Below are 56,912 nucleotides of genomic sequence, written 5' to 3'. Positions count from 1 at the left end.
CCAGTCGCATCGCTGAGCGTCGCGGCTACTACATCGCCGACTACTGGCCCGATGGCGAGATCCCGTTCGAGGATCCGCCCGGTGGGTTCGCCTGGCAGCGGTGGTCGTGGCCCGACGTCGACGAGTCCGGCGCCGAAATCACTCCGCCCGATCACATCGAGTCCGGCGGAGTTCGCAGACGTCGAGAAGGTGCGCGGGATGGTGGGCGGGGGAGTCCGGAATGAGCGTTGATCTCGCCCACCAGCTCGAGTCCATCCTCCACGGCGAGCCTGAGGTCAGTGGACTGCTCGGCATTCTCGTGGCCGGTCCACTGGACGAGCCGACAGCGGACCGGATCCGCCGAGTCGTAGCGGACGCGTCGCCCGCGGTCCGCATGGCTACGCATCGACGCCTCGTCCTGATGTCGCGCCCGGCAGGCAATTCTGCGTCCGATTCGCCGTGTGGCGTGGATCACATCGGGTTAAGGTCCATTTCACGTGTGGTCGATTGTCACGAGCAATGGGGTGCCCAGACATGACGACAATGACACAACAGAGCGCCGCCGGTGCCGAGACTTCTGGGGCCACGGGTAGGTCCGAGTCCGACCAGATCGCCCCGCCGCCAAAATACCGACGGCGCCCGCTTCTCGTCATCGCCTCGGTAGCCGCCGTGGCCCTGGGCGCCCTGGCGTCCGTGTGGGCCTATCAAGGAGCGTCGGACGCTCAGGACGTGCTCGCCGTGCGCACGACGGTGGAGCGCGGGCAGGTCATCGAGCCCGACGACCTCATGACCGTGCCCATGACGGTCGACCCTGCCCTGCAACCGCTCCCGGCCTCGCAGCTCGACGCGGTCGTCGGCAAGCGAGCCGCGCTCGACCTCGCCGCCGGGGGAGTCGTTACCGCCGACCAGGTCACCGAGACGGTGCTACCCGCCGCGGGGATGTCCGTCGTCGGCCTCAACCTCACCGCCTCCGGCCTGCCCGCAGACCAGGTACGCGTCGGAGACCGAGTCCGCGTCGTCCTCACCTCTGACACGGTGACGGGCACCGGCTCGACGCCGGCAGGACCAGTGGCGATCGACGCGGAAGTGGCCGGTACCGGCATCGACGACGCCTCCGGCAACACGATCCTCAACGTCCAGGTCGCCCACGACGACGCCCCGCTGGTCGCCGACAAGGCCGCAGCGGGCCAGGTCGCCGTGGTCCTCGACGAGCCGGGCGACCAGGAGTGAGACATGGCCCTGATCGCGCTCACCTCAGCCAACGGCTCCCCAGGGGTCACCACGACGGCACTCGGCCTCGCCCTGTCCTGGCCGCGGCCGGTGGTTCTCGTCGATGCCGACCCGACCGGGTCGCGAGCCATACCCGCCGGGTACCTGCGCGGTGGTGAGCTGCCAACCACGCGCACCGTCGTCGACCTCGCCGTCTCCCTGCGCGCGGGCACACTCGTCGAGGACCTACCGAAGTCGGTCTTTACCCTGCCCGACTCGCGTGTGCAGGTGCTGGTCGGCCCCCTCAACCACCTTCAGTCGCAGGTGCTCGGACCCTTGTGGGAGCCGCTGGCCGCCGCATTGAAGGCGCTGGAAGGCAACGGCCAGGACGTCATCATCGACGTCGGCCGCCTCGGCCTGGACGGCAGCCCCAACCCGCTGCTCACCGCCGCGGACCTCGCGCTGCTGGTGACGCGGTCGAGTCTGCCCGCACTCGTCGGGGCGTCCTCCTGGGCACCGACTGTCCGCGAATGGTTCGAGCGGTCCGGTGCGGGCGCCAGCCTGGCAGCACTCGTAGTCGGGCCGGGACGCCCCTACGGCGAACGCGACGCCGCCAAAGTGCTCAAGGTACCCGTGGCCGCGTCGCTGGCGTGGGACCCCGAGTCGGCGTTCGTCTACTCCGACGGCGCCACACCAGCCCGCAAGTTCCAGACCGGAGCGCTGGCCAAGTCGCTGCGCGCCGCAGTCCAAGGGCTCGGCTCCACGCTCACGGCCGTACGCACCGATCTCGGCCTGGCCGTCGAAGGGAGCTGGTCGTGAACGAGTTCCTCGAAGGCGCGACATCCGACGGTGCCGACGACCCGACGAACCTGCCGATCTTCGGCGTCCAGCCGAGCGACACCACCGATCCGCCAGTCGCGGCCCCGCCCACGCAGCCGGCAGCGCACTCGCTCGCCGGACGGCTCGGAGTGCCGAGTACGCGGCCGCCCGACGGCGCCCGTGCCGATACACGGCATGTGGCGGACCCGACGGCGGAGGCTCAAGCGCCGTCGGGCAGCCTCGACTGGCAGCTCGTCGCCGAACTGCGAACTCAGGCCTCGGACCTGCTGATGGCGTCCCTCGGCGACGAGCGCGGCCAGGATGTCGAAGCCGAGCGTGAGCGCGGCCGAGCGATCATCCACGAACTTCTCGCCACCACCGCCGCCGACCGGATCCACGACGGCGAGCCCGCATGGAGCCTGGACGTTCAGGCTCGGCTGGCCGAGGCCGTCTACCACGCGCTGTTCGGCCTCGGGCGGCTGCAGCCCTACGTGGACGACGACTCGGTGGAGAACATCATCATCACGGGGGCCGACACGGTGTTCCTGGAGAAGACGGACGGCGACCTCGTGCGCGTCGAACCGGTCGCGGAATCGGACGCCGAGCTGCTGGAGTTCCTCCAGTTCGTCGCCGCTCGCCAGGAGTCGACCGCCCGGTCGTTCTCCGCGGCGTCCCCGACGATGCACATGCGCCTGGACGGTGGGCCACGCCTGGCGGCGGCCGCGTGGATCACCGCGTTCCCCGTCGTCGTCATCCGCCGCCACCGCCTCGTGCGTGTGACGCTCGACGACCTCGTCGCCCGCGACATGCTCACCCCCGTCCAGGCGTCGCTGCTGTCGGCGGCGGTCAAAGCCGGGCTGTCGATCGTCGTCGCCGGCCCGCAGGGCGCGGGCAAGACGACCATGGTCCGCGGCCTGTGCGCCGAGATCCCCCAGCACGAGAAGCTCGGCACCTTCGAGACCGAGTACGAGCTGCACCTGCACGAGCTCAAGGACGTCCACCCCATCGTCGTCCCGTTCGAGGCGCGCCCCGGCTCGGGCGAGGTTGGGCCAGACGGCAAGCGAGCGGGGGAGTACACCCTCGACGAGGCGCTCTACGACTCGTTCCGCATGGCCCTGTCCCGCCAGATCGTCGGCGAGGTCCGCGGCTCGGAGGTCTGGGCGATGCTCAAGGCGATGGAGTCCGGCGCCGGATCGATCTCCACCACGCACGCCGCCGACGGCGAAGCGGCGATCCGCAAGCTCGTCACCTGCGGGATGGAGGCAGGCCAGGCGAAGGATGTCGTCACCGCCAAGCTCGCCGAGGCGATCGACCTCGTCGTCCAGGTCCACCTGGACACCACCGAGGTCGGCCCGAACCAGTGGCACCGCACCCGCTGGGTGTCCGAGATCCTCCACGTGACTCCGGGCGAGGAAGCCAAGGGCTACGCCACCACGCGCGTCTACGTACCCAACCCCCACGGCGGGCCGGCCGTGCCCGGAACCTTGCCCGACGAGCTGCGCCGCTTGGAACGCCACGGGTTCGACCTGGCCGGGTACATCGCCTCCGCACCCGGCGCGACGCAAGCGGGGGCCGCCTGATGCCGCTGCTCATCCCCGCCCTCGGCGGCGCGCTTGTCGTCGCCGGACTCATCGGCGTCATCGTGGGCCTGACACCCCGCCCTCCCACAGACCCCGCCTCGCGGCCCTCACGCCCCTCGCCGCTGGCGGCCCGATGGCGGCGGCTCACCAAGCACACCAAGGTGCTGCTCGGCATCGGCCTCGCCGCGGGCATCGTCGCGTGGCTCATCACCGGGTGGGCCATCGCGATCGTCCTCGGACCCCTCGCTCTCGCAGGGCTCCCTGCACTCCTGTCCGCCCCGGGCACGAACGAGCAGATCGCCAAGCTGGAAGCGCTCGAAGAGTGGACGCGGGGGCTCGCGAGCGTGCTCACCGTCGGTGTCGGGCTCGAGGAAGCCATCCGAGCCACCCTGCGATCGGCCCCCGAGGCGATCCGGCCCGAGGTGACGGCGTTGGTCGCCCGGCTGCGTGCCCGCATGGGCACCGAGGCCGCGCTGCGGGCCTTCGCCGACGACCTGGACGACACCACCGGCGACATGGTCGCCGCGTTCCTCATCCTCGGCGCCCGCAAGCGTGGCCAAGGCCTGGCTGACGTGCTCACCTCGCTCGCAGAGTCCGTCTCGTCGGACGTCCGTGCGCGGCGCGCCATCGAGGCAGACCGCGCCAAGCCCCGCACCACCGCCCGCTGGGTCACGATCATCACCATCGCGGTGCTCGCCTACCTGCTGATCTTCACCGGCGAGTACGTCGCCCCGTACGGCACGGCTCTGGGCCAGCTGCTGCTCACCCTGCTGCTCAGCATCTACGTCTCGCTGCTGTGGTGGATGCGCCAGATGGCCAAGGGCGAGAGGTTGCCCCGATTCCTGGGCCTGTCCGGCCTCGCCGGGACCGAGTCCCGGACGATCGCAGGGGCAGGTGCGCGATGACGACGGGACTGCAGATCGCACTGGCCGGCGGCGCCCTGGTGGGACTCGGCGTCGCGCTGCTCCTGTGGCGCCTGGCGCCCGCACGGCCCGACGCCGCCGACGTCGTACGGCGCTACTCCCCGCAGGGCGTCCGTGATCGCGAGGCCACCGCCAGTGCCGCCATGAGCACCACGAGCGCGACCGAACGCCTCGGCGTCTGGGCCCTGCGCACAGTCCCCGCCCCGTGGTGGGGTCGAACCCCGACGCGTGAGCTTGCCCTCCTGCAGATCCCGCTGCACCGCCACTACGGCAGCAAGATCCTCTACGCGCTCGTGGGCCTGGTGATCCCGCCCGTCGGGGTCTACGTGCTGTCCGTCGTCGGGATCACCATGCCGATCGCCGTGCCCGCGGCCGGATCGCTCCTGGCCGCCGCGGTGTTGTTCTGGCTGCCCGACTTCAACGCCCGCGACGATGCCCGCAAGGCACGGGCGGAGTTCAACCGGGCGCTGGGCGCCTATATCGACCTCGTCGCGCTCGAACGCCTCGGCGGATCGGGCAGCCGCGAGGCCATGGAGCTGGCCGCAAAGGTCGGCGACAACTGGGTCTTCCGCAGGATCAGCGAAGAGCTCGCCCGCTCGCGCTGGTCCGGCGTCGCCCCGTGGGATGCCCTCCATGCGCTTGCCGACGAGCTCCGCCTGCCCGACCTGGCCGACCTCGGCGACGTCATGCGCCTGACCAACGAGGGCTCCCAGGTCTACGACCAGCTCCGGGCCCGGTCCGAGTCGGTGCGAGCCGCGATGCTCGCGGCCGAACTGGCCAAGGCCAACGCCGCCGGTGAACGCATGACACTGCCGATGTCGCTGCTGTCCGTGGTGTTCCTCGTGATCCTCGTCGTTCCCGCGCTCCTGCAACTGACGGGAGGCGCGTAACACCGGGCCGCCACACCTGAGCCCGGCCAACAATGCACCGGATCCCACCCCAGGGGAAGAATCATGAGCAAGTTCATCGCCACCATCTACCTGTTCGGCCTCGACGTCGTCGACGGCGTCAAACGCCGGCTCGGCCCCGACGAACGCGAGCGAGGCTCGGTGAGCATCGAGCAGGTCGTCATCACCGCCGCCCTCCTCATCGCCGCCGTCGCGCTGGTCGCAATCATCGGCAACGCGATCAGCGACCGGGCTGCCGAGATCAGCTGACCGTGACCAGGCGGCACCCGCGCCACGGGTCCCTTCACGCTCGACGCCACCACCGCGGCGGCGAGCGTGGCTCCGTCGCGCTCGAAGCCGCCATCGTCATGCCCGTCGTCCTGACCCTGTTCTTCCTCGGGCTCCAGGCAGCGCTGCTCTACATGGGGCGCACCGCGGCAGTGGCTGCCGCCCAAGAGGGGGCGCAGGTCGCCGCGGGGGAGACCGGCACCATCGCCGACGGGATCACCGCAGCCCAAGGGCTCGCTGACGCCTCGGTCATGGTCCTGGAATCGACGTCGGTCACCGGCTCGATGACGGCGAAGGAGGCACACATGACCGTCTCGGTCCGGGCCGCCTCGCTCGTCCCGGGGTGGCAGCCGAACGTCACGGCCTCGGCCGCGATGCCCGTGGAAGAGGTGACCGGATGAGGACGGCGCCGCGCCATGCACGACGGCGGCACGCCCGGTCGGTTCGTGACCGGGAGCGAGGTTCCACAAGCCTCGAGCTCGCCGTGCTCGCACCCGCCCTGCTGGTGCTGCTCGCTCTCATCGTGGTGGCGGGCAGGGTCGCCGTCGCGCACCAGGCCGTCGACGGCGCGGCGGCGCAGGCCGCCCGCGCCGCGTCGCTGGAGCGCACCCCGGGGGCCGCCGCCGACCGCGCGCACGCCGTCGCCGCCGCGACCCTCGACAACTCCGGACTGCATTGCACCGGCACTTCCGTCGCCGTGGACACCGGCGGGTTTGCGGCGCCAGTTGGTACTCCGGCCAGCGTGACGGCGACCGTGACCTGCACCGTCGACCTGTCCGGCCTGCCGGTCCCCGGCGTCGGGCCGCAGACCATCACCAAGACCGCGTCCAGCGCCCTCGACACCTACCGGGAGAGGTGAAGTGATGCGCCCCTTCCGCCCGCTCAGCGGTACCGCCTGGTTCCTCCGTGAGGACGTCGAGCGTGGGTCCATGTCCGCGTGGGCGGCTGTCACGACGTTCGCGATGCTGCTCTTCGTCGGTATCGGCGTCGACTTCGGAGGCCAACTGCACGCGATCCAGAACACCCGCGCCGTCGCCGCCGAGGCCGCCCGCATCGGCGGGCAGCAGCTCAACGCCCCGGTCGCGATCCGCGGGCAGGGCACCGAAGCCTCCCCGGCCGCAGCACGGGCCGCCGCCGCGGCCTACATCGAGGGTGCCGGACTGACCGGGTCCACTGCGATCGTCGAGGGCCGGATCGTCGTCGACACGAGTGCCACCTACCAGACGAAGATCCTGTCCCTGGTCGGCATCGATAGCCTGCCCGCGAGCGGGCACGCCACTGCCCGGATCGCACGCGCCGTCGAAGGGGTCGAACAGTGAACGCGCGACGTCGTCTGCTCGGCCTGGCCGCACTGGTCGCGATCCTCGCGATCACCGTCGGCCTGCCTGTCGTGCTGGTCGCCGTCGGGGCGAACCCGCTCGCCGACGGCGCCTCGTGGGGAGACCTGACCCGGCCCGACGACGGATCCCTCGCCCTCGCCGCGATCAAGGTGATCGCCTGGATCGCCTGGGCCGCGCTCACCATCACCCTGCTCGTTGAGATCATCGCCCGGGTGCGCGGCATCCGCCCGCCGCGCCTGCCCGGACTCGCGCTGCCGCAGGGCTGGGCGCAGGGCCTCGTCGGGGCAGCCTTTGCGCTGTTCGCCGCGGCCGGCCCGACAGCGGTCGTTTCGCCCCCGGCAAGCGCCGTCCCCCTTGACGCGGTCGAGCCTGTCGTTGTCGGTGCCGATCGTTCGGTTGCGGATGGCGCGGCCCGCCCGCAGCAGCAGACGAAGGAACGCGATGCGCCCGCAACTGTCGCGTACACGGTGCAGCCCAACGATTCCCTGTGGTCCATCGCGGAGAAGTGCCTCGGCGACGGGCACCGGTACACCGAACTCGTCGAACTCAACGCCGACCTGCTCGGAGGCAAGCCCGACTTCCTCCAACCCGGCTGGGTCCTCACCCTCCCGGCATCGCCCGCGCCTTCCACCGTGCCCGCCGACGGTCGGCGCACGGTGACGGTCCAGCCTGGCGACACGATGACGTCGATCGCCTCCGACGAGCTCGGTGACCCCGACCGGTATCGCGAGATCTTCGACGCCTCGACGGACATCACCCAACCCGATGGGGCCCGCTTGTCGGACCCCGACCGGATCCAGCCCGGCTGGACGCTCGTCATCCCCGCCGTGCGCGGCGAAGGCGAGCCAGGGCCGTCCCCGACGCCCGAGCCGGCTGAGCCACCTGCCGCCGAGATGCCGACCGCAGAACCGGAGGACTCGGAAGCGGTGGACGCGACACCGCGACCCGAGCGCAGACCCGGGGCGTTGTCGGCTCTGCCCGGCGAGGCTCCGACCGCTCCGGCCGCCGTGCAGGTCGCTCCCGACGCCGGAGCAGCAGAGACGGCGGTAAGCGGCCACGGCGACGAACCGGACTCGGTCGACGCATGGAAGGTGGCGACCGGCTCGGGCATCGGGACGATCCTGGCGGCCGGATCGATCGCCCTCGTCGCGCGCCGGCGGAGCGCTCAGCAACGCCGCCGCAAGCCGGGCCAAAAGATCCCGATGCCCGAGGGCAGCGCCGCGACCCTGGAACAAGAACTGCGGACGGCCGCTGACGAACTCGCCGTCCAGAGGGTCGATGATGCCCTGCGAGGACTCGCGCACCAGTGCTCCGAGGCGGGTGAGCCCTTGCCGGGTGTGCGGGCCGCGAGGCTCACGGTCGACCGATTCGAGCTCTACCTCGAGGAACCCGAGCATCTCACAGCGCCCTGGCAAGACCTCGGCGACGGCTCTATCTGGGCTCTCGACGCAGGCACGGCACTCGCCCCGGACTCGGCGTCCAGCTCGGTCCCGGCCCCGTACCCGGCGCTCGTCACCGTCGGTCACGACGACACCGCAAGCCACATCTTCCTGAACCTCGAATGCATCGGGTCGCTCGCTATTACCGGTACCGAAGAGGACACTCGCGCCATCGTCGCGGCCCTGACGCTCGAACTGGCCACGTCGGAGTGGGCGGACGACCTCCAGGTCACCGTCGTGGGCTGGCTCGCCGACATCGAAGGCGTCCTGCGCAGCGGCCGGATCCGCTGGGTCCCGACCATTGACCGACTGCTCGACCAGCTCGCCGAACGCGCCGAGTCCGACCGCCAGGCGATCGCCGAGGCAGGCGTACGCGACCTGGGCGCCGTTCGCTCCGCAGGCCTCGTACCGGACGCCTGGACGCCGGAGATCGTCGTCGTCGCTGACTTCATGACCGAGGCGCAGAAGTCCAAGCTCGCCGCGGTCACCGCTCAGACACCGAAGGTCGCCGTCGCGGCCATCACCAGCGGCGTGAGCGTCGGACAGTGGGCGATCCGAACGTCGCCCGGGGGGTCACGCGCGATCCTCGACCCCATCGCCATGCCGCTCACACCACAACGCTTAGCCCTCGACCAGTACGACGACCTCCTGGGACTCGTCGCACTCGCCGACCCGGCGGGCCTGGTCGGCGACCGTGATCCAGAACCATCCGTCGCGCAGGTCGAAACCCTGGAACCTGTTCCGGAGCCCGAGCGCGATGCGAACGACGGCGCACCCGCCCGGCGGGAGGCACCGGACACGCCAACCGCGCCACGGCTCTTCGTCCTCGGGCCCGTCGACATCGTCGGCGCCACGGGGACCGTCGAGGACTCCAGGAAGGCGCGACTGCTCGAACTGGCCGCGTACCTCGCGCTGCACCCGAACGCGACCGCCCCCGCGATCGACGACGCCATCTGGCCCGACCGCAGAACCGAGGACAACCTCAACACCCGCAACACCGCGACGTCGAAGCTGCGCCGGTGGGTCGGGCAAGACGAGTCCGGCCAGGACTTCCTGCCGCGCCACGCCGCCGGCGGCGGATACGGGTTCACCGACGACGTCACGAGCGATGTCGGGGACTGGGACGCCTTGATGGGCGGAGACCCGCTGAACGCCTCGACCGAGAACCTGGAAGCCGCTCTCGAACTCGTGCGCGGCACCCCCTTCGAGGGCACTCACCGCAGGCGCTATGCGTGGTCGGAGCCGATCCGTCAACGCCTCGTGTCGGAGATCGTCGATGCCTCGTACGCCCTCACCAAGCGCCGGCTCATGGAGGGGCACTGGCGTGCCGCCGAGGCCGCCGTCACTGTCGGCCTCCTGGTCGACCCTGCCCAGGAAGCCCTGTGGCGGCTGCGCATCTTGGCCGCCCATGAATCGCGCAACCCAGCCGCCGAGGCCGAGGCCATCGACCGCCTGCTGGCCATCACCGAAGAGCTCGAGGTCGAGCTCGAACCCGAGACCGAACAGCTCCTTGCCGAGCTGAAGAACCCCGGCGAGCCGACCAAGACCCACCTTCGTGCATTGTGACGGGAGACCACGTGCGTCCACAGCCAGTCCGAACCGCGCGCCATCCACAGATCCGTGGCGGCGATCCCGGCGCACGGCCGACCGATCCTACGGTGGCCGCGAGGGGCGCGGAACGGAATGAGGTCGCGATGATTCCGAAGCGACCGACTCTGGCGGCGTGCGCCGTCGGGCTCACGGTGCTGCTCGCGGCCTGCACCGACGGCGGCAACGGCCAGCCCACGCCCACGGCGACCACACCGCCGTCGGCGACCGCATCTCCGACGCCCTCAGCCAGGCCGACGCCGACCCTGAGCGAGGAAGAAGCCGCCCAGCAGGCCAACGTCGATGACGCACAGGGACGCCTCGCGGAGTACCTCGAGGTGAGCGATCGGGTCCTCGCCGAACCGGGCAACGGTGACCCCCTCCGCAGAGTGCGCCCGTACATCGGCTCGGAGGAGATGGTGACGTGGTGGCAGTCCGTGCCGCAGCAGTTCGCTGACCAAGGGCTCCACCAGACCGGGACATCCACTCTGGTCTCCGTGGACGTCACCGACTACGAGGGTGATCCCCTGAGCGAGGGCACACAGGTCGTGACGATGGAGGCGTGCGTCGACTTCACGGACGTCGAGGTCGTCGATGCCGACGGCAACCCTGCCGAGTCGAGCTATTCGGCGACGACGCCGGTTGTCCAGGACGTCGTCATGCAGCGGCAGCCAGATGATCGCTGGACCGTCCAGGAAGCCTCGACCAGGCAGCCGTTCGCGGAGTGCTGATCGATGCGTTGCGCAGTCGGGGTTGTCTTCGCCGCAGTGGCTGCGGCGATGACTTTGCTGCTTGCCGTCGCGATCCCAGCGTCGGCCGCCGACCCCGTGACGTGTCCGCCGGGCCAGACACCGATCGGCGGCACCTGCTACATCACGATCACCGACCCGGGTGAGAGCGGCGGTGGCGACGGTAGCGGGGGAGACGACTCGGGTGGCGCCGAGAACGTCAGCCATGAACCGGCCACGTGCCACTACGGGCCGCACGAGGTGCCGTGCGCCGTCGAGGGCTACACGTGGAACGCCGCACGGATGTGCTACGCCAGGCTCGCGGACCCTCAGCCGCCGGCCGACGACCCGGTTTGGGAGGGCCGCACCGAGGGCGTGATCGTCTCGTGCACGCCGCCGTACTGCATCGTCGATGGCGTCGGCATGGACGACTGCTGGAACGACTACTACTGGGCCGAGGCGGCGCCCGCAGCGAGCGGACCGTCCCCACGGGACCTCGCCGACCGCGCCGTCGAGGCGATGAACCTGCGCGCGATTACGATCGGCATCGTTCCGGAACCTGTGACCGGAAGCGTGGGCGTGGTCGGCATGCCCACCTGGATGTGGGCGGCGGAGCCCTCGGAGTCGTCGACCGGGCCGATCACGAGAGCGGCGTCGGCGGGCGGGACGACTGTGTCTGCGACCGGGCGGCTCGACCGGATCGTGTGGTCGATGGGCGACGGAACCACGGTCGCTTGCGGCGTCGGGACGCAATACGCCGACTCGTACGGCAAGGCGTCGTCGCCCGACTGCGGACACCACTACGCCAAGCAGGGTCGCTACACCGTCACCGCGACGTCCTACTGGACCGTCGAGTGGTCCGGCGGCGGTCAGAACGGGTCGATCCCACTGGAGTTCTCGGACTCGACGCAGATCACGATGGGCGAGGCCCAGGCGCTCGTGCAGTAGGAGTGGCCCGGTGAGGCAATCCGAGACGCGTCGACTCGGACCGGTAGCGCATGAGCAAACTTCACCCGAGCCCGCGTCCACTCCTACCAGCCTGCGAGGTAGCGTGGTGAGGGCGTCGAGGAAGAAGTTCCAGGGTCTGTGATGAAGCGAGTTCCGAGCCCGAGCGCTGTGTCGCTCTTGTGCTTGGTGCTGCTCTCGTCAGGCTGCGGAAGCTCAGCATCAGAGTCCGCGGACCGTTCGGCATCTACCGAGCCACTCGTTTCGGCTGATGTCACGACGACACCAGTCCCGCGCCCCTCCCCGGCAGCCGTGAGCCCTCCCTCAGCCGCGTCCACCTGGGCCGAGACGAGCGAGCCCGCAAACGTCCGAGAATTCCCAGCATGCGACGCCACTGTTCTAGCCAAACTCGATGGCGGCAGATCCGTCGAACTCACCGGCGAACCCCGGTCCGGGTGGTATCCCATCACGGCTGCCGGTCTCGACGGATGGGTGGCGGGCAGCCTGCTCGACGGTCCAGAGATCCCTGACATCGCGCAGATATGCGGCGCCACGACCCGATCTGTCGTGACGAGCGAACGGGCGAATGTCCGCTCGGCGCCAGCTTGCAGCGCGGATATGGTGACCACAGTCGCGGCTAACACCGATGTCGAGCTCACCGGCGAACCCCAATCCGGGTGGTACCCCATCCAAACCGGTGACGTCGACGGGTGGATCGCCGGAAGCCTGCTCTCGGGACCTGGCATTCCCAGGATCGGCCGACTCTGCGGGAAGACCGCCGAGGCCGCGCCACCAGCGACCGCTGCTGCGGAGCCAATCGGGAGCGTGCGGATCTACGGCCCCGAGGGAGGCGGCAACTTCGGGCAAGGGTTCCCAGATGAGAACTGTGCCAACTGGCACGTCAGGGTCGTCAACCAGTCTGACACTGCAGTCTCGGGCTTCACGTTCTCTTCAACCGGAGCCGACTACGTCGACGGCTATTCCGCCGACAGCACGGAGATCGCTGCCGAGGTCCCCGCACCCGTCCATGTCGAGGTCTACGTGGCTCCAGGGACTGAGCAGAGCGTTCAGTTCCAAGCCTGTACCTCGACGCCCTACCCCGGAGGTGCTTTCAGCTTCGGGGTGACGCCCGCGAAGAAGATCACCTACCACTGGGTGACCGGGCACGGCGGCGTCTCGGACTTCGGCTGGTAACCGTCTACGTCGGGCCCTCCCAGAGTCAGCACCCGTCGATGCGGATCAGCACCGTTGAGTGCACTCAGGCGGTTTGAGTCACGCTGGCACGGGCTGCCGCGCTGAGTCTTGCGACCGCGCGGGAGCATCGCATCTTCACTGCCGATCGCGACACGCCGACGGCCTCTGCGACGTGGTCGAAGCCCCAACCGTCCGGCATAGAGGGGAGGTATACGTCGGCAAGCATCTGCGCCTCCGCCGTCGTGATGACACCCTCGGAGACCGCCCACGTCAGCACGGTCAGCAGGTCGGAATCGGGGTCGATCCCGTCGACATGGCTGGGGGCTCCGCCGTCTGCTTGGGCGCGGACCGCTCGGTAGACGTCACGGTCTGTCTCTGGCACGGCGTCGGTGTAGAGCGCGGCGGGGTTGAACGGCCTCGGTACGGCCTGACGAGTGTGGCTAGTGACGCGCTTGACGGTGTCGAGCAGGAGGTTCGATGCGACGCGCTGGCGACGTCGGAGGACCGGGAACACCGCTGCGGACTCCAGGAACTCCTCGACGACTAGCTGGCGCGCGGCCTCAGCGCGGTCCGGCTCGCTGGCGGGCAGCTTTGGAGTCGTGCGCGCGGCCAGTCCGGCGAGCCCGGGGAGCATCGCGTGGAGGACGGTCTGACTCGCGAGCGGTTCCCCTGCCTGCACGAGACGAAGCAGCGCAAGCAGGAGGGCGTCCTTGCGTTGGTGGTTGCCGGCGTCGATCGCGTCGACGACGTCGGCGGGTCGGGAGAAGCCCTCGAAGTGCGGCTCGGCGCGACTCCAGCGCTGTAGGGAAGCGCCCGCCGATGGCCGGGACTGCGTCCACACCCAGTCCTGGACGAGCTGTCGGTAGAGCGCCGACGACATCACCTCGGGAGCGACGTCGTGCTCTCTGAAGATCTTCTCGGCCCGGCGCATGGCATCCACCTCCGTGGTGTCGAGCCACGTCGGCGTGGTGGCTCTCATGCCATGGAAGCCGCGGGGTCTTGCCCGAACTCTTGCCCGATACGGATCTGTGGACAAACTCCTTCATCCACAGGGGCCGGGAGTCTTGCCCGCAGGGGCTCAGGTGCGGGTGACGGCGTTCGCCCAGACCCAGGTCCAGCCCTCGCGGCCGTGGGTGTCGATGTACCTCACGTGCACCTGGCGATCGGTCCAGCCGATGGCGTAGCCGTCGCACTCGTGGTTGCCCGACTGCCGAGCCTCGATCCACACCCGCACCGGGATCGGGTCGGTCGGCTCGATGATCCGCTCACCGACACGCTGCTCCTGCGGGGCGCCGTGCGCCGCGTCGCGCATCGGCACCGACTCGATGCCGCGATCAGTCAGGTAGCGCCGACCTTCCCCGGTCACGGATCGTCTCCGCCATCGAACATGTGTTCGATAGTACCGCGTGTGCCGGCCGCGTCGTCAGGGTCCGAGGCTCCAGCCGACGTCCGAGACATCGGAGGGGCTCGGATCGTGTGTGGGCCCACAGCCCCAGTCGGTGTCCACCCCGGCAGCTCGGGCGAGGCGGCCGTAGAAGGCGTGCGCCTCGCCGTAGGCGCTGGTGGTGCCGAACGCAGGCATGTCGGCGTCGAGGGCCGCACGTTGGATGGGGTCGGCGAGCACCTCGATCGCGGACGAGTCCCACCGAGTGTTGGCACCGAGGAAGACGACGGCTTCGGCGAGCTGGCGGGCGTGCGTGGCCAGGTGGGTCGTGAGGGCCTCGGCGACGTCGTCGATGGTCGTCGGTGTCGGTGGCCGGCCGGGCGGCTGGTGCCTTTCATCGCCGAGCGACATGTCGGCCATCGCAGCAGGGTGCGGCGCGGTAGCCACAGTGACCTGCACCGCTGTTCGCTCGTGCTGGACGGTCGGTGTCGCCGGTTCCTCGACGACAGCGTCCGCGGTGTCGGCCGTGAGCGCGTCGGCGAGGGTGTGGGCGCAGTGCAGCACCCGGTCGGCGGTGTCCTTGATGAGCTGGGGGTCGTAGTCCGACCAGCCGGCGACGTACCCGATGGAGTACTCGGCGGTGTCGAGACCCAGGAGACCGGCGGTCACGTAGGCCACGGATTCGGCCTCGGTCTCCTTAAGGCCACGGTGTGCGACGTACTCCTCGATCCCGTCCTCGGCGTGCAGGGACGCGTGCGCGGCCTCATGCAGGGCGACCTTGGCGGACATCGCGGGCGACAGACCAGCGTCGACGATGACGCGGCGTGAGCCGTCCATACTGGTGAGCCCATTGGTCTCACCGGGGATGGCCTCGCGGATGACGGTCCAACCCTGCGACGTCAGGTAGTCGACGACGGCGTCGTAGATTCCGGCCGGGTCTTCGCCGTCGAGCCGGACGAGGCCGACGGGCGCGACGGCGTTCTCGGGGTCGATCGGGTCGCACTGGGCGATGTCGAAGACCGGGACGGCGAAGAACAGCGTGCGGCGCTGCTCGGTCTCCTCGCCGGTGTCGGGGTCTTCGACGGTCTGGGTCACCGAGCGGCCGCCGAAGATGCGGATGGCCTTCTCGCCCTTGCGGACCTGGTAGCCGCGGTCCTGCCAGGTGCGGTAGCCGGCGACGGCGGTCGCGTCAGGGTTCTGCGCGAGGATCAGCAGGAGGTTGTTGATCGAGTAACCGCTCATGTGGCGGGAGAAGTCGAGGAACCGCGTCCAGTTCGTCGAGTCGCGCAGGTTCTCCACCTCGGTCGCGATGGTCGCGTGCAGGGCCTCGGCCTCCGCGCGGCGCTGCTCGGGAGTCTTGCGGGTGCGGACTTTGCGGGCCATCGCCGCCTCACCACCCGAGCTCGAGGTCGGCCGCGGCGGTAGGGCCGACGTCGGGCATCATCGGCGACGGCGACGGCGGCGCCTGGCTCGCCGGTTCGGTCGCCGGTTCGTCGGCGATCTCGAACGTCCAGCCGAGGAGGCCGAGGTCGTAGGTGCCGTCGAGGTTCGGTGCGACAACGTCGCGATCCGTTGGCGATCCGTTCTCGAAGTGTTCGACCCGGAGGACGTCGTCGCCGTCGATCCGCCCGCGCACCCACTGCGGGTCGAGGCGGTCCAGGAGGTCTTCGAGGGTGGCTCGGTCGACGACGGGGGCGGCCCAGCCGTTCCACCCCTGGTGGTACGCGACGGCGGCGAAGGTGACGCCGTCGAACGCCGGGTGCGTGAATCGTGGCGTGCCCGACGCCGGACCTCCCGGCTGCGGAGGTCCCTCGTGGCGCCGCATTGGTGAGGCGTGCCCGGTCACGGACTGGGCGGACAGGTCGTCGAGACGTGCGGCGGACGGGCTCGGGTGGTCGGTGGCGACGCGCGCAAGGGTGGGTTCGATCGTCGCGGTGACGGCGTGGTCGACGACGTTGTCCAGGGCGTCGGTCAGCCGGATCCACACCTGACGCGCCCACGCCTCGACGTCATCCCGCTGGGTGTCGCTCAGGGTGCTGCCGCGATGCCAGTCGACGTCCTCGGTGTACGCCTCGCCGGTCCAGACTCCGGCGACGGTGAGCTGCTCAACCCCGCCCACGGTGACGGTCAGGCGGGTCTCGCCGTCGGCTGCGCGCTTCCCGGCCACGTCGGGGTCGGGAAGGTCTGCGGGCCACTCGGGTAGCGATGGGTGGTGCCGCGCCCCGGTGTCGATCAATGCTGCGGGCACGACGACGCCGTCAGTCGTCAGCGCCCCCAGGTCCTCGGTGGGAGGGACCGGTTCGGGGAACGCCGCGGCGATCGCGTCGGACAGGTCGAGCTCGGCCGCTGCGCGCAGGTCCAGACGGTCGACGCGGTCGCTGCTGGCGAGGAGCCACGGGTAGTGCGGGACCGCTTCCCGTGTCTCGAGGTCGTAGGTGAAGTCGCTGGGTAGGTCGGTCAGCGGGCCGTAGTGGGGGCCGACGACGGCGTCCCACCGGTCGACGACGTCAGCCGGGGCACTGTGACGATCTGCGGCGATCGGGTTGCCGGCTCCGTCGAGGATCGCTCCGGGTTCGAAGTCGACGCCGTCCTGGTCGGTGGGCACGAGCTTGAGGTAGGCCGCGGCCGGGAACTCGGCCCGGATGGCCAGCGCCGCGGCCTTGGCGGTGGCCTGGTGGTAGAGGGCCTCACCGAACGTCGTGGTGTGCCGCAGCCGATGCTGTGCGACGTCACGCAGCGTCCGCGTCTGGTCCGCCATCTGGGCGGCGTGGGTGTCGAGCACGTTCATGAGGCCCTCCATGTGCCAGGGGCCGAACCCAGCTGCCCGGCTCCTCTCACCGAGGTCATCGCCGCCCGGCCACCAAGCGCGCCGTCGATATCGGTCGCCCGCCTGCCCGTGGGCTGGCGATGTACGTGGCGAGAGGAGGTCGAGATGGCCGATATCGACGACGGCGCAGACCCCGGCGCCGAGCCCGCGGCTCCCAGGGGCGACCAGCAGGTGGCCCGCGCGCGGCTGGCCGCCGCGCGTGACCGCACCACTGAGGTCTACCCCCGCGCCGAGCAGCGCCACCTGCGAGCACTGGCTGATGACTCGGCCGCGCGGGTGATCGGCGGCCGCGACACCCTGCCCGATGTTGGCACCGGCTATCGGGTCGCCACCCAGGACGCGGCTCAGGCCAACGAACAGGTGACGCGCGCCGAAGCACGCCTGGTCGGTGCGCTGGCAACGTCGGACGTTACACTGCGCGAGCTGGCCGATGCCACGGGTCTGGGCGCCGACGACATCGCCCGGGTGCTGGGGCGCGACAAGGTCACCGTGCTGTCCAAGCCCGGATGCGTCCAGTGCGGCGCCACCGTGCGTGCCCTGGAGAAGAAGGGCATCGACTTTGTGCGGGTCGACGACGCCGAGGCTCTCGACCTTGCTCGCGGGCTCGGCTACCTGACCGCGCCGGTCGTGGTGACCCCCGAGGGAGAGCACTGGGCAGGTTTCCGGCCCGACCGGATCGCCGGCCTGGACGCCGGCCCTGGCCGCGAGCCTCCCGCCGCACCCTCGCTCGTCGGGCCGGGCCAGTGAGCGCGCGCCGCGGTGCCGGTTGGAGCGAGCACGAAGGGGTGGAGGCGTACCGGGAGGCGCGCTCGAGCCTCGCCGCACTGCAGGCGACGCTGCCGGACTTCTCGACGCTGTCGTACACCGAGGTGCTCCTCGCGCTCGAGGCCGCGACGGACCTCCCGGTTCCGGTAGCAGTGCCTGTCGAGTCCGGGGACCGCGCCCGCCTGTACGTGCGGGCCCGCACCGCCGTCGAGCGCCTTGCCGAGCGTGGGGAACGCCTGGCGCTCGAGCTCGTGATCGCCGGTCTCGACGCCGTCTGGTCCGACGACGTGCGCACCAGCTGGGCAGGGGACCTGCCATGACCTACGGGCAGAGCGCCGCGGCGTTGCGGGACGCGCTGGGCCGACTGCTCGCCGTCCAGCGGGTGCGCGCCGCCTTGGACGGGCGTGACCCGCGCCGCGAACTGGCCGGCAGGCTGTTCGCGGACGGCTACTCGTGGAACGAGATCGAGCGTTCCCTCAGCATCGGTCGCGAGCTGCTGCGCGAGTACCACGCGGCCTTCCGCGACGACGGCCGGTTCGCAGCGGGCCCGCGCCGTACGGCGAGTGAGGCGCTCCAGGACGGCGGGTTCGACGTCCGCACCTTCGCTGAGCGCGACCAGGAGCGACAACGCGCCATGCGCGACGCCGTCGCGCTCCTGGTCGGGCGCGGCTACGAGCACCAACAGATCGCGGGCGCCGTCGCCGCTGACGTCCACACCGTGCTGCGATACCGCCGGCTGTTGGAGGCAGAAGGCTGGACGCCGGCCGTCGTCACCGCTGCCAGCGCCCTGGAGGAAGCGGGGCTCGAACTTCCCGACCGGGCAACGACACCCCGCGGGACTGAGCGCTCGGCCGCGTACCGACGTCTGATCGGCTTCCTGCGCGGACGCGGCCATGAGCAGCAGGAGGTCGCCGACACCCTCGGCCTGAACGTTGCCACGGTCCGCACCTATCAGCGGCGCCTCGAAGCGTCCGGGTGGACACCTGAGCCGCGACCTGACCCCGCCGAGGTGCTGGCCGCCCACGGCATCGACCTCGGTGCGACCAGCCTCGCTGACGAGACACGCGAGATGGTCACCTTCCTCACCGAGCGCGGCTACATCCAGGAGGAGATGGCAGACGCACTCGGCCTGGACCGCACTTCGGTCGCATACCACCAGTCCGTGCTGCGCGACGGCGGGCAGATCCCGCCGCGCGACACCGGACCCGAGGTGCCGATCGAGCAGCGCATCGCCAACCTGGCCATCGAGATTCCCGACCGCGCCACGCCCGAGCAGCGCATCGCCACCGCCGAGCTGATCATGCGCTACCGCGCCGAGGTGATCGCCTACCTCGCCGCCGTGGTCGAGCAGGCTGTCGAAGGCCGCTTTGCGACGACGGCGATCGGTGCCGCGAACCCCGCCTACCGACTACGCGCCGCACTCCTGCAGCTGCGCGACGCCGAAGACACGCGAGCCTCCGCCGCCGACCTTGGCACCCCGCAGCCGATCCGCGCCGTCGAGCTGTGGCGGCAGGCCGCGGTCGCCGCCGTGGCGGGGCGTGAACGCGATCTGCCGACGTCACTGACCCGCGACCAGCGCGCCGCAGCCCTGAGAGACACGGTCACCGCACTGCGCGCACTGCTCGCCCTCGACGAGCGACACGCCGCCGCCCGAGGCTGGCAATGCCTCCCCACGACGGTCGGCCCGAAGACCGACGAGTGGGCCCTGCCCGCCGTCGTGCTCGACGCCGCCACGTGGACCGCCGACACGCCAACGGCGGACTACGCCATCGACCGACTCGGGCCGACAGCGATAGACCGGCTACCAGGTCCGCCGCCAGTAACTCTCGGGGCTGCCGCAGCCGCCCTCGACCGGGCCGCTGCCCATCTGGCGGGTGACCCCGAGCCGGTCAAGGCCACCGTGATGCGCTGGCTCGTCGATGCCCAACGCCGCATCGCCACCTACGCCCGTCATCAGGCACTCACCCTGGACCTGGACGAGGTCGCCGAGGTCCACGAGAAGCGGTACCACCGCTACGACGACATCGACGTTGTCCTGACCGACGTCGCCGGCACCGCAGGGTGCGAGTCGCTGGCCGTCGTCGAGATCGCCGAGGCCGTGCGCATCCTCAAGCACACCCGTCGCGGCACCGAACCCGAGCTGGCCGACCTGACCTTCGCGAGCCAAGCCCTCGACGCCACCATCTCCCGGATGCTGCGCCTCGGGGCGGCTGGCTACTACTTCCAACGCACCGAGCGCCTCGCCGTCGAACGACCGGGCAGCTCGCTGGTGCGACGCGCCGTCGCCGTCTACGAGCCCATCACCGCTGAGAACAACCCAGGCTACGGTCCCGCGTGGCTCGAGCTCGAACGGCTGGCCGCCCCGCGCGAGATCGCCCGCTCACCCGAGAGCGAGGCGTTCACTGCTCGCCTGGACAGCCTGGCAGCGGACACACTCGCCGTCGCCCAAGCACGCAACCGCGCCCTCTACCCGGACGACGACGGCCACCGCGTGCTTGCCGACCACGCGGCAGCCGAGGTGATTGCGGGCATCGACAGCCTCGGCGCGGCCGGGGCCGCGTTCGCCGAAGCGCGGGCACGACTCGCAGGAGCCCTCGCGGCGACCAACGGCACACTCGCTGAGCTCGGCAACCGGTGCGGATTGGCCCCCGGGGAGATCGCCTGGCTCATCGAGCCTGCCCGCGGCATCCACGCCGAGACCGTGGGGGCGGCGCCGGAGCGGGGCGACGGCGAACTCGCGTTCGACGGCGGTGTCGGTGGGGTGGATCAGACTGACGGTGTCGACGGCCGTGACTGCGAAGGGACGGTGACGGGCAGTGAGTTCGACGTAGTGGGGACCGGAAGGGACGACCAGTCGGGAACGCCTGTGCCCGTGGGTGGCGGGCCGGTCAGCACGGAAGGACCAGGAATATGAGCGACCGGCGACGCTGGAACTTGGCCGCCGACGTCGTGCTCGCGGCCTGCGGACCGGCCTGGCTACTCGGCATGGGCGCGGAACCGCCCGGCGACGTCGTGGCCGTCGGTGCCGCATGGGCGTTCCTCACCGTCGGTGCGCCGTGCTCCGTCGTGCGGATCATCCAACTGCACCGCCGGTGGCGCGACAATGGCCGACCGTTCGCCCAAGCGCCCCGCACCCTGGTGCTGACGGTGTGCCTGGCCGTGGTGCTCGTCCTGGCCGGCATGACGATCAGAGGCCCCATCGGTGGCACGGTCGTCAACCTCGCGGGACTCGCGCTGCTGACCTTCGGCGTCTGCGCGTTTCTGGCGGCGTTCACGCCGCTCGGCAGGTTGCTGGTCGTGAGGGCGCGACGCTGCTCGACCGAGCGATGACTAAAGAGCGACTCCGCATGGTTGCTGAGCGTCGGTTTCTCAGGGCTCCGGCAAGGTCGTGGTGTAGGGCTATGAATTGCGGGTTGGTCGGCGCGGGTGCGGGTGCCCCTGGAGGGCTGTGATGGGTGGTTCTGACACACGCCCATCTTGAGCCGCCGCCGTGCAGGGCCACTCGGGCTTATGCTTTGCTCAAGATGTGTTCTCCCCGCCGCGCCAGACGCCTCGACGAGGCTGTCGATGCCTGACGATGTCGAGCATGTCCGCCACGAGATTCGGTTCGCGCTGAACCAGTTGCGCGTGCGCAACGGCCAGCACGAGTTCGAGACCCTGACGCGGATGCTCGCCAAGGCAACAGTGACCCGGAATCTGATACCGGCGACCGGGCCAGTCGCCAGTGGTGGAGACCAGGGTCGCGACTTCGAGACATTTCCGACGCAACTGCCGGGTCAGGTACAACGGATCGGGCGCGATCTCGGCGTTTCTGACCGAGCGATGGTCGGCTTCGCTTGCACGCTGCAGCAGAAAGACTTGCGCGGGAAGATCCGTGCTGATGTCGCCGAAGTCGTAGCCAGCGGGTCCGAGGTCGAGTTCATCGTCGCGTACAGCGAGGCAGACATCCCGGTCGCGCGGCGGCACGCGATCGAGCGCGATGCGATGGAGCGACACCAGGTGCACCTGGCGGTCTTCGACGGGAACGCGATCGCTGAGCGTCTCGCGGACCATGCGACGTTCTGGATCGCCGAGACGTACCTGCACCTTCCGGCGCGGGTTTTGCCGGTGCCTGTTGACCGGCCTGACTGGTATGAGGAGGACCTTGCTCGTTGGCGCTCGGACATAGACCCGGTCGACACGATGGGCCGCCTGCTCGACCTGGCTGGGTGCCTGCACTACGCGTGCGCGACCCGCGAGGGACGCCCCGATTTGCCGTTCTGGCTCGAGCGACTGGAAAGTGCCCTCGAACCAGGCCGGCCGTACCCGCTTCGAAGGCGGGCGTTGTACGAGTGCGTGGCCGCGAACATCCGCGGCCTGGGCGACCTGACCCCGGCCGATGACCGGGCCGCGGAGTACCTCGACGACGCCCTCACAGCCACTGACGGTCAGGCGCTATCGGACGCGTCGGTGATCCTGATGTACATGACCGGCGCAGCGGCCCGCGGCCGGACCAGGCACACTGAGGAGGCCCTGCAGGCCTGGAACGCCGGCCTGTCCCGACAGGTCGAGTACCTCCTCGACGGGGATCTGCCCCCCGGTGCCGCGTGCGTTCTCTTCGACACGCTCGGGTGGCTGCGGCTTCAGCCCGATGTGGTGACCGCGAACGAGACCGAGGACGGGTACGTCATCGGAGACGAGATCACCGATATGGCGTCGGAGGAGCGGATGGCGGCGTTGGCGGCTGGAGAACTGACACCAGTCAACGTGCCCCTCGTGGACCCGGTGGGAGCGATCGACGCGTACAAGAGGCTCGTCGAGCATCTGCCGGACGCGCCCCTGTTCCCGGTGGAGATGCTCGGCAAGGTGTTGACGATGTTCGCCCCCTTCCTCGTCGACATCCCGGGCTACGACCAGGTCATCGATGCGATCGACGCGCGTGTTGCGACAACCAGCGGAGAGGCGACGGCCGCGGACAACGCTCTTGACCGGTGCCAGGCGCTGGCCACGGCGGGCCGCCGGATAGCAGCGCTCAAGCAGCTACATCGGGCTCGGAACGGGCTGTTCTCCGGGGACGGTCGGCAGCACATGGTGCACGCGACCTTGGCGACTGCGGTCGCGTACCGAGACATGGGCCTGTATATGGCGGCCAAGCAGTTCGCGCTTGCGGCGGCGTACCTCGTCAATGACGTGGACCCGGCTCAGCACTCGGTCGGGTTGGCGTACGCCGCGTTCGCCGACTACCACCAGGGTTCGTGGTGCAGCGCGGCTCACTTGGACTGCGAGGCACTGGTCTCACACCGTCTGCTCGCCGAGCAGCCGATGGACTTTGATCAGCATGGCTGGCTCACGGGCGCGTTCTTCGAGCTGACCCAGATCAGGTCGCTAGCTCGCAAGGCAGGCGAGCCGTACAGGGGAGACGTGGAGAATGCGATCAGTCGCGGTGGCATTGGCGAGTTCCTCGATGCCCTGCTCGCCGAAGCGTTCGAGGGGCGACCGCCGTGGTTTGAGGACATCGAGTTCGACGACCATGTCGACCGGGTGGTCGACAGTCTCGGTCGGCCCCCGTTCGGCGACACCACCGAGGTCCGCCACGTCCGGTTCGAGGTCCTGGGGGTGACGTGGACGGTAATTTTCCGGAACTCGTACGCCGACGTTGCCGTCGCTGAGCGGTTCACGGCTGCGTTGCAGATCGTACTGGCACATCTGGCCGACCAGGACCTGGTTCTGCTGCCGATGAGCAGGACAGTTTACGTCAAGGCGATGCCCGTGGGCGTCGACTTCGACGCCCAGGACGAAGCGTCGAAGCCCGAGGAGAGCAGGCTCAGCGTGTCGCTGCCTGCGGTTGGCCGTCTGACGAACGAGCACGTCAACGTAGTCGCGCGGCAGACGCTGGCTGCGGTCACGACCGCGATCGTGGAGGTATCTGCGCTCCCCGAGGACCGGTTCCGGGAGATCGTGGTGTGTGGGCTTGAGGATCAGCTGCTGACTGACGTCACGTTTGCTGTGCCCTACGACGTGCTGTGGCGCTCGGTCGTGTCCGAGGCGAGCTTCGATGCCCGACCGCGCGCGACCGCGCCCCTGTCGGCGCCGGACTTGACCGCTGCTGAGCCTCATCAAGAGCTCACAGCCCGCACCACGCGAGGCCCGGGATACGACCCGGATCGAAGCCGGGAGGAAATCGAGCATCGCTACGCCGACCTGCCGTCGCGGATGAGGCCTACCCTCGATGCGTTGAGGGACGACTCCGCCTTTATCGATGTGGTCGCGACGCTGCGCGACGAGGGCTGGAAGGACTGGCAGCTCCTGATCGCGGTCCACAATGTCGCGAAGAACGCACGGCACACCTTCCGCTCCCCGGGATCGCCCGAGGAGGCGCGGAAGATGCGCGACGTGTTCATGACTCCTGAGCCGGAAGGTGACCCGGTGGAGACCGACCTGTTCACCGCCGAGGCGTTGCGGAACGCGTTGCTGTTGACGGTGACGTCGAGCGCCCAGACGTGGTGGGACTTGGTGTTGCGTCCGGAGCCTCTGCCATCGGCTGCGGTTCTGGAACTCCTCCGGGCCAGGTACGGGTGGAGTGAGGACGACGTCGACCACACGGATCCGTTCGTGCGGTCAGCGGTCGCAGCAGAGTAGACCAGCAGCGGCGGGTCGAGTCGAAGGGCCAGCAAGGTCGGATCAGCCGATGGCCCGATACTGATATCGAGTGCGCCGATGTGGGCTGGATATGGAGCCGAGCACCACGAGGTCACGACGTGTGGCGGTGTCGGGTTCGCATTCTCGAGCGCCGTGCGGGCGAGCGACTCGTCGCGAACCGGATCTACGGACTGGCCTGCCGACCTATGTCAACGTGGCCGTTGGGTCCGCGAGAACGTCGTCGGGCACTGGGGCTCCGAGAGTCAGTTCTTTCGTACGGTCGGCGCTCTGCATCGCGCATGCGAATTCGTCGTCGATGATCGTGCGGTCGATGGGGCTGTTCGGGCCAAAGCGGTCGACAAGGGCGTCTTTGACCGCCGTGATCGCCTCGGGGTTGAGCGTGGGAGCGGCCTCAGCCGCCACCGCACGTAGCAGGAAGACGCGACCCTCGATCGTCTCCGGAGCGATCGCCGACGCGGCGAGGTGTTCGACCAGGGCGAGGGCAAGCGGGCGCGGGTGGGCAAGAGATTGGGCAAGAGCCTCGGTCTTGCCCAACTGGACGAGTTCGCCCGGGTCCTTCGCTCCTGACCAGGTCGCTTGGCGTACAGGCCCCGCCTCCCGGGGCCCGAGCAGCGACCACAAGCGGGCGGCCGCGGCTTGTCCGGCGGCGTCGGCGTCGAAGGCGACAATCAGAGCGTCGAGGCTCCCGGCCTCGTGGGCGATGGCGGCGAGGTGGTTCGCGGTGACGGCCGTGCCGCAGGCGGCCAGTGGGACGAGGTCGTCGCGGCCGATGGCGTCGATGGCGGCGGCGTCCATGGGGCCTTCGACGAGGACGGGTGTGGCGCCGGCGGTCAGGCGATGCCGGGCCTCGGGAGTGAGTCCATAGAGCAGGCGGCTCTTGTCATAGGCAGCTGTGGCGGGGGTGTTGAGGTATTTCGGGGTGTCCGGCCGAACGGTGGTCTCGGCGGGGTTGGCTCGGGCGGTGAATCCGACGAGGTGCCCGGCGTCGTCGTAGACGGGTATGGGCAGGCGGTCGCGGAACCGGTCGATTAGCTTGCCCGTGCGTGCGCGGGTCGCGAGGCCGGCGTCGATGAGGTCCGTGTCGGTGAAGCCGGTGCCGCGCAGGTGGTCGATCGTCGTCGTCCACCCTGCGGGGGCGTGCGCGAGGGCGACAACGCCGCCGAGGCCACGGTGGGTCAGGTACGCGAGAACCCAGGATGACGGAGTGACGGCGCAGATCTGCCAGTAGTCCCAGGCGGCGGCGTTGGTTGCGGCGATCCGGTCGCTCGCGGCCCGGTCTGACGGGCGCCGTTCGCGAACGTCGTCGCGCCACGAGGGTGCCGTGGGGGAGTGGTCGGCGTCGTGCGGCCAGGTCTCGGGTTCCGAAGGCGGTACCACGACGTCGTCGATGAACCGTGCTCCCTGGGGTACATCGAGGTCATGGTCACCGGGGTCGAGCGCCTCGAAGTCGATGTCGGCGTAGGGGTCGGTCTCGATGGGCCGGGACAGGTCGGGTCCGGGGCGGGGGCCGCCGTCTCGCCAGTGGGCGAGGCGGTCGTGGGTCTGCTCGTAGTGCCGCAGCCGGCGTCGGTCGCCCACGGGTACGGGGCCGAGTGGTGTGGTTGCGGTGACCTGCCAGGTGTCGCGGTAGATCGCGACGGCGAGCATCGCCTGGCGCCATGCGTCGTGCAGTTCTCGTGCGGCGTCGGGGTCGGAGGCCGGCGGGGCGTCGAGCATCCAGGGTGGTGGGTCGTCGTCGAGCTGGCGGGCGAGGTCGGCGACGCGCGCGGAGATCAACGCTTCGCACTGGCGTGCGAGGTCGGCCAGTGGAGCGTCGTCGGTCTGGATTCTCACGACGAGGCCGTTGATGTAGGCGGGGTCGTCGGCGGCGATCGGGGCGGGGTCGACGAGTGCGCCTGCCAGCCGCCACTGCATGATCGCGGCCGGGTCGACGCGGCCCGCCGGTTCGCCGCCGGGTTCGAGTGGGGTTTCCTCAGTGCCCGCGTCCCACAGGTCGAGCGTCCCCTGGAACGCCGTGCGGGCACCGCGACTGGGTGGGATGCACAGCAGGCGCAGGGCACGTTCGGGGTTGACGGCGTGGGCGTGCCGGAAGGTGGACACGAGGGCGTCCCAGGCGGGGGAGGCGGTGAGAACGACCTCGGGATGGAGCCGGGCGAGGTCGGCGGCCAGGCGCGGTGCTACGGCGTGGGAGGCGAGGGCCTCGTGCTCGGCGACCAAGCGGCCGAGGTTTGTGTGAGCGGCGACTTCGGCGTCGCGTTGTTCGTGGGCGGTCTGTTCGGCGCCGACGGCGGCCAGCGCTCGGGCGAGGATCGACGCGCCGGTCGGTATCGCCAGGCGGGGGACGCCGTCGTCGCCGGTCTCGAAGGCTGAGCGGTTCTCGTGCGCGAGGTCCGCGGCGTCGGGCAGTCCGACCCACGCGGTGTTGCCTGTCCGGCCGCGGGTCATCGCGACGTAGAGCAGCTCGCGGGTCATGCGCGCGCCGTAGGGGACGAACAGGTGGGCTTCGTCGACCGTGATGCCCTGGGCGCGGTGGGCGGTCAGGGCATATCCGAGGTCGCAGTGGCGGGCGAGATAGCCGGGCGGGAGGGTGATACGCGCACCGGTGTCGACGCGTCGGCAGGTCGCCGAGCCGTGGTCGTCGATGGCGGTGATGTGCAGCAGGTCACCGTTGTGGATGGCGACACCGGCGTCGTCGCGCAAGGTGCGGTAGTCGTTGAGGCGGGCGTAGAGCAGGTCGCCGACCCCGGCGTCCTGCCCGGCTCGGAGCGTGACGATGTGGGTGGTGTCGACCTCGCCGGCCTGGCGGCGGTCGAGGGTGGTGCGCAGGTTCAGGTCGGCGACGTGGTCGTTGGTGGCGGCGACCAGGATGGCGGTGCGCCCGGCGCGTTGGACGGTGCGGACGGCGTCGTAGGCGGCGTCGAGCATGGAGGTGGATTCCCCGTCGTGGATGCGGCCGGCGTCTGAGTACGACGGCGGGCCGTCGCCGTCGGCGGGAAACAGGACGGTGGCGTCGCCGTCGCGCAGGCGCAGCGAGGCGGCGGCCTCCCAGGGGGCGTCGAACCGGAACAGGGAGGACAGGTGCGCGGCCTTACCCTGGCGGTCGAGCCAGCCGAGGATCCCTCCGGCGTCGATGGAGTCGAGCTGGGCGGGGTCGCCGACCAGAGCGACCTTCGCCCCCGCGGCTACGGCAAGGCGCCCGAGCGCGGCGAGGTCGTGCGTGGAGCACATCGAGGCTTCGTCGACGACGACGAGGGTGCCGGGCCGTAGCGTGAACGAGGCTTCCTCGGCATCCAGGGCGGCAAGGCCGCGAGCGGCGGCCGCGCGACGGCGCGGGTGGGCGGAGTTGAGCGCGGCGGTGAGGTCGTTGCGGCGTGCGGCGCGTCGGGCGCGCGCGTCGGGGGAGTGGCGGGCGAGCAGCATGGCCAGGGTGTGGGCGTCGATCCCGACCGCGGCCGACAGTTCATGGGCGGCGCGCGCAGACGGGGCGACGCCCATCACCGACCCGAGGCCGTGGGCGGCGGTCCAGACGTCACCGAGTGCGCGCATGGTCGTGGTCTTGCCCGAACCGGCCGGGCCGACCATCGCCGTCAGCGCGTGCGGGTCACCGGCCAGGTGCCGGACGGCGGCGAACTGGTCGCCGGCCAAGGTTTGTCCTTGCCAGGAGGCGAGCGCGGTCTCGATGTCGTCGGGTGGCACGTGGGCGCCGTCGCGGCCGGTGAGGGAAGCGAGGAACGCTTCGGCGTCGAGGACCTCTTGAGCGGTGAACAGTTGCAGGTTGGGGTTGTCGAACACCGTGTGGCCGCCGTAGGCCAGGTGAGGGTCGGTGGCGGCGCCCGCGGGGAGCTGATAGCGGTGCGGAGTGATCGGGACGCACAGGGCGATCGCGGCCTCGGTGATGTCGTCGATCACGGCACGGCGTCCGTCGGGGCGGAAGCGGACGAGGCGGGTGAGGCGTTCGACCTCGGCGCGGGCGTTGAACCGCGACCACGTCGCCCGACGGCGCGCGAGGGTGTCGTGGACGGCATGGGCGAGCACATTCCGGGTGGCGCCGTCGTTGTGATCCTCGAGCCAGGTCTCGACGTCCGCGTCGGTGACGCGGGCGAGTTGCTCGCGGTCGATGCCCGGGTTGTCGGTGAGGTGGTGCGCGATCGCCAGGCGGGCGAGCTGCTCGACGACGTCGCCGCGGATCCGCCGGGCGGCGGCGGGTGCGGGCTCGTGGCCGAGCACGCGAGCGATCAGGTCGCGGGCGTCGTGGCCGAGATGGCGCAGCTGGTCGCGCCATCGGCGCGTGAGCGCGGACAGCGGTGCCGCGATGGCCTCTTTTGGTTTGCGCGTCTCGCGCCAGGCCTGCGCGTCGAGGACCGCCTTCACCGGCGGGGGGACGGCGTTGAGGTCGGGGTGATCGGCCAGCCACTGGCGCTCGAGTGTGTCGCGGCGCTGACGTAGGGCGAACCGGCGTGTGGAGAACCGGTCGACGAGGTCGGGCGGGAACCCGGCGACGTCGGCCACGACCGAGCGGGCTGAGCGTGCATCGGGCCGGGCACGCTCGACGAACGACATGCCCAAGCGCTCATGGAGAAGGTCGAGCAACGCGTTCTCGTGCAGCTCGCTCATCGCGACCGCCGACCTGTACACGGTGCGCCCGTCGAGGGTGAGCCATTTGCCGTCGAACGAGCGGCGCACGCGGTTGGCGAACGCGACGTGCGTGTGCAGGTGCGGGTCGCCGTCGCGGGTCTCGAAGTGGTCGTACGCGATCGCGATCACCCCGCGCACGCTCGCCGCAGCGACGCCCGCGCGGCCCGAGCGGGTGGACGCGACCTCGGTCTCGAACCAGTCGAGCGTGCGGGCGATCGCGTCGCGGTGCGCGCTCATGATCGCCGCCTGCGTGTCGCGGTCGGCGACGCCCCAGATGACGCTCACCGACTTGGGGATGCTGAACGTCAGGTCGAACCCTGAGACCTGTTCGGGTGACTCCTGTGCGCGAGCCGCGTGGAGCTGACGGGGCGGAGTGCCCAACGGTGTCCCGGTCACCGGATGGGTGAACCGGGAGAACAACCGCTCGGCCTGCTCGCGGGTCGCCTCGTCGCCGATAGCAAGCCCCAGTCCGGGGACAGCGGAGCCGAGCCAGATGCCGGCGGGCGTGCCCGGATGCGTGTAGTACCCGACGGCGCCCGACGCGGCGGGCTTGGCGTCACGGTTGACGACGGACTTCAGCAGGTAGGCGACGCCCGCGACCGCGGTGATCTTCGTCAGGTTCATCGTCACCGCGATCACCCGCCCTCGGCGCGTGGTGTCGCGGCGGTGGCTCCGTCGTCGTCGGGGTGCTGGCGGTCGCCGGTGAGGCCGGAGAGCTCGGGTAGGTAGTGGCGCAAGAGCGTCTGGACGCGCTCATCGACAACGAGGGGATCGCCGTAGACGGCGGCCAGGTGCCACAGCCAGCGGGCCAGTTGCTGCGCGTTCTGCTCGTGCCCGACCGCGATCTCCTCGAGATCGGCGAGCTGGCGAGCGATCGCGGCCTCGCCCGCCTCGAGCTCACGGATGCGCTCGCTCGCATCCTGGCTGAGCGTCTCGAGTCTGGAGGCGAGCGCGCGGTCACGGCGGGCGGCAGCACGCTGGCGGGTGAGCGCGCGTGACCGCTTGGCGTACGCGGCCGACCGTTCACGGCGAGCGGCCAGCGCGCACCGGTCGGAGCAGTACCGACCACCGTGCCGTGCATGCTCGACGCTGACCGTGTCGCGGCAGGCCGGGCGCGCACACTCGCGCTCCTTCGGGACGTTCGGCGTCCACTCGGCACGCCCGCGCCGTCGGGCCTCATGGTTGCGCGTCGAGACCACACTTGCGCAGGTCGGCGAGCAGTACTTGGCGGTCGACCGGCGAGTAGCGGGGATCGGCGACCGGCAGGTCGGGTTGCTGCACAGCCGGGCAGTGCCGGGGGTCGTCTCCATGCCCCGCACATCGCGCTTGTCCGCCCAACCGGGCGGGCGATATCGGTCAGCCTGTCAGGGCGCCGATCTACACGGGTGCAAGAGGCGCGTCACGAGTTTTGGTGACGTCGTCCACAGAGGGTCGAACCGGCGGGTGGGACTCTGGTTCTTGTCGCGACGGGAACGATCGGAGATTCCGTCAAGGCCTCCTTGGAGAGGTCGCTCGATGCTCAGGAGCCGAGGTGGCTGACGTGGCCGACAGAGACAACAGCATGGTTGTGAAAGTAGGCGTCCTCGCTCAGCGTCGTGATGCTGCCCGAAGGCGCCGGAAACGCGACATGACCGCTGGCTGGACCGGCATGTCGATCCAGCCAGCGACGACGAGACTTGCCGCGAAGCCGTGCGTCATGACCACGAGCTCGTCGACATCGAGCATGAGCAGGTCCGTCATCGCTTCGTCGACGCGTCGAGCCACGTCCAGCCGGGTCTCGGAGCCTACCGGGCCGCCGTGATGACGGAGGCGGCCGCCGACGGCGGGCGGTGGTACGAACCGCGCGTCGAGTTACGAATGCAGTCGTCCACCTGCATCTCCGTACGACATCTCATCGACTCGCCGCCTGTGGGTCGAGTCAGTGTTCCACCAGGAATGTCAGTGGTCGCCCCTAGAGTCGAAGGCACCCCGAAGAGAGACCCATAGGAGCACCCGTGCAACTGACCAGCTTCCGCGTCCGCAAGTTTCGGAACATCATTGACAGCGGCGAGATCAAGGTCGATGGGAGTGTCACCTGCCTAGTCGGCATGAACGAGTCGGGCAAGACTGCAGTGCTCTCCGCGCTGCACCGGCTGAACCCGGTCGGCGACGCCTCATTCGATGAGCAGCGCGACTACCCGCGATGGCTTCTCTCGCGGGACCGCCGCGAGGGGACCATCGGCGACGTTGTGCCGATCGAGGCGTCGTTCGCGCTGGACGCCGCCGACGTCGCCGTGCTCGAAGACGCGCTGGGGCCGGACGTCATGACAGGTTCCGACATCACTATCTCTCGTCGCTACAACGCCGACAACCGCCAGTGGAGTGTTCCACGCGATTCTCGTCGCGCGGTGGAGAACCTCCTGGACCGGGCCGACATCCGGAAGAAGACCCTTGAGCGCTTCAAGGACGTCAAGGACATTAGCGAGCTCGAGGCCACGTGCGCAAAACTCGCCGGAGACGACACCGACGCTCAGTCGGAGAAGACAGCCGAGGAGGTCGCGAGCATCCGGGCCGAACTCGACGAGCTCGATGGCGACACCGCCTTGCGCGCCATGATCAATCTGCTCCGCCCCCGGCTACCGAAGCTGTTTTACTTCTCCGACTACTCCCGCCTCGAGGGCCGCATCGACGTTGCTGCGCTTGCTGCTGCGGATGGGCAGATCGGGTCGTCCGCCGACCAGACCGCCCGGGCGCTCCTGCGGCTCGCCAGCACGACCCCTCAGACCCTGTCCGAGGATGACTACGAGGACCGGAAGGCCGAGCTCGAGGCCGTGGGTCACGAGCTGACCAGTCAGGTCTTCGAGTACTGGAAGCAGAACACGAACCTGAGGGTGCAGTTCGACATCGACCGCAAGATCGAGCGTGTCGCGCCGAACCGCGACCAAATCACGAAGACGTACCTGGACATCCGGGTGGAGGACACGCGCCACGCGTTCACCAACAACTTCGGTCAGCGCTCGTCCGGCTTCCGCTGGTTCTTCTCGTTCCTCGCCGCGTTCACTGAGTTTGAGGGCCGCAGCGAGCCGGTTGTCGTGCTACTTGACGAGCCCGGGCTGACACTGCACGCCCGCGCTCAGGGTGACCTGCTCCGCTTCATAAACGAGCGTCTCGCCGCCGCCGTGCAGGTCCTCTACACGACCCACAGCCCGTTCCTGGTCGAGACCGACAAGATCGACCGCGTCCGCATCGTAGAGGACGGCGGCCCCCAGACCGGCGCGACCGTCACCCAGGAGGCGCTGACTGTCGGCGACAGCAGCATCTTCCCGCTCCAGGCCGCACTCGGCTACGACATCGCCCAGCACCTGTTCATCGGTCAGACGAACCTCCTGGTGGAGGGTCCGAGCGACTTCGTCTTCCTAGACGCCGTGAGCAGACTGTTGAGGGACAGCAGGCGCACGGCGCTCGATGAGCGCTGGCGTGTGCTCCCGACCGGCGGAGCCGCGAACATCCCGGCCTTCGTGGCGCTGATGGGTCAGAGTCTCGACGTGACCGTTCTGATCGACTCGGGGACCGAGGGCGCCGAGAGGCTCGGGAGGGCCGTGGAAGCGGCCCGGCTGCAGCGCGACCGGATCGTCCAGATCAGCGAGATCACCGGCCGCAAGCACTCCGACATCGAGGACCTCTTCGAGGTTGACGAGTACCTCGCCCTCTTCAACAAGGCGTACGGAACATCGATCTCGGCCGGCGACCTCGGTCACGGCGACCGGGTCGTCAAGCGGCTGGCGGACGTGCACGGGGCGTACGACCACTACAAGCCCGCCGATGTGCTGCTAAGGAACCCTGATCACCTGGACGGACTCGGCGAGGAAACGCTGGCCCGGTTCGAGAAGCTCTTCGAGCGGATCAACGGCACCGACTCCTGAGCTGCGGGCGGGGGCTCGCATCGCACAACCAGTCCGTTGACCTGTGAAGACAGAACCGGCTCACGCACTTCTACTCGGCGTGAGACTCACACAGATTCGACAGCGCCCCCAGGTCAGACGGATGGCACAGCTCCGGGACTGCCGATAGCTAGGGCGATCGCTCCGGCAACAACTTGAGGTTGGCCCTGTTACTCCGGGCCCCTGTTCGGGGCATTCCCCCGGTGTACGCATGCGCCGGCTCCAGGGAGATCTCGATGGCCTCGACCGAACTACGAGAGCAGGTCCACGCGCTGCTCGCCGCCGGTTTCAAACAGCGGCAGATCGCCGCCTACTTGGGGATCGGTCAGGCGACCGTCTCGGATCACAAGCGCGCGTTGGTCGCGGCCGGGCGCCTGCCGGCCAGACCGTCTGTCGGGGCCCGTGGCACCGGCCGCGCAGTCATTGACCTGGTCCCAGCAGATCCGACGTCCAGACGGTTGAGGATCGAAGTCCTCCTCGAGCACGCCGAGCTCAAGGCGTCGACGGTGCGCTCCGCGGCGCGCACCTTCGCCGAGCACATCATCGGCGCCGACGAGTGGGTCACAAACGGCGCCTTCCGGGAGCAGGTGCGTGGCATCGCGGCGGATGCCGTGGTTGAAGCCATCGCCGACCTCGAGCGGATCGCCGTCGACCTCGGCCTTCGAACCGCGGGACTGGCGCGGTGAGCGGGCGCCGGCCCCTGGCGGGGGCGTTGTGGCCGGGCGTGCTGCTGTGCACGGTCGCGGCGGTCATGGCGTTCACGCTGTCGTTCAACGCGCTGCGCGCGGTTGGCATCGCCTCGGGCATCACCCCGCGGCTGGCGTGGATGTTCCCGCTGACGATCGACACGGTCATCCTGTTCGGCACGTGGGCGGCGTTCCGGTTCCGCGCCCGTGGTGCGGCCGGCACCTGGTACGCCTGGGTCCTGCTGATCGTGTTCGCAGCCGCCTCGTGGACCGGCAACTTTCTGCACGCCGAGCCCGTCCCTGTCGGGCACATGGAGCTCTCCCGGCTGGTCGCATCGCTGTTCTCCTCGGTGCCGTCGCTGTCGCTGCTGCTGACCACTCACATGCTCGTCCTGATCGCGGTACGGCGCGGCGAAGAACGCGAGCACGTTCCCGCCGCCGAACCGGTTGCGGTCGCCGTCTCCGCGCGAGCCAACGAGCCGGACGTTCCTGCGCGGGCGCAGATCGCCGCAGCCGAGAATAGCGACACGTTCTCGGGCGCCCTCGTCGCGCCGGTCGCGGAACCGTCGGACACCGACGTCGAGCAGACCGCCGAGAGGACTGACGACTTCGCCGCGTGGGTGGCCGCCCAGGAACAGGCTGGAGTTCGCCCGACTGGACGGATGGCCGTCGAGGCGGGATTCGCGGGCTCCGAGGCGACCGGGCGGCGATGGCTACGAAACCTGCGCTTGCAGATGGCACACCGTCAGGAGGCTGAGACATGGCGACGCTGACCCCAGCCCCGGCGACCGACGCGGCGGCTTCGCTGTGCGACGACGACGAGATCGGCGTCCGCGTGCTCGGCCTGGCTGACAGCGTCGAGGGCTACGTGCACCGGCGCCTTCGCACCGCCGGAACCACCGCCGTCATGCGCGATGAGCTCGGTGACGTCGCCAGTGCCACGAGCGAGGTGGTCGGCGACGTCGTCGAGATCCTGTGGACCAAGCGCGACCAGTGGACCGTCCTGTGCGACGAGGACCAGCGGCGCTGGACGTTCGCCGTCGCGCGCAACGTCGTCGCCCGGCGCGTGAAGAAGGCCTACGCGACCCACGTGCACAGGAGCGAGCTCGTCCCGCTCGTGGACGGCACCGGCGAACCCACCGTGGCCGATCCGCGACTGGCGGCACTCGCCGAGCTGCGGCTACTTGTCGAGTCCCGCCTCGGAGATACCGCGTGGGCGAAGATCGCTGCAGTCATCGGTCGCAACCACTCACCGCGCCTGCGCGCCGACGTCGCCGCCGCGCTGCAGGCAGTGGCCGCAGGGCGTGTGCCGTCGACTCGAGCCATCGTGCGTCGATGCCGCGTCGACTGGCGGCCCTGGGCCCTGGCACGCCTCGAAGCAGGCCAGTCGCTGCGCCCAACCGATGCGGTCGAAATCGGCCTGTTCGCGACCCTCGTCGAGGCGACGTCGACCCTGACGGGGTGGTGGGTCGAGCAACGTGTCGCGTTCGGTCAGCCCATCGACGCCGCCGGCCTCGTCGCTTCCGGCCTGGTCGACCACCTCGGCCGAACAGGGCGGGCCCGTCGTGATGCTGCGTCCGATCTGCTCGTGTGGATCTCGACGACGGTCACTCGTGCTGCGGCCGCGGCATGAGGTGAGGACGTCTGGTGTCCGGGCAGCGGGACTCCCGATCCGCCTTGATCCCGCGCGCCGCGCCGACGGCGGCCGTGATCCGTCCGAGCTGGGTGCGCTTCTCTACTCTCGACTCATGCCAACCAGCGAGGCCAACTCCAAGCTCTACGCGATCATGACCAGCGCGGCGCAGCGGGTCCTGGCGCTGTCGAGCGACCCGTACGAGGTCGGCATCGAAACAATGGCTGAGATCGCCGGCGAAGCCATCACCGATGCCGATATGGGCGGGCAGGCGTACTGCGTGTGGGCCGAGCTCACCGACATCGCCGATCATCCGCGCATCAACAACTCTGCGCTATGCGAGGAACGGTCGAGGGAGGCCGCCATCGAGTGGCTCCAGGTGGACGTCGCCAACCCCAAGGAAATCGAGCGCTACTTCAAACGATGGGACGATCCGCTCAAGCCCAAGGACGTGCCTACCGACCCCGCCTCATGAAGACGAGCCGCCTCACGACATCGCTAGGACAGGCGGCCAGCATCAGCGCGGCAGCGCCGAGAGCAGCCGCCAACGGTGGATTCCCCTCGCCAGAGGAATGTCGACCGCGGAGCAACACCGCACGGACACATCCGGGTCTGCCCGGGTACGTCGTCGGCCCATAGAGTTCAGGTTCGCCTGTTACTCCGTCGGCCCTCGGGAGGCATTCCCAGGTTGTGAGGGAAGCTCCCTCGCCGGCGCTGCTGGTGCCGACAACAACGCCCTTGGGGGAGAGATGTCGAGGAATGAGTCGATCACCGCCAGCCAGGTCGCCCCGCTGCTCTACCGGGTCGAGGAGGCTGCCGAGGTGCTGCGCGTCGGGCGGACCGTCGTCTACGAGCTGATCCGGTGCGGTGCACTGCGCACCGTCAAGGTCGGTACCCGCCGCCTCGTGCCCGTCGAGGCGGTGCGTGAGTACGTCGACAGCCTCTCGGACGGTGCAGCGTGACCGAGCAGTCGAAGAAGCCGCCGCGTCGCTCGCGGGGCGAAGGGGGCGTCTACTGGAACGAGAAGCGGCAACGCTGGGTCGCCACCCGGGTTGTCGCATACGACGACCGTGGCAAGGAGGTCCGCAAGACGGGCTACGGCAAGTCGCGCTCGGCGGCAATCGATGCTGTGCGTAGGCTCGTCCGCGCCTACGAGAACGGCGTCCCGCCGGGCGCCGAGAAACTCACCGTGCGCGACGCGGTCGACGACTGGCTCCGGTACGGCCAAGGTCAGGTCGATGAGAGCACGGTCAAGACGCGTGCCTACATGTCCGCGCACGTCGTAGACGGCCTTGGCGACGTGCTGCTCAGGAAACTGACGACCAAGCACGTCGAGGCGTTCCTGGCCGACCTGGCGAAGACACGTTCGACGCGCACGGTCGCTGACGTCAAGGCGCAGTTCAACAGCGCGATCAAGCGTGCCGTCGCGCGTGACCTCATCGAGCGGAACGTGGTCGAGTTCGCCGTGACCCCACGAGGGCGTGCTGGGCGGAAGTCGAAGTCCCTGACCGAGAAGCAGGCGCTGGACGTCCTTGAGCTGACCAAGGGGCACTGGATGTACCCGTACATCGTCGTGTCGATGCTCGTCGGCATCCGCACCGAGGAGATGCGCGCCCTGACGTGGAACCACGTCGACCTCGCCTCGAGCCCACCCTCGATCGAGGTTTGGCGCTCCGTGCGGGCATCCGGGGACACCAAGACCAAGAAGTCCCGGCGCACCCTCGCCCTCCCCGACGTCGCGGTCGAGGCTCTGCGCAGGCGTCGCCGTGAGCAGGAAGCGGACCGCGCCAGGGCCGGGTCCGACTGGGCCGAGACCGGCCACGTGTTCACGACGTCGGTCGGCACTCCGCTCGACGCCGCGAACGTGCGTCGCGCGTTCCGGTCCGCGCTCAAGTTCGTCCCCTCGGTGGATGCCAAGGAGTGGACGCCGCGCGAGCTGCGCCACTCCTTCGTCTCGCTGATGTCCGCCGGGGGAGCGGCCGTCGAGCAGATCGCACATGTCGTCGGGCACTCCGACACCTCGACCACAGAGCGCATCTACCGCCACGAGCTGCGCCCGGTGATCCACACCGGGGCGACGTTCATGAACGAGTTCGCCGGCATAGAGGTGGTCAACCCCGAGTGGCACATGGACCCGTTGTTCAAGACGCCGGGGAACGGCCAGGTGCGGCAGGCGGACGATGGCGGGTGACAGACGGAGCATCCGGGGCTGAGGGCTCGATCGTCGCGGACGATCGAGCCCTCGTTGCTTGGGAGGTGAGGATGCTCCAACTCGCGCCAGTGGTCCGCCGCAGACCGCCCAGACGCGCCGGAGTCCCGGGCCGTCATGAAGCAGTTGATGAAGCACCCCGGTTCCGTGGCGCTTAGGGCAAAGCGAAAGGCCCTCCGACGTCAGCGTTTCCGCTGGCCGGAGGGCCTTTCTGGTGGTCGGGGTGACAGGATTTGAACCTGCGACCTCTTCGTCCCGAACGAAGCGCGCTACCAAGCTGCGCCACACCCCGAGGGACTGCTCCTACGACGACGGGCTGTCACCCGCGTGCGGAAGCCTGCCCAGAATAGCCGACGATCGCCCCAGGACGAAAACGAGATCCCGTCACCGGGTGGTGAAGGTGAGCAAGGTCGCCTCGGGGCGGCATGCGAACCGCACGGGAGCGTACGGGGACGTGCCCGCGCCGGCGGAGACGTGCAGCCACGTGGACCCGGCACCGCCGGCCTCGTCGGGGCGCGGCCCGGGCCATCCGTGCAGGCCGGAGGCCCGGCGGCGGTCGACGTCGCAGTTCGTCACGAGTGCGCCGAATCCCGGCACGCGGAGCTGGCCGCCGTGCGTGTGCCCGGCCAGGACGACGTCGGCGCCGTCGGCGTGCATCCGGTCGAGGACGCGGCGGTACGGCGCGTGCGACACCCCCAGGTGCAGCACGCCGTCCTCGGTGGGCGCGGGCGGGGGGAAGTCGTCGTGGTCCAGGTGCGGGTCGTCCACCCCGACCAGGGACAGGGTGCGGCCGTCGGCGACGACGGCATCACGACGGTTCGTGAGGTCCTTCCAGCCCGCGGACCGCATCGCGTCCGCCAGCTCGCCGGCGGGCATCTCGGGCGGCCTCGTGGGCGCTACGCGGGCATCCGGCAGCAGGTAGCGGGCGGGGTTCTTCGGCACGGGGGAGTAGTAGTCGTTGGACCCCATGACGAAGGCGCCCGGCACGCGGAGCAGCGGCTCCAGCGCGTGCAGCGCGGGGCCGAGCGAGTCGACGTGCGCCAGGTTGTCGCCCGTGTCGACCACGAGGTGCGGGTCGAGCGCGGCCAGCGACCGGACCCAGGCGATCTTGCGCTCCTGAGCCGGGGTGAGGTGCAGGTCGGAGAGGTGCAGCACCCGCAGGTCGGCCTCGCCCGGGGGCAGCACGGGCACCGTGACGTGCCGCACCGTGAAGAGCTTGGTCTCCAGGTGGGCGTACGCGAGCCCGGCCGCTGCGACGGCGACCGCGCCGCCGATCAGACGCCCGGCACGGGCCCCCGCGCCGGTCAGTTGTCGCCCCACAGGCCGGCCAGCGAGCTCGTGCCGCCGTCGGCGTTCGTCGAGGCCGCGCTCGCGTCGTCGCGGCCCTTGCCGTCGCCGCCACCGTCACCGCCGTCCTGACCGTTGCCGCCGCCGTCGGTGCCACCGGTGTCACCACCGCCGGTGTCACCACCGCCGGTGTCACCGCCACCGGTGTCACCGCCACCGGTGTCACCGCCGCCGGTCTCGCCACCGCCGGTCTCGCCACCGCCGTCGCCGCTGTCGCTGTCACCGGAGTCGCCGTCACCGGAGTCCCCGGAGTCGTCGTCGCTGTTCTCCGGGGGAGCGGGCGGCGGCGGGGGAGCGCCGACCAGCGACTGGTCCGGCTCGCCGAAGTCCTTCACGGGAAGGTCGGCGACCGCCTTGTCCATGTACTCCTTCCACGCCGGGGCGGCGAGCGTGGAACCGTAGATGACGTCGTAGAACTGGCCGTTCACGACATTGCCCTCGGTGTGGTCCTCGTTGGGGTTGTCGGCGTTGCCGACCCACACCGACGTCGACAGGTTCGGCGTGAAGCCGGTGAACCACGTCTGCGCGGACAGCTGCGACGTGCCCGTCTTGCCGGCGACGGGCCGGCCGTCCGAGAGGCCGCCGTCGAGCCGCCAGGCCGTACCGCCCGGGCCGAACACCCGCTCCATCGCGTACACCACGGTGTTGGCGATGTTCTCCGGCAGGGCGTTCTTGTCGCACTTGGCCTTCGGGACGTCGTACTTCTCGCCGCCGGGGCCGGTCACGCCCGTGATTGCGACGGGCGAGCAGTACGTGCCGCCGCTGGCCAGCGTCGCGTACGCGGCCGCCTGGTACAGCGGCGTCGACTCCTGGGTGCCGATGATCATCGGCGCCTGGACGTCGATGTCCTCCTTGGTGGGCTTGTAGATGGTCTCCCTCTGCACGCCCGAGTTGGTGGGGCGGAAGCCCATGTTCCAGGCGGTGTTGCGCAGGTCGCACAGGTTGAGCTCGTAGCCCATCGACGCGTACGCCGTGTTGACCGACTTGTACGTGGCCTCGAGTGCGGAGATGTAACCGAAGGCCGCGCCCTCCGAGTTGCCGGGCGCCCAGGTGTCCGAGCCGAGCGACCCGACGCACGGGGTCTGGAAATTGGCGACGGGGCGACTCACCTCAGTGGCGTTCACCTGCTCGTAGAGTGTGTGGCCCTCGTTGAGCCACTCGGCGAGCACGAACGGCTTGAAGTTCGACCCGACCTGGAACCCCTTCGAGGCGCCGTGCAGAGGGCCCGCGGAGTAGTTGACGCTGGTGCTGCGCCCGTTCTTGTCGCCGAGGCCGGTGTACGGCACGTTCTGCGCCATCGCCTTGATCTCGCCGGTGCCCGGCTCCACGGAGACGAGGGCGGACTGCAGGCGGCTCGAGTCGTCCGGGTCGACGGCGTTCCTGACGGCCTTCGCGGCCGCCTTCTGCTTGTCCATGTCGAGGGTGGTGTGGATCTCCAGCCCGCCGCGGTACAGCAGGGACTGGCGCTCCCCACGGGTCTCCCCGAACACCTCGTTGTTGACGATCTCCTTGGTCACGTAGTCGCAGAAGAACGCGGCGTCGCCCGCGGCGCTGCAGCCGACCTGCACCGGCGTCACGTCCAGCGTCTTCTTGACGGGCGTCGACTTGGCCTTGTCGTACTCCTCGCCCGTGATGTACCCCTGCGCCCACATGTTGTGCAGCACCAGGTCGCGGCGGTCGCGTGCCTGCTTCGGGTTGACCGTCGGGTCGAAGCGGCTCGGGTTCTTGGTGATGCCCGCGATCGTCGCCGCCTCGACGATGTTCAGGTCCTTGGCGCTCTTGGAGAAGTAGTACTGCGACGCGGTCTCCACGCCGTACAGGTTCTGGGCGCCGAACTGCGCGACGTTGAGGTAGCCCTGGAGGATCTCCTCCTTGCTCATCTGCTTCTCGAGCGAGATCGCCATCTTCGCCTCGCGCAGCTTGCGGTCGATCGAGCTCTCCTTGGCCTCGATGAGACCGAACGGGTCGTCGTCGCGCACGGCCTGCTCGATCAGCACGTTCTTCACGTACTGCTGCGTGAGCGTCGAGGCGCCCTGCTGGTCGTGCCCCGCGAGGTTGTTCGCCAGGGCGCGGGTGATACCGCGGGTGTCGATGCCGCCGTGCTCCCAGAACCGCTCGTCCTCGATGGCGATCACGGCGTTCTGCATGTTCTCGGAGACGTCGTCGAGCGGGACCACGATGCGGTTCTGCGCGAAGAACGTGGCGAGGAGCTCGCCGTTGCTCGCGTAGACGCGGGACTGCTCCGAGAGCGGCCCCGGCTCGAGCTCGGCCGGCAGCTCGTCGTAGATCTCCACGGTGCTGTCGGCGGCAGCGTTCGCCCCGGCGACGAACGGGATCACCAGCCCGGCGGAGAGCACTCCGCCGGCCACCGCCGCGAGGACGAACGCGAGCAGCAGGGCCACGAGCTGTGTCGCCGGCATGGTGCGGGTGATGCGCCGGTGATCCTGGTTCGACATGCGTCCTAGGGTACGGGCTGGGCCTGAGCAGGCACGGCCGGGCACCCCGCCCGCCGTGTGGAGGTCCGGTGGACTCCTCGTCACCGCGTCGTGCGACGCCGGACCTCACCCGGCGTGGTTACGATCGGCCGCATGGCTACCACGTGGGAGTACGCGACCATCCCCCTGCTCATTCACAACACCAAGGCGATCCTCGACCAGTGGGGCGCCGACGGGTGGGAGCTCGTCCAGGTCGTCCCCGGCCCCGACAGCACCAACCTCGTCGCCTACCTCAAGCGTCCGTCGGGCGGCCAGTGATGTCGGCCACGTCCCCCGAGGCGCGCCTGGCCGAGCTGGGCATCGCTCTGCCCGACGTCGCGGCCCCGGTCGCCGCCTACCAGCCCGCCGTCCGCTCCGGCGACTACGTCTACACCGCCGGTCAGCTCCCGTTCGTCGACGGCGCCCTGCTCGCCACCGGCAAGGTGGGTGAGGGCGAGGGTCTCGTGGCCCCCGACGTCGCCGCCGGGCTGGCGCGCACCTGCGCGCTCAACGCCCTCGCCGCCGTCCGCTCGCTGACGGGCACGCTCGACGGCGTCCGCATCGTCAAGGTGACGGGCTTCGTCGCCAGCGACCCGACGTTCACGGGCCAGCCGGGTGTCCTCAACGGCGCCTCGACCGTGCTCGGCGACATCTTCGGCGACGCCGGCGTGCACGCGCGCAGCGCCGTGGGCGTCGCCGTCCTGCCCCTGGACGCCCCCGTCGAGGTGGAGCTGATCGCGGAGCTCGCTGTGTGAGCCCTCGGTCGCTTCTTGGGTTGCGGTCGCGGCTTCGGGTTGCGGTCGCGGGTGGGGACGAGGTCGTGCGCCCGGTCGCGTTCACGGGCCCTGGGGGCCCTCCACTTCGGGAAAGATACGACCGGGCACACGACCTCGTCCCCACCCGCTCCTGCACCGGTGTCGGTTGCGCCGGTGCCGGGCCGTCCACTCTCGCGAGGCGCCGCAGGGCCGTCAGCCGGCCACCTCGGGGTAGACCTCGACGTCGAACTTGAGGTAGGTCGGTTGACCGTTGGTCATCCCGACGCATCGCGGGCGCCCGGCCGGCGTGCGCCCCAATCGCGCGACCTCGTCGAGCGCGGCGTCGTCGCTGGGCCGGTGGCGCCCGCCGTCGGCGTAGGCCCGCACGACCCGCTGAGCTTCCGCCCGGTCCGTAGCTCGCAGCTCGATCCGAACCATCGGCATGGCGCCACCCTAGGCAGCTCGTCTCCGACCTCGACAGGCGTTTTCCCGCCCCCGCATCGGCGCGCGGAGCGGACGACGACGCGACACGACGGCCGGGCGGACGACGACGGCGAGAGGGGGCCGAGTGGACGACCACGGCGAGAGGGCGGTCGAGGCGACGACCACCGCGAGACGACGACGGAGCGCACGACAAGGACCTTTCAGGTCCGGCCGTATCTTTCCCGAAGTGGAGGGCGCCCAGCGCCCGTGAACGCGGCCGGACCTGAAAGGTCCTTGTCGTGCGCGGCCGCCACCGAGGTTGCGGCCAGAGGCCCGAGGTTGCGGCCGGAAGTGCTACCGAGCTCGGCGCTCCAGGCGGTCCAGGTCCAGGAGCACGACGGCGCGGCCCTCACGACGCACCCAGCCACGGGTGGCGAAGTCGGCCAGGGCCTTGTTCACGGTCTCGCGCGACGCGCCGACGAGCTGCGCGAGCTCCTCCTGCGTGAGGTCGTGGGCGACGCGGATGCCGTCGTCGTTGGGCTCGCCGAAGCGCGTCGACAGGTCGAGCAGCGCCTTCGCCACGCGACCGGGCACGTCGGAGAAGACGAGGTCCGCGAGGGTCTCGTTGGTGCGGCGCAGCCGGCGGGCCAGTGCGCTCAGGAGCGTCGTGGCGACGTTCGGGTGCGCGGCGATCCACTGCACGAGCGCCTGGTGGCGCAGCTCGTAGACCAGGGCGTCCGAGACGGACGAGGCCGACGCGGTGCGCGGGCCCGGGTCGAACAGCGAGAGCTCGCCGAACATCTCGCCGGGGCCGAGGATCGACAGCAGGTTCTCCCGGCCGTCGCTCGATCGACGGCCGAGCTTGATCTTGCCCTGCGCGATCACGTACAGCCGGTCGCCGGGCTCGCCCTCCCGGAAGAGGACGTCCCCACGGCTGAGCTCGACGGGGACCATGGACTCGAAGAGCGCCTTGGTCTCCTCGCTGTCCATGTCCGCGAAGAGAGGGGCGGAGAGCACGACGGTGTCGTCCACAGGAATCCTCACGTGGTTCGGGGGCGGCCGACCCTGTCGTGGGTGGTCGTCCACAGGTTGTCAAGGGATTGTGTTCCAGTTCTCAGTCTGCCTCACCGCACCAAATCACGTCGGGAACGGCGCGGCGCGGCACCCGACGAGTGACGGCGCCCGCGGCCTCGGGGCGACCGGCGGGCCGGTGTCGGAGGCTGTGGATACGCTGCCGAGGTGCCGACAACGACGACTGCGAACGGATCGTCCACCCCCGCCTCGACGCCGCCGGGCGGCGCCGTGACGCCGACGGGGGAGTCCCGCCTGGCGCTGGTGCGCCGGGCGCGGCGCATCGACCGAGAGCTCGCAGCAGCCTACCCGGACGCCCGGGCGGAGCTGGACTTCACGACGCCGTTGGAGCTGCTGGTCGCGACGGTCCTGTCGGCGCAGACGACGGACGTGCGGGTCAACGCGAGCACGCCGGCCATCTTCGCTCGCTACCCGGACGCGGCGGCGTACGCGGGGGCGGAGCCGGCGGAGATGGAGGAGCTGCTCAAGCCGCTGGGGTTCTTCCGGGCGAAGACGCGGGCGCTCATCGGGCTGGGGCAGGCGCTCGTGGAGCGGTTCGACGGCGAGGTCCCGGCGCGTCTCGACGACCTGGTGACGCTGCCGGGCGTGGGGCGCAAGACGGCGAACGTGGTGCTCGGCAACGCGTTCGGCGTCCCCGGGATCACGGTGGACACCCACTTCGGTCGCCTGGCCCGCCGGTTCGGGTGGACCGCGCAGGAAGACCCGGTGAAGGTGGAGCACGAGGTCGGCGACCTGTTCGCCAAGCGTGACTGGACGATGCTGAGCCACCACCTGGTGTGGCACGGGCGTCGCGTCTGCCACGCGCGCCGTCCCGCGTGCGGGGCGTGCCCCGTGGCGCGGTGGTGCCCGGCGTACGGGGCGGGGGAGACCGACCCGGACGCGGCGGCGAAGCTCGTCAAGCCGGGCCCCCGGGGCTGAGCCTGGCCGGGTCGGGAGGCTGAGCGGGCCGGGCCGGGAGTGTGGCCGCCGCCCGCGGGCTCAGCGCGGGTCGGTGGCGGCGAGCCAGTCGAGCAGGAGGCTGCTGACGGCGTCGGGGGCCTCCTCGGGCAGGTAGTGCCCGGCGCCGTCGAGGACCTCGAAGCGGTAGTGGCGGGCGAGCGCCCGGCCGTCGACGTCGGCCTGCTCGCGCCGCACGAAGCCGTCGGCGGAGCCGTGGAGCTGCAGGACGGGGACGTCGATCGGCTCGCGGACGGTGGTGAGGAACCGGCGCCCGTCGGGCCGTGGCGTGGAGCGCACGAGCCAGCGCAGGGTCTCCATCACCGTGTGGGCGGCGAACGGGATGCGCATCACGGTGCGGAACAGCTCGACGTCCTCGGGCGGCAGCGGGCGGGACGCCCCGAGCCGGAGGATGTGGGCGATGAGGTCGCCGTCGACGATCCGTCGTTCCGGCAGGGTGGGCAGCTGGTAGAGCGCGAGCTGGCGTCGTGCCGCGCGCGTCAGGAGGGCGGCCCCGGAGGTGTGCAGCCGGGCGGGGTGCGGCGCCGAGACGGCGGCGAGGCCGGCGGTGACGGTCGGCTGGAGGCGCGCCATCGCCCAGGCGACGACCCCGCCGGTGCCGTGGCCGACGACGACGGCGCGGTCGTGGCCGAGGGATCGCACCACCCCGGCGACGTCGCGGGTGGTGGTGGGGACGTCGTACCCCGAGGGCGGCTTGTCGGAGGCACCGACGCCACGCAGGTCCATCGCGGCGACGTGGTGCCCGGCCTCGGCGAGCGCCGTCAGCTGGTGGCGCCACGCCCACCAGAACTGCGGGAACCCGTGCAGGAGCAGCACCAGGGGTCGGGCGTCGTCCTTCGGGCGCTCCGGCCCGGCCGTGGCCACGTGGAAGCGCGAGCCGTTGGCGGCGACGAGGTCGTGGCGCCACGGCCCGTCCACGAGGGCGCTGGAGAAGTCGCTGGAGTCGGACATCGCGGTCACCCGCACGAACCTACCCGCGCCGGGGCCGGGAGGGGGCGCCAGGGCGCAGGTCTCACCCGGCCGGCGTCGCGGCCCGCGCCTCGCCGCCGTCCTGCCCGCTGCCGTCGGGCCCGCCGCCGTCCGTGGCGCCGCCGTCGTCCTCCTCGGTCCGGGACTCCTTGGGCGGGTCGAACCGGTAGCCGACGTTGCGCACGGTGCCGATGAGCTGCTCGTGCTCGGGGCCGAGCTTGGCGCGCAGCCGACGCACGTGCACGTCGACGGTGCGGGTGCCGCCGTAGTAGTCGTAGCCCCACACCTCCTGCAGCAGCTGGGCGCGGGTGAAGACGCGCCCGGGGTGCTGCACGAGGTACTTGATGAGCTCGAACTCCTTGTAGGTGAGGTCGATGGGCTGGCCCCGCAGGCGGGCGGTGTAGCCCCCGGCGTCGATGGTGAGCTCGCCGGCGGCGATCTCCTCGGGGCCGTCGTCGACGGGCCCGTGGGAGGACCGCTCGACGACGAGGCGGATGCGGGCCTCGACCTCGGCGGGGGAGGCGGTGACGAGCAGCAGGTCGTCGGCGCCCCACTCGTGGGTGACGACGGTCAGGCCGCCCTCGGTGAGGACGAGGACGAGGGGGACGGTGAGGCCGGTCGCGTGCAGCAGCCGGCAGGTGGTGCGGGCCGCGACCAGGTCGCGGCGGGCGTCGACGAGCACGACGTCGGAGTCGGGGGCGTCGACGAGGGCGGAGGGCTCCATCGGCAGCACCCGCACCCGGTGGCTGAGGAGGCCGAGCGCGGGCAGCACCTCGACCGACCCGTCCGTCGCGGGCGTGAGGATCAACAGCTCGGCCACCGGTACCTCCTCCCGTCCGTCGGGCGGGTCGCCCGACCGGTGTCCGACCGGTGTGTCGGACAACGTACCGCGGGTGCGGTGCGCGTCACACGCGGTCCGAGCGGCCTGTCGCACGGACTCTCACGGGCCGGTCACGTGTCGATCATGTACCGGCCCGGTGTCGTCCGCGTGCCCTCGCGTGTTCCCCGCAGTCTGCCCTGTGGAGTGTTACCGGCGTGTGAAGCGCTCGTTGCGGACACGTGAGTCGGTGGTGCTCCGCCCGCCCGGCGGGCGCCGGGCCCCGCACTCCCGGGCCACGGATGAGCCCGCGGGGTGCCGGTTCTGGGACACTCGGGGCGTGCCTGCGCCCACCCGTGTGACCACCCGCGCCGTCCTGACGTCCGTGCTCGCCGCCGCCGTGGCCGCAGCGGCGTACCTGGGGGAGGACGCCGTCGCCGCGGCGGCCGGGGTGCTGGTCCTGCTCCTCGCCGCGGGATGGGCGTCGCTGCTGCGGCTGCCCGCGCCCGGCGGCGCGACCGTCGTGGTGGGCCTCGCGGGGCTCGGCGGTGTCGCTGTCGCGTGGGCGACGCGCGGCGAGCCGGTGCTGCGGCACCTGCCGCTCGTGATCGCGATGGCGCTCGTGCTCGCGTTCGTCGCCGAGATGCTGCGGCGCGGCGGACGGCCGCGGCTCGTCGAGTCGGTCAGCGGCACGGTGTCGGGCTGCGTGGTGGCCGTGTCGTGCGCGGGGTGGGTCGCGGCGGGCCGCACCGAGGCGGGCGCGTCCCTCGTCATCACGGCGGCGGTGGGTCTCGCCGTCGCGTCGGCCGTGTCGGCGCTGCCGGTGGCGCGCGGCTGGGCCGGGTCGCTCGTGGGCGTCGCGGTGGGCGGCGGCGCCGCGGCGGGCGCGGCGACCGTGGCGCCGGGGATCGACGTCGTGAGCGGCGCTGTCGCCGGCGTGGTGGCGGGTCTGGTGGTCGCGGCGCTGCAGCTGCTGCTCGCGCGGCAGCCCGCCCTGGCGTCGCGGCGGGCGGTGCTCGCCGCCGTCACGGCCCCGGTCGCGGTGACGGGGATCCTGGTGTTCGTCGTGGGCCGGCTCGTCCTCGCCTGAACCGGCCTGAGACCGGGGGGCGCTCAGTCGCCCTGGCGGATCGCCTCGCCGGCCAGCTCGATGCGGACCCGCTTGGCGACGAGGACGCCGCCGGACTCGAGGGCGACGTTCCACACCAAGCCGTACTTCTCCCGCTCGAAGTCGGCGGAGGCGTTGAAGCCGAAGATGTCGTTGCCGAACGGGTCCCGGCCGGCGCCGCCGAACTCGGCGTCGAGCGCGATGGGGTGCGTGACGCCCCGGATGCTCAGCTCCCCGTGCAGGACGAACTTGGCGGAGGTCCTGGCGGCCTGACCGGCGTCACCGCTGCGGCCGGGGGTGCGCCCCTTGAGGCGGGCCCACGAGAAGATCGGGTCGGACTCGGCGCGCCACTCGATCCCGGTGCTGCGGAACTCGATCGTGGGGTGGTTCTCGACGTCGAGGAAGTCGGCGCTCTTGAGGTGGGCGTCCCGGTCGGGGTTGTGCGTCGTGACCGACGCGGTGTCGAGGGTCGCGGTGACCGACGACCGCAGCGGGTCGTCGGCGACGTGGATGGTGGCGCTCCCGGTCGCGAACTCGCCCCGCACGGGGCTGACCATCATGTGCATGGCCAGGAAGCCGAGGCGCTTGTGCCCCTCGTCGAGCTGGTAGGTCCCGGCGGCCGGGATCACGAGGTCGTTCCACGTCCTGGTGGGGGAGGTCAGGGAGGTCATGGGGGGTCTCCGGATCGTGGGGGCACGGTCGCCCGCCCGGGGTGGTGCGCCCGGCGTCGGTCGGCGGACGGTGGGGCCCACGGCGGCACGACCGGTGATTCAAACTTCAATCTACGACGCGGGCCCGGGGCTCCGCCGTGCCGTGGGTCACAGTCGCGCGGACGCGTCCCGCGTGCGCGCGACCGGGGCTCGAGGACCCGGCCTCAGTAGACGAGGGCCTGCGCGCCGGGACGCAGGATCTCCTCGGTGAACACGGCCGCGCCGGCGACCCGCACCCCGGGCAGCACGTCGCCTTCCGTGATCTCCCGCCGCGCGGCGCACTGCGTGCACAGTGTCACGGTGCCCGCCGCGAGGACGGCGTCGAGGAGGTCCGCGGCCGGGGCGGCGTGCTCGAGGGCGAGCTCGGCCGCGCGGCCCGGCACCGCGAACCACGCGGACTCACCGGTCAGCCACAGGCTCACCTCCGCCCCGGAGGCGACGGCGGCGGCCGCGACCGTCAGCGCCTGGTTGGCGGCCTCCGGCCGGTCCAGCCCCGATGTGGTCTTGATCACGAGGGATCGGGCGGCGGGTGCCGGGGCGGTGTGGCTCATGGCGGGCGACGTTACCCCGTCGCACGGCCCGCTCGCGCCGCGGTACTGGTCGTACCGCCGAACAGGCCGTTCCTGGGTGCCGAGCATGTGATCGGTCCCGGACTGCTGCCGCGTCCCCCGGAGCAACCACATGTTCGGCAGCGGGGGTGGGCGGCTGGGTAGGATCGCGGCATGTCCATCGAAGCACTCGAGGCCGTGTTCCTCAGCCTGCTGGTCGTCGTGTCCGTCGCGATCGTCTGGTTCGCCGGGTACGTCGTCTACAAGCTCTTCCAGGGCCAGCGCTGATGCCCTTCGTCTTTCCCGAGGGCCTCGCGCCCGAGGTGTACCCGCTCGCGTGGCTCGTGGGCCGCTGGCGGGGCGAGGGCGTCATCGAGTACGCCGGCATCGACGCCACGCCGTTCGTCCAGGATCTCGTCTTCGACCACGACGGCGGGCCGTACCTGCGCGTCGAGTCCACGCTGCGGGTGCGCTCCGGCGCCGCGGCCGACGGCGAGACGTACGGCGACGACGAGCCCGACACCGTCTGGTCCACCGAGACCGGCTACTGGCGCGTGTCCACCGACCGCCCCGACGGGCTGGAGGAGGACCGGCACCCGATCGAGGTCCTGCTCACCGACGCGTCCGGCCGGCTCTCGCTGTTCCTCGGCGCGGTCGGCAACGGGCGCATCGACCTCGCCACGGACTTCGTGGCCCGCACCTCCAGCGCCGTCGAGGTCACGGCCGCGAAGCGCCTGTACGGCCTCGTCGAGGGCCAGCTCATGTGGGTCGAGGAGATCGCGGCGTTCGGGCACCCGCTCGGCTCGTACGCCTCCGCGAAGCTCGACCGGCAGCCCGTCGCCCAGGACTGACCGCACCACCGTCGCCGAGGGAGTCACCCCCTGATGGACAGCATGGACAGCCCGCTGCTCGCGCGACCCGGCGCCGTGCCCGCGTCGGGGCCCGACGCCGGCGTCGCCTGGCACTACGGCGACCCCGTGGCCGAGCAGCGCGCCCTTGTGCGCGGGGACGCCGTCGTCGACCAGTCCCACCTGGGCGTCGTGCGCGTCAGCGGGCCGGACCGGCTCGGCTGGCTGCACTCGATCACCTCGCAGGACGTGGAGTCCCTCGCCCCGCGGACGTCCACCGAGCTGCTCGTCCTCTCGCCGCAGGGGCACGTGGAGCACGCCGCGGGCGTCGTCGACGACGGCGAGGCCACGTGGCTGGTCACCGAGGGCGACCACGCCGCGCCGCTGGCCGCCTGGCTCGACTCGATGCGCTTCATGATGCGGGTCGAGGTCGCCGACGTCACCGCCGAGTACGCGGCGGTCGGTGAGCCGGTCGCCGCCGAGGGCGCCGAGGGCGAGCACGTCACGTGGTGGGACACCTGGCCGCGGGTCGCGGCCGGCGGCACCCGCTACGGCCCGCCCGCCGACGGGCACCCGGGCGGGGACCGCCCCTGGCGGCTCGTCCTCGTGCCCCGCGCCGACCTCGCCGCCGCCGTCGCCGAGCGCGAGACCGCGGGCCGGCGGCTCGTCGGCACCTGGGCCACCGAGGCGCTGCGGGTCGAGGCGTGGCGCCCGCGGCTCGGCCGCGAGGTCGACCACCGCAGCGTGCCGCACGAGCTCGACTGGCTGCGCACCGCCGTCCACCTGCACAAGGGCTGCTACCGCGGCCAGGAGACGGTCGCCCGCGTGCACAACCTGGGCCGGCCGCCGCGCCGTCTGGTGCTGCTGCACCTCGACGGCTCCCAGCACGTGGTCCCGGAGGCCGGCGCCGAGGTGCGGGTCGGCGGCGCCGACGGGCGCGCCGTCGGGACCGTGACGACCGTCGCGCGGCACCACGAGCTGGGCCCCGTGGCGCTCGCCGTGATCAAGCGGTCCGCGCCGGAGGACGCCGGGCTCGTCGTCGTCGGCGAGGCCGGCGGCACCGAGCTGGTCGTCGACGCCTCCCAGGAGGTCGTGGTCCCCGGCGACGGGGTCTCCGCCGACCGCCCGGAGGCGCACGGGCCGCTCGCGCGCGGGCTGACTCCCCGCGGACCGGACGCCCCGCAGAGCCTGCTGTGACCCGGCGCCGCGACCGCGACGCCGCCGTCGGCGGAGCCGTCGTGAGCGTGCGTGGTGCGAGGCGCGATGGGTGAGCCCCCGGCCCGGCGGGCCGGTGCCGCGGCGCGCGCGGCCCTGCGCACGCTGCCCGGCCGCATCCGCGTGCGCCAGGGCGTGTCGCGCCTGCGCACCTCGTTCTGGCCCGTGCTCCAGGCGGCCCTCGCCGCCGGCGTCGCGTACGGCCTCGCCACGGTCGTCCTCGGCCACGAGCAGCCGTTCTTCGCGGCGATCGCCGCGTGGGTGTGCCTCGGCTTCAGCTTCGACCGCGAGCTGCGCAAGGTGGCGGAGGTCGCCGTCGGGGTCGCCGTCGGCGTCGCGCTCGGCGACCTCATGGTGCACGTCATCGGGTCGGGCTGGTGGCAGATCGCGCTGGTCATGGGGGCCTCGGCGCTGATCGCCCGGTTCATCGACCGGGGCCCGCTGCTCACCATCCAGGCGGGCGTGCAGGCGGGCGTCGTCGTCGGCCTGCCTGCCGCCGTCGCGACGAGCGGTGCGCTGGGGCGGTGGACGGACGCCCTCGTCGGGGGCGCCGTGGCGCTGCTCGTCGCGCTGGTCACGCCCGGGGACCCGCGCCGCCGGATCCGCGCGCTGGCCCTCGAGGCGACGCGTGAGCTCGCGCTCACGCTGGAGGCCCTCGCCCGCGGCCTGCGCGACGGCGACGCCGACGAGCTGGCCGCCGCCCTCGTGCGGGGCCGCGCCGCCGAGCGGGTCCTGGAGGACTGGCACGACCTGGCGACCAAGTCGTACGAGATCGCGCGGGTGAGCGTGAACCGGGTGCACCGCACGGAGATCACGCGCCTCGCGGCGCAGGCCGTCCTGGTCGACCGGGCGATGCGCAGCGTGCGCGTGCTCGCCCGCCGCGCCCCCGCGGCCCTGCGCTCCCTCGGCCTGCTGGACGGCGACGACGTCGACCACCGGGTGTCGGTCGTCCCGCTGTCCGGCGCGATGCCCGCGCCGCCCGACGTCGACCCGGTGGCCGACCCGGTGGCCGACCTGGTCGTGCGGTACGCGCAGGGCGTGCGGCTGCTGGCGGCCGCGCTCGGCTCCGGGACGGGTCTCGACCGGGCGCGCGACGCGCTGGCCGCCGTCGCCCGTGACGTGGACCCGCGCACCCTCGGCGAGGGCCACTGGCAGGTGCAGTCGCTGGTGCTGCTGCTGCGCTCGCCCGTCGTCGACACCCTCGAGGCGTCCGGGATGACGCCCGACGCCGCCCGGGCCACGCTGCCGGAGATGTGACCGCAGGCAGACGGGTGCCGGTCAGCGGGCCCCGAGGACGTCCGCTGCGTCCGTGTCGTCGGCCAGGAGCTGGTGCGTGAGCTGGTCGACCAGCTGGTCGACCTCGGGCTCGTCGCCGCCGGGCCACTCGTCGACGTAGCGCTGCAGCCGACGCCGTTCGGCGTCGCGGATCCGCTCGAACGCCGCGTCGCCGGCGGGCGTGGCGCGCACGGTGTCGTCGGCGACCTCGACCAGCCCGCGGTCCCGCAGGGCCTCGGCCACCCGGCGCACGACGTCCGGCGGCACCTCGGTGCGTTCCGACATGAGCCGGACGGACCGGGTGTGCTTGAGGGCGACGCGGGCGACCATCCAGCACTCGGTGGCCGTGAGCCCGAGCTCGTCGGCCACCAGCTCGTACACCCGCCGGGGGTCGCGCTTGCCGACCCGGCGCCACAGGATGAGCCGCAGCTCCTCCAGCGACGTGCGGCTGGACGGCAGGGCGAAGGACTCGCCCACGGCCTGACCTGCCGTCGGGGCGTCGTCGCTGCGGGTCGCGGTGCGCAGCTCGACCTCGGGCAGGAGCCACGTCAGCAGGAACGCGAGCGCCGCCACGGGCACCGCCCACAGGAAGACGACGTGCAGCGCGTCGGCGTACGCGCCGGTGAACCAGTCCTGCACCTCGGGCGGGCACTGGGCGAGCCCCTGCGTGGACGCGGCCAGCGTCTCAGGGCCGCACGGCCCCTGCGCGGACGGGGGGACGCCCGTGAGGAGCTCGTCCGTGAGCCGGTTCGCGAAGATCGTGCCGAAGACTGCGACGCCTACGGACGAGCCGATGGTGCGGAAGTAGGTGGCGCCGGACGTCGCGGTGCCGAGGTCGCGGTAGTCGACGGCGTTCTGCACGGCGATGACGAGCACCTGCGTCACCATGCCGAGCCCCGCGCCGAGGACGAACATGCTCACGCCGGCCTGGGCCGTCGTCGTGTCACGACCCATGAGGGAGAGCAGGTAGAGCCCGCAGGCGGTGACCGCCGTGCCGATGATCGGGAAGTGCTTGTAGCGCCCGGTGCGGGAGATGAGCTGGCCGGAGCCGATCGAGGTGATCAGCATGCCGAGCATCATCGGCGTCATCTCGAGGCCGGACTCGGTGGGCGTGGAGCCCTTGACCGTCTGCAGGTAGAGCGGCAGGTAGGTGATGGCGCCGAACATCGCGAACCCGACGACGAACCCGACGACGGCGGCGACGGTGAACACGCGGCTGCGGAACAGGTGCAGCGGCAGCACCGGCTCGGCCGTCCGGCGCTCCACGACGACGAACGCGACCAGCGCCCCGACGGCGAGCGCGACCATGGCGTACACGGGACCGGAGGACCACTCCCAGGTGGTGCCGCCGAGGCTCGTCACCAGCACGATCGACGTCGAGACGAGGCCGAGCAGGATGATCCCGGCGTAGTCGATCCGGGGCTTGACCCCGGCGTCGATGTGCGGCAGCACGGCGGCGACGACGAGGAGCGCGACGACGCCGATGGGGATGTTGATGTAGAAGACCCACCGCCAGTCGAGGTTGTCGACGAAGAACCCGCCGAGCAGCGGCCCTGCCACCGAGGAGACGCCGAAGACCGCGCCGAACAGGCCCTGGTAGCGCCCGCGCTCCCGCGGGGGGACGACGTCGCCGATGATCGCCTGGGACAGCACCATGAGCCCGCCGCCGCCGACGCCCTGGACGGCGCGCCAGGCGATGAGCTGGCTCATGGTCTGGGAGGTGCCGGACAGGATCGAGCCGGCCAGGAAGATGACGATGCAGGCGATGAAGAGGGCCTTGCGCCCGTACAGGTCGCCGAGCTTGCCCCACAGGACGGTGGTGGCCGTGCTGGCCAGCATGTAGGCGGTGACGACCCACGACAGGTGCTCGGCCCCGCCGAGGTCGGAGACGATCGTCGGCAGGGCGGTCGCGACGATCGTCTGGTCGAGGGCGGCGAGGAGCATGGCGAGCATGAGCCCGCCGAAGATCGCCCAGACCCGGCCCTGGGGCAGCGCCCGGGGCTCGGCCGGCGGCGCGGTCGGTGCGGTCATGGGGCGCCCTCCCGGCGTCGGGGCGGACGGCGAGGCCCGCGCGTGGTGGTGCGTGCGTCCGGTTGGCACGTTGCCACGGCCCGCCGCCCACCGCCCGCCGAACAGGTGGTTCCTCCGGGATCCAGGACGTCAGACCCGGAGGAACCACATGTTCGGCACCTTGTTGTCGTTGAGTAGTTGATCAGATACAGTACTAATCGTGATGCAGCAAGACGAGGTCCAGCCGGCGGACGACGCGTTCTCCGCCGACCTGCTGCGCGGCCACACCGACACGATCGTGCTCGCGACCCTGCGTCGCGGGGACCGCTACGGCTTCGAGATCTACAAGACGATCCGCGACGCCACCGGTGGAGCGCACGAGATCAAGGAGGCCACGCTCTACGCGACGTACCGCCGCCTGACCAAGGACGGCCTGGTCGAGGCCTACTGGGGCGACGAGTCCCAGGGCGGGCGCCGCAAGTACTACCGGATCACCGACGCCGGCCGCGCCGTCTACCGGCGCAACGTCGCCGCGTGGGTCGCCACCCGCGACGTCGTCGACGCCCTCCTCAGCACCGCAGCCCGCCCCGGGGCCAGCACAGACAAGGACTCCGACCGATGACCACCGTCCACCGCCTGCTCGACGACGCCTTCGCCGGCGTCGAGCCGTCCCCCGAGGTCCAGGACCTCAAGGAGGAGATCCGGGCGAACCTCGAGGCCCGCGCCGCGGAGCTGCGTGCCGGCGGCGCGTCGCCCGACGACGCGGCGCGGCAGGCCTTCGACGACCTCGGCGACGTGCGTGCGATCCTCGCCGACGTGCGGTCCGACGTCGCCGCCCGCGACGGCGGGGAGCCGCGCACCGCCCTGCAGGCGGCGCTCGCCGCCGCCGAGCACCACCGCGTGCGCCCGCGGCCCCGTTTCGTCCTCGGAGTCGTCCTCGCCGCCCTCGTCGGCGCGTCCCTCGTCGCCCTCGCCGTGCTGGCCTCGGTGGACGTGCTCGCCCTGCCCGCCCCGGCGGTCGCGGCCTTGCTGGTGACGGCGGCCAGCGCCGCCGGCTTCGTCGTCGGGCTCTCCCTGTCGCAGGAGACGACGACCAACCACCCGATGCCGTCGCGCCGGGCCGGCGGCTACTACCTGGCGACCGCGCTCGCGGTCCTCGCCGTGCTCCTGGCGGCGTTCGTGCTCCTCGGGACGTTCGCCCCGTGGGTGTACGTCGTCGCCGCCGCGGCCCTGGTCGTGGCCGGCACGCTCTTCACGATGCTCGGCGTGACCCAGACCAACCGCAAGAAGGCGTGGGTTCGGGACGTCGCGCGGGCGCAGGCCACGGACGGGCACTTCGACCGCTTCGACCAGGACCCGGCCGCGGCAGCGCGGTTCGGCGTCTACACGGTCGTGATCTGGCTGACGGCGTTCGTGGTCTTCGTCGTCGTCGGCCTCACGGCCGGCTGGGCGTGGTCCTGGCTGACCTTCGTCGTCGCCCTCGCGGTGATGATGCTCGTCCTCGCCCGGATGCTCTTCACCCCGAAGGGAGAACCGCAGCAGAAGTGACGCAGGAACGGTCCCGGGCGACGGCCATCGCCCGGGACCGGTGGCTCGGGTCCGGTGCGCGACCGCACCACGAGACGCACTCCCAGCCTAGGGCGTGCGCCGGACCTCCGGACGAAGGGACGTCACCGCGACGTCCCGGCAAGGAGCAAGCATGTCCACGACCTGTCAGGGACCGGCGATCGACGTCGCCGGCCTGACCAAGACCTACCGCACCGGCCGCGGCGCGCCCGACGTGCGCGCCCTCGACGGCCTCGACCTCACGGCGGCGCCGGGCAGCGTGCTCGGCCTGCTCGGCCCGAACGGCGCCGGCAAGTCCACCACCGTGAGGATCCTCGCCACGCTCTCGGCGCCGGACGGCGGCACCGCCCGCGTGGCCGGCCACGACGTCGCGCGCGAGGCGGCCGCGGTCCGGCGCGCCATCGGCTACGTGGCACAGCGCCCCGTGACCGACCCGATGGGCACCGGCCGCGAGAACCTCGTGCTCGCCGGGCGGCTGCAGGGCCTCGGCCCCCGCGCCGCCCGGTCGCGCGCCGACGAGCTGCTGCGGCGCTTCGGCGTGGCCGACGCCGCCGACCGCCTGGTGAAGACCTGGTCCGGCGGGATGGCGCGCAAGCTCGACGTCGCCGTCGGCCTCGTGCACCGCCCGCGGGTGCTGTTCCTCGACGAGCCCACCACGGGCCTCGACCCGGAGGCCCGCGCCGCGATGTGGGCGGAGATCGAGCGCATGGCGTCCGGCGACGGCATGACGATCCTGCTCACGACCCACTACCTGGACGAGGCCGACCGGCTCGCGGACCAGGTCGTCATCGTCGACGGCGGACGCGTCGTCACGTCCGGCAGCCCGGACGCCCTGAAGGACGGGCTGCGCGGCGACGGCGTGACGGTCGAGCTCGACGCCGCGCACGGCGCGGACCTCGCGGCCCGGGCCGCGGCGGGCGTGCCCGGCGTCGTCGACGTCGCGGTCGACGGGCGCACGCTGCGGGCGCGCGCCGACCAGGGCGCCACCGCGCTGCCGGCGCTGCTCACGGCGCTCGACGCCGCGGGCCTGGCCGTGCGGGCGGCGGGGCTGTCGCGCCCGACGCTCGACGACGTCTACCTGGCCCGCACCGGCCGCAGCCTGGCGGAGGCGAACCGGGCCGGCGCCCGCGAGGAGACGGCGGAGGCGGCGGCATGAGCGCACCGGCACGGACCGCACGACCG

General features: G+C 71.3%; 53 protein-coding genes, 1 tRNA gene and 1 pseudogene (2 of these 55 cut by a window edge). 37 read left to right on the top strand and 18 right to left on the bottom strand.

The annotated features are described in order from the left end of the window. From EYB28_RS18315 to EYB28_RS18250, 14 genes are all read left to right on the top strand, one after another. A protein-coding gene (locus EYB28_RS18315) for a hypothetical protein (protein WP_166850899.1) crosses the window boundary here: on the top strand, positions 1-224 show its 3' end. It extends 526 nt beyond the left edge of the window; the window shows 224 of its 750 coding nt (coding positions 527-750); its start codon lies beyond the left edge, outside the window; it ends in the stop codon at positions 222-224. A 424-nt stretch (positions 225-648) separates the two neighbouring features. Next, the gene (locus tag EYB28_RS18310) at positions 649-1,209 is read left to right on the top strand and encodes an SAF domain-containing protein (protein WP_240930645.1); all 561 of its coding nucleotides are present in this window, start codon (positions 649-651) and stop codon (positions 1,207-1,209) included. Positions 1,210-1,212: 3 nt separating this feature from the next. Further along, entirely contained in the window at positions 1,213-2,007 is a 795-nt protein-coding gene (locus EYB28_RS18305) for a hypothetical protein (RefSeq protein WP_166850893.1), read from the top strand. Positions 2,008-2,204: 197 nt separating this feature from the next. Further along, positions 2,205-3,587 (top strand): CpaF family protein, encoded by a 1,383-nt coding sequence (locus EYB28_RS18300; protein ID WP_240930644.1) that lies wholly within the window; start codon positions 2,205-2,207, stop codon positions 3,585-3,587. Further along, positions 3,587-4,492 (top strand): type II secretion system F family protein, encoded by a 906-nt coding sequence (locus tag EYB28_RS18295; RefSeq protein WP_166850891.1) that lies wholly within the window; start codon positions 3,587-3,589, stop codon positions 4,490-4,492. The genes EYB28_RS18300 and EYB28_RS18295 overlap by 1 nt, the downstream gene beginning before the upstream one ends. After that, complete coding sequence (locus EYB28_RS18290) at positions 4,489-5,400, top strand: hypothetical protein (RefSeq protein ID WP_166850889.1); 912 nt, start codon at positions 4,489-4,491, stop codon at positions 5,398-5,400. Before EYB28_RS18295 ends, EYB28_RS18290 begins: the two co-directional genes overlap by 4 nt. Positions 5,401-5,463: 63 nt before the next feature. Next, entirely contained in the window at positions 5,464-5,667 is a 204-nt protein-coding gene (locus EYB28_RS18285) for a hypothetical protein (RefSeq protein WP_166850887.1), read from the top strand. 2 nt (positions 5,668-5,669) lie between these two features. Next, entirely contained in the window at positions 5,670-6,086 is a 417-nt protein-coding gene (locus EYB28_RS18280) for a TadE/TadG family type IV pilus assembly protein (protein ID WP_255461557.1), read from the top strand. Continuing rightward, on the top strand, positions 6,083-6,544 hold the full coding sequence (locus EYB28_RS18275) for a TadE/TadG family type IV pilus assembly protein (protein WP_166850883.1): 462 nt from the start codon (positions 6,083-6,085) through the stop codon (positions 6,542-6,544). The genes EYB28_RS18280 and EYB28_RS18275 overlap by 4 nt, the downstream gene beginning before the upstream one ends. Positions 6,545-6,614: 70 nt before the next feature. After that, complete coding sequence (locus EYB28_RS18270; RefSeq protein ID WP_166850881.1) at positions 6,615-7,004, top strand: pilus assembly protein; 390 nt, start codon at positions 6,615-6,617, stop codon at positions 7,002-7,004. Next, a complete protein-coding gene (locus EYB28_RS18265; protein ID WP_166850879.1) occupies positions 7,001-10,030 on the top strand; it encodes a LysM peptidoglycan-binding domain-containing protein in 3,030 nt (1,009 codons plus the stop codon). The genes EYB28_RS18270 and EYB28_RS18265 overlap by 4 nt, the downstream gene beginning before the upstream one ends. Positions 10,031-10,122: 92 nt before the next feature. Next, positions 10,123-10,782: a hypothetical protein gene (locus EYB28_RS18260; protein WP_166850877.1), complete on the top strand. Its 660-nt coding sequence runs from the start codon at positions 10,123-10,125 to the stop codon at positions 10,780-10,782. 48 nt (positions 10,783-10,830) lie between these two features. Continuing rightward, positions 10,831-11,727, top strand: coding sequence for a hypothetical protein (locus EYB28_RS18255; RefSeq protein WP_166850874.1), 897 nt, complete (start codon positions 10,831-10,833; stop codon positions 11,725-11,727). Between the two features lie 309 nt (positions 11,728-12,036). Next, positions 12,037-12,918, top strand: coding sequence for an SH3 domain-containing protein (locus EYB28_RS18250; protein ID WP_166850872.1), 882 nt, complete (start codon positions 12,037-12,039; stop codon positions 12,916-12,918). A 64-nt stretch (positions 12,919-12,982) separates the two neighbouring features. Here EYB28_RS18250 and EYB28_RS18245 read toward each other — a convergent pair whose 3' ends face one another. The 4 genes from EYB28_RS18245 to EYB28_RS18230 all read right to left on the bottom strand — a co-directional run bounded on the left by EYB28_RS18245 (position 12,983) and on the right by EYB28_RS18230 (position 17,090). Next, positions 12,983-13,897, bottom strand: coding sequence for a hypothetical protein (locus tag EYB28_RS18245; protein WP_166850870.1), 915 nt, complete (start codon positions 13,895-13,897; stop codon positions 12,983-12,985). Positions 13,898-13,996: 99 nt separating this feature from the next. Continuing rightward, positions 13,997-14,284, bottom strand: a complete 288-nt coding sequence (locus EYB28_RS18240; protein ID WP_166850868.1) for a hypothetical protein — start codon at positions 14,282-14,284, stop codon at positions 13,997-13,999. Positions 14,285-14,341: 57 nt separating this feature from the next. Further along, positions 14,342-15,685, bottom strand: a complete 1,344-nt coding sequence (locus tag EYB28_RS20425; RefSeq protein WP_240930642.1) for an ArdC family protein — start codon at positions 15,683-15,685, stop codon at positions 14,342-14,344. A 7-nt stretch (positions 15,686-15,692) separates the two neighbouring features. Further along, positions 15,693-17,090 carry a hypothetical protein gene (locus EYB28_RS18230; protein WP_166850866.1) on the bottom strand — a complete coding sequence of 466 codons (1,398 nt, stop codon included), beginning with the start codon at positions 17,088-17,090 and terminating at the stop codon, positions 15,693-15,695. A 144-nt stretch (positions 17,091-17,234) separates the two neighbouring features. Here EYB28_RS18230 and EYB28_RS20655 point away from each other — a divergent pair, with 144 nt between their 5' ends. From EYB28_RS20655 to EYB28_RS18205, 5 genes are all read left to right on the top strand, one after another. After that, the gene (locus tag EYB28_RS20655; protein WP_166850864.1) at positions 17,235-17,876 is read left to right on the top strand and encodes a glutaredoxin domain-containing protein; all 642 of its coding nucleotides are present in this window, start codon (positions 17,235-17,237) and stop codon (positions 17,874-17,876) included. 38 nt (positions 17,877-17,914) lie between these two features. Continuing rightward, positions 17,915-18,214, top strand: a complete 300-nt coding sequence (locus EYB28_RS18220) for a hypothetical protein (protein WP_166850862.1) — start codon at positions 17,915-17,917, stop codon at positions 18,212-18,214. Further along, complete coding sequence (locus EYB28_RS18215) at positions 18,211-20,808, top strand: hypothetical protein (protein WP_166850860.1); 2,598 nt, start codon at positions 18,211-18,213, stop codon at positions 20,806-20,808. The genes EYB28_RS18220 and EYB28_RS18215 overlap by 4 nt, the downstream gene beginning before the upstream one ends. After that, entirely contained in the window at positions 20,805-21,224 is a 420-nt protein-coding gene (locus EYB28_RS18210; protein WP_166850858.1) for a hypothetical protein, read from the top strand. The genes EYB28_RS18215 and EYB28_RS18210 overlap by 4 nt, the downstream gene beginning before the upstream one ends. A 237-nt stretch (positions 21,225-21,461) precedes the next feature. After that, positions 21,462-24,512 carry a hypothetical protein gene (locus EYB28_RS18205; RefSeq protein ID WP_166850856.1) on the top strand — a complete coding sequence of 1,017 codons (3,051 nt, stop codon included), beginning with the start codon at positions 21,462-21,464 and terminating at the stop codon, positions 24,510-24,512. Positions 24,513-24,716: 204 nt separating this feature from the next. Here the strand turns inward: EYB28_RS18205 and EYB28_RS18200 are convergent, their stop codons facing one another. The 4 genes and pseudogenes from EYB28_RS18200 to EYB28_RS18190 form a co-directional block, all read right to left on the bottom strand. Beyond that, complete coding sequence (locus EYB28_RS18200; RefSeq protein WP_240930641.1) at positions 24,717-28,442, bottom strand: AAA family ATPase; 3,726 nt, start codon at positions 28,440-28,442, stop codon at positions 24,717-24,719. Positions 28,443-28,847: 405 nt separating this feature from the next. Further along, positions 28,848-29,792 (bottom strand): annotated as a pseudogene (gene mobF / locus EYB28_RS20650) (MobF family relaxase); the annotation flags it as partial. 11 nt (positions 29,793-29,803) lie between these two features. Continuing rightward, the gene (locus tag EYB28_RS18195; protein ID WP_166850850.1) at positions 29,804-30,478 is read right to left on the bottom strand and encodes a hypothetical protein; all 675 of its coding nucleotides are present in this window, start codon (positions 30,476-30,478) and stop codon (positions 29,804-29,806) included. A 277-nt stretch (positions 30,479-30,755) separates the two neighbouring features. Next, positions 30,756-30,908 carry a hypothetical protein gene (locus EYB28_RS18190; protein WP_240930638.1) on the bottom strand — a complete coding sequence of 51 codons (153 nt, stop codon included), beginning with the start codon at positions 30,906-30,908 and terminating at the stop codon, positions 30,756-30,758. A gap of 254 nt (positions 30,909-31,162) precedes the next feature. On the opposite strand from EYB28_RS18190, the gene EYB28_RS18185 reads away from it, so the two are divergent. The 7 genes from EYB28_RS18185 to xerC all read left to right on the top strand — a co-directional run bounded on the left by EYB28_RS18185 (position 31,163) and on the right by xerC (position 37,598). After that, positions 31,163-33,070, top strand: coding sequence for an AAA family ATPase (locus tag EYB28_RS18185; protein ID WP_166850844.1), 1,908 nt, complete (start codon positions 31,163-31,165; stop codon positions 33,068-33,070). 254 nt (positions 33,071-33,324) lie between these two features. Continuing rightward, positions 33,325-33,774 carry a hypothetical protein gene (locus tag EYB28_RS18180; protein WP_166850841.1) on the top strand — a complete coding sequence of 150 codons (450 nt, stop codon included), beginning with the start codon at positions 33,325-33,327 and terminating at the stop codon, positions 33,772-33,774. 38 nt (positions 33,775-33,812) lie between these two features. After that, positions 33,813-34,547, top strand: a complete 735-nt coding sequence (locus tag EYB28_RS18175) for a DUF2637 domain-containing protein (RefSeq protein ID WP_166850839.1) — start codon at positions 33,813-33,815, stop codon at positions 34,545-34,547. Further along, positions 34,535-35,407 carry a hypothetical protein gene (locus EYB28_RS18170; protein ID WP_166850837.1) on the top strand — a complete coding sequence of 291 codons (873 nt, stop codon included), beginning with the start codon at positions 34,535-34,537 and terminating at the stop codon, positions 35,405-35,407. The genes EYB28_RS18175 and EYB28_RS18170 overlap by 13 nt, the downstream gene beginning before the upstream one ends. Before the next feature lie 115 nt (positions 35,408-35,522). Beyond that, on the top strand, positions 35,523-35,882 hold the full coding sequence (locus tag EYB28_RS18165; protein ID WP_166850835.1) for a hypothetical protein: 360 nt from the start codon (positions 35,523-35,525) through the stop codon (positions 35,880-35,882). Positions 35,883-36,156: 274 nt separating this feature from the next. Continuing rightward, positions 36,157-36,369 carry a helix-turn-helix domain-containing protein gene (locus EYB28_RS18160; protein WP_166850833.1) on the top strand — a complete coding sequence of 71 codons (213 nt, stop codon included), beginning with the start codon at positions 36,157-36,159 and terminating at the stop codon, positions 36,367-36,369. Next, positions 36,366-37,598, top strand: coding sequence for a tyrosine recombinase XerC (gene xerC / locus EYB28_RS18155; RefSeq protein WP_166850830.1), 1,233 nt, complete (start codon positions 36,366-36,368; stop codon positions 37,596-37,598). Before EYB28_RS18160 ends, xerC begins: the two co-directional genes overlap by 4 nt. A gap of 233 nt (positions 37,599-37,831) precedes the next feature. On the opposite strand, the gene EYB28_RS18150 is transcribed toward xerC, so the two are convergent. The 3 genes from EYB28_RS18150 to EYB28_RS18140 all read right to left on the bottom strand — a co-directional run bounded on the left by EYB28_RS18150 (position 37,832) and on the right by EYB28_RS18140 (position 41,419). Continuing rightward, positions 37,832-37,908: transfer RNA gene (locus EYB28_RS18150), tRNA-Pro, on the bottom strand. 92 nt (positions 37,909-38,000) lie between these two features. Further along, on the bottom strand, positions 38,001-38,936 hold the full coding sequence (locus tag EYB28_RS18145; RefSeq protein ID WP_240930637.1) for a metallophosphoesterase: 936 nt from the start codon (positions 38,934-38,936) through the stop codon (positions 38,001-38,003). Continuing rightward, positions 38,921-41,419, bottom strand: a complete 2,499-nt coding sequence (locus EYB28_RS18140; RefSeq protein WP_166850828.1) for a transglycosylase domain-containing protein — start codon at positions 41,417-41,419, stop codon at positions 38,921-38,923. Before EYB28_RS18140 ends, EYB28_RS18145 begins: the two co-directional genes overlap by 16 nt. A 132-nt stretch (positions 41,420-41,551) precedes the next feature. Here EYB28_RS18140 and EYB28_RS18135 point away from each other — a divergent pair, with 132 nt between their 5' ends. Both EYB28_RS18135 and EYB28_RS18130 read left to right on the top strand, forming a co-directional pair. Further along, positions 41,552-41,716, top strand: coding sequence for a DUF4177 domain-containing protein (locus tag EYB28_RS18135; RefSeq protein WP_139820690.1), 165 nt, complete (start codon positions 41,552-41,554; stop codon positions 41,714-41,716). After that, entirely contained in the window at positions 41,716-42,192 is a 477-nt protein-coding gene (locus tag EYB28_RS18130) for a RidA family protein (RefSeq protein WP_166850826.1), read from the top strand. The genes EYB28_RS18135 and EYB28_RS18130 overlap by 1 nt, the downstream gene beginning before the upstream one ends. Before the next feature lie 213 nt (positions 42,193-42,405). Here the strand turns inward: EYB28_RS18130 and EYB28_RS18125 are convergent, their stop codons facing one another. Both EYB28_RS18125 and EYB28_RS18120 read right to left on the bottom strand, forming a co-directional pair. After that, complete coding sequence (locus EYB28_RS18125) at positions 42,406-42,636, bottom strand: hypothetical protein (protein ID WP_166850824.1); 231 nt, start codon at positions 42,634-42,636, stop codon at positions 42,406-42,408. Between the two features lie 333 nt (positions 42,637-42,969). Then, the gene (locus EYB28_RS18120; RefSeq protein WP_166850822.1) at positions 42,970-43,647 is read right to left on the bottom strand and encodes a Crp/Fnr family transcriptional regulator; all 678 of its coding nucleotides are present in this window, start codon (positions 43,645-43,647) and stop codon (positions 42,970-42,972) included. Positions 43,648-43,917: 270 nt separating this feature from the next. Between EYB28_RS18120 and nth the strand changes: the two genes are divergently transcribed. Then, a complete protein-coding gene (gene nth, locus EYB28_RS18115) occupies positions 43,918-44,625 on the top strand; it encodes an endonuclease III (protein ID WP_240930767.1) in 708 nt (235 codons plus the stop codon). Between the two features lie 60 nt (positions 44,626-44,685). Here the strand turns inward: nth and EYB28_RS18110 are convergent, their stop codons facing one another. After that, a complete protein-coding gene (locus tag EYB28_RS18110) occupies positions 44,686-45,615 on the bottom strand; it encodes an alpha/beta fold hydrolase (RefSeq protein WP_166852751.1) in 930 nt (309 codons plus the stop codon). A gap of 61 nt (positions 45,616-45,676) precedes the next feature. After that, positions 45,677-46,453, bottom strand: coding sequence for a response regulator transcription factor (locus EYB28_RS18105; protein ID WP_166850816.1), 777 nt, complete (start codon positions 46,451-46,453; stop codon positions 45,677-45,679). Between the two features lie 337 nt (positions 46,454-46,790). Between EYB28_RS18105 and EYB28_RS18100 the strand changes: the two genes are divergently transcribed. Beyond that, positions 46,791-47,540 (top strand): hypothetical protein, encoded by a 750-nt coding sequence (locus tag EYB28_RS18100; protein WP_240930636.1) that lies wholly within the window; start codon positions 46,791-46,793, stop codon positions 47,538-47,540. 23 nt (positions 47,541-47,563) lie between these two features. Here the strand turns inward: EYB28_RS18100 and EYB28_RS18095 are convergent, their stop codons facing one another. Next, positions 47,564-48,229: a YceI family protein gene (locus EYB28_RS18095; RefSeq protein WP_166850813.1), complete on the bottom strand. Its 666-nt coding sequence runs from the start codon at positions 48,227-48,229 to the stop codon at positions 47,564-47,566. A 203-nt stretch (positions 48,230-48,432) separates the two neighbouring features. Continuing rightward, positions 48,433-48,819: a DsrE family protein gene (locus EYB28_RS18090; RefSeq protein ID WP_166850811.1), complete on the bottom strand. Its 387-nt coding sequence runs from the start codon at positions 48,817-48,819 to the stop codon at positions 48,433-48,435. Between the two features lie 284 nt (positions 48,820-49,103). Between EYB28_RS18090 and EYB28_RS18085 the strand changes: the two genes are divergently transcribed. The 3 genes from EYB28_RS18085 to EYB28_RS18075 all read left to right on the top strand — a co-directional run bounded on the left by EYB28_RS18085 (position 49,104) and on the right by EYB28_RS18075 (position 52,136). Beyond that, positions 49,104-49,667 (top strand): FABP family protein, encoded by a 564-nt coding sequence (locus tag EYB28_RS18085; protein ID WP_166850808.1) that lies wholly within the window; start codon positions 49,104-49,106, stop codon positions 49,665-49,667. 33 nt (positions 49,668-49,700) lie between these two features. Further along, entirely contained in the window at positions 49,701-50,861 is a 1,161-nt protein-coding gene (locus EYB28_RS18080; RefSeq protein WP_240930635.1) for a folate-binding protein, read from the top strand. 66 nt (positions 50,862-50,927) lie between these two features. Beyond that, entirely contained in the window at positions 50,928-52,136 is a 1,209-nt protein-coding gene (locus EYB28_RS18075) for an aromatic acid exporter family protein (protein WP_166850805.1), read from the top strand. Between the two features lie 21 nt (positions 52,137-52,157). Here the strand turns inward: EYB28_RS18075 and EYB28_RS18070 are convergent, their stop codons facing one another. Beyond that, positions 52,158-54,185, bottom strand: a complete 2,028-nt coding sequence (locus EYB28_RS18070) for an MFS transporter (RefSeq protein ID WP_166850802.1) — start codon at positions 54,183-54,185, stop codon at positions 52,158-52,160. Positions 54,186-54,387: 202 nt separating this feature from the next. Here EYB28_RS18070 and EYB28_RS18065 point away from each other — a divergent pair, with 202 nt between their 5' ends. The 4 genes from EYB28_RS18065 to EYB28_RS18050 all read left to right on the top strand — a co-directional run. Next, a complete protein-coding gene (locus tag EYB28_RS18065; protein ID WP_166852745.1) occupies positions 54,388-54,786 on the top strand; it encodes a PadR family transcriptional regulator in 399 nt (132 codons plus the stop codon). Then, positions 54,783-55,712, top strand: coding sequence for a permease prefix domain 1-containing protein (locus EYB28_RS18060; RefSeq protein ID WP_166850799.1), 930 nt, complete (start codon positions 54,783-54,785; stop codon positions 55,710-55,712). The genes EYB28_RS18065 and EYB28_RS18060 overlap by 4 nt, the downstream gene beginning before the upstream one ends. A gap of 151 nt (positions 55,713-55,863) precedes the next feature. Next, positions 55,864-56,886 (top strand): ATP-binding cassette domain-containing protein, encoded by a 1,023-nt coding sequence (locus EYB28_RS18055; protein WP_166850796.1) that lies wholly within the window; start codon positions 55,864-55,866, stop codon positions 56,884-56,886. Beyond that, a protein-coding gene (locus tag EYB28_RS18050) for an ABC transporter permease (RefSeq protein ID WP_166850793.1) crosses the window boundary here: on the top strand, positions 56,883-56,912 show its 5' end (the start). 789 nt of this gene lie beyond the right edge of the window; the window shows 30 of its 819 coding nt (coding positions 1-30); the start codon lies at positions 56,883-56,885; the stop codon falls past the right edge of the window. Before EYB28_RS18055 ends, EYB28_RS18050 begins: the two co-directional genes overlap by 4 nt.

The organism is Isoptericola sp. BMS4, assembly GCF_011634835.1.
Lineage (GTDB): Bacteria > Actinomycetota > Actinomycetes > Actinomycetales > Cellulomonadaceae > Isoptericola.
This window is presented reverse-complemented; position numbering and strand designations above follow the sequence as displayed.

Coding starts and splice junctions, on each gene's coding strand:
- EYB28_RS18230 (WP_166850866.1), bottom strand. CDS start 17,090: ATGAACGTGCTCGACACCCACGCCGCCCAGATGGCGGACCAGACGCGG.
- EYB28_RS18060 (WP_166850799.1), top strand. CDS start 54,783: ATGACCACCGTCCACCGCCTGCTCGACGACGCCTTCGCCGGCGTCGAG.
- EYB28_RS18085 (WP_166850808.1), top strand. CDS start 49,104: ATGCCCTTCGTCTTTCCCGAGGGCCTCGCGCCCGAGGTGTACCCGCTC.
- EYB28_RS20425 (WP_240930642.1), bottom strand. CDS start 15,685: ATGGCCCGCAAAGTCCGCACCCGCAAGACTCCCGAGCAGCGCCGCGCG.
- EYB28_RS18290 (WP_166850889.1), top strand. CDS start 4,489: ATGACGACGGGACTGCAGATCGCACTGGCCGGCGGCGCCCTGGTGGGA.
- EYB28_RS18140 (WP_166850828.1), bottom strand. CDS start 41,419: ATGTCGAACCAGGATCACCGGCGCATCACCCGCACCATGCCGGCGACA.
- EYB28_RS18070 (WP_166850802.1), bottom strand. CDS start 54,185: ATGACCGCACCGACCGCGCCGCCGGCCGAGCCCCGGGCGCTGCCCCAG.
- EYB28_RS18190 (WP_240930638.1), bottom strand. CDS start 30,908: ATGACGGACCTGCTCATGCTCGATGTCGACGAGCTCGTGGTCATGACG.
- EYB28_RS18065 (WP_166852745.1), top strand. CDS start 54,388: ATGCAGCAAGACGAGGTCCAGCCGGCGGACGACGCGTTCTCCGCCGAC.
- EYB28_RS18180 (WP_166850841.1), top strand. CDS start 33,325: ATGGCCTCGACCGAACTACGAGAGCAGGTCCACGCGCTGCTCGCCGCC.
- EYB28_RS18305 (WP_166850893.1), top strand. CDS start 1,213: ATGGCCCTGATCGCGCTCACCTCAGCCAACGGCTCCCCAGGGGTCACC.
- EYB28_RS18095 (WP_166850813.1), bottom strand. CDS start 48,229: ATGACCTCCCTGACCTCCCCCACCAGGACGTGGAACGACCTCGTGATC.
- EYB28_RS18205 (WP_166850856.1), top strand. CDS start 21,462: ATGCCTGACGATGTCGAGCATGTCCGCCACGAGATTCGGTTCGCGCTG.
- EYB28_RS18255 (WP_166850874.1), top strand. CDS start 10,831: ATGACTTTGCTGCTTGCCGTCGCGATCCCAGCGTCGGCCGCCGACCCC.
- EYB28_RS18165 (WP_166850835.1), top strand. CDS start 35,523: ATGCCAACCAGCGAGGCCAACTCCAAGCTCTACGCGATCATGACCAGC.
- EYB28_RS18160 (WP_166850833.1), top strand. CDS start 36,157: ATGTCGAGGAATGAGTCGATCACCGCCAGCCAGGTCGCCCCGCTGCTC.
- EYB28_RS20655 (WP_166850864.1), top strand. CDS start 17,235: ATGGCCGATATCGACGACGGCGCAGACCCCGGCGCCGAGCCCGCGGCT.
- EYB28_RS18055 (WP_166850796.1), top strand. CDS start 55,864: ATGTCCACGACCTGTCAGGGACCGGCGATCGACGTCGCCGGCCTGACC.
- EYB28_RS18090 (WP_166850811.1), bottom strand. CDS start 48,819: ATGAGCCACACCGCCCCGGCACCCGCCGCCCGATCCCTCGTGATCAAG.
- EYB28_RS18080 (WP_240930635.1), top strand. CDS start 49,701: ATGGACAGCATGGACAGCCCGCTGCTCGCGCGACCCGGCGCCGTGCCC.
- EYB28_RS18195 (WP_166850850.1), bottom strand. CDS start 30,478: ATGGAGACGACCCCCGGCACTGCCCGGCTGTGCAGCAACCCGACCTGC.
- EYB28_RS18130 (WP_166850826.1), top strand. CDS start 41,716: ATGTCGGCCACGTCCCCCGAGGCGCGCCTGGCCGAGCTGGGCATCGCT.
- EYB28_RS18125 (WP_166850824.1), bottom strand. CDS start 42,636: ATGCCGATGGTTCGGATCGAGCTGCGAGCTACGGACCGGGCGGAAGCT.
- EYB28_RS18245 (WP_166850870.1), bottom strand. CDS start 13,897: ATGAGAGCCACCACGCCGACGTGGCTCGACACCACGGAGGTGGATGCC.
- EYB28_RS18215 (WP_166850860.1), top strand. CDS start 18,211: ATGACCTACGGGCAGAGCGCCGCGGCGTTGCGGGACGCGCTGGGCCGA.
- EYB28_RS18275 (WP_166850883.1), top strand. CDS start 6,083: ATGAGGACGGCGCCGCGCCATGCACGACGGCGGCACGCCCGGTCGGTT.
- EYB28_RS18210 (WP_166850858.1), top strand. CDS start 20,805: ATGAGCGACCGGCGACGCTGGAACTTGGCCGCCGACGTCGTGCTCGCG.
- EYB28_RS18170 (WP_166850837.1), top strand. CDS start 34,535: ATGGCGACGCTGACCCCAGCCCCGGCGACCGACGCGGCGGCTTCGCTG.
- EYB28_RS18285 (WP_166850887.1), top strand. CDS start 5,464: ATGAGCAAGTTCATCGCCACCATCTACCTGTTCGGCCTCGACGTCGTC.
- EYB28_RS18135 (WP_139820690.1), top strand. CDS start 41,552: ATGGCTACCACGTGGGAGTACGCGACCATCCCCCTGCTCATTCACAAC.
- EYB28_RS18110 (WP_166852751.1), bottom strand. CDS start 45,615: ATGTCCGACTCCAGCGACTTCTCCAGCGCCCTCGTGGACGGGCCGTGG.
- EYB28_RS18075 (WP_166850805.1), top strand. CDS start 50,928: ATGGGTGAGCCCCCGGCCCGGCGGGCCGGTGCCGCGGCGCGCGCGGCC.
- EYB28_RS18295 (WP_166850891.1), top strand. CDS start 3,587: ATGCCGCTGCTCATCCCCGCCCTCGGCGGCGCGCTTGTCGTCGCCGGA.
- EYB28_RS18270 (WP_166850881.1), top strand. CDS start 6,615: ATGTCCGCGTGGGCGGCTGTCACGACGTTCGCGATGCTGCTCTTCGTC.